At 62.0% G+C, this 57671-nt stretch carries 45 protein-coding genes and 4 tRNA genes (2 of these 49 only partly in view); 21 read left to right on the top strand and 28 right to left on the bottom strand.

Going from position 1 to position 57671, the window contains the following annotated elements:
* Positions 1-1083 carry the 3' portion of a 4-hydroxyphenylpyruvate dioxygenase gene (gene hppD / locus J3456_RS08705; RefSeq protein WP_349579803.1) on the top strand. 12 nt of this gene lie to the left of the window's left edge, so only the last 1083 of its 1095 coding nucleotides appear in the window; the start codon falls outside the window, past its left edge; the stop codon is at positions 1081-1083.
* 78 nt (positions 1084-1161) lie between these two features.
* On the opposite strand, the gene J3456_RS08710 is transcribed toward hppD, so the two are convergent.
* The gene (locus J3456_RS08710; RefSeq protein ID WP_349579804.1) at positions 1162-4032 is read right to left on the bottom strand and encodes a hypothetical protein; all 2871 of its coding nucleotides are present in this window, start codon (positions 4030-4032) and stop codon (positions 1162-1164) included.
* 151 nt (positions 4033-4183) lie between these two features.
* Here J3456_RS08710 and J3456_RS08715 point away from each other — a divergent pair, with 151 nt between their 5' ends.
* Positions 4184-4885, top strand: coding sequence for an SIMPL domain-containing protein (locus J3456_RS08715; RefSeq protein WP_349579805.1), 702 nt, complete (start codon positions 4184-4186; stop codon positions 4883-4885).
* A 50-nt stretch (positions 4886-4935) separates the two neighbouring features.
* Here the strand turns inward: J3456_RS08715 and J3456_RS08720 are convergent, their stop codons facing one another.
* Both J3456_RS08720 and J3456_RS08725 read right to left on the bottom strand, forming a co-directional pair.
* Positions 4936-6228 carry an O-acetylhomoserine aminocarboxypropyltransferase/cysteine synthase family protein gene (locus J3456_RS08720; protein WP_348157233.1) on the bottom strand — a complete coding sequence of 431 codons (1293 nt, stop codon included), beginning with the start codon at positions 6226-6228 and terminating at the stop codon, positions 4936-4938.
* A 77-nt stretch (positions 6229-6305) separates the two neighbouring features.
* Positions 6306-7310 carry a GT-B fold glycosyltransferase domain-containing protein gene (locus J3456_RS08725; RefSeq protein ID WP_349579806.1) on the bottom strand — a complete coding sequence of 335 codons (1005 nt, stop codon included), beginning with the start codon at positions 7308-7310 and terminating at the stop codon, positions 6306-6308.
* A gap of 93 nt (positions 7311-7403) precedes the next feature.
* On the opposite strand from J3456_RS08725, the gene J3456_RS08730 reads away from it, so the two are divergent.
* A complete protein-coding gene (locus J3456_RS08730; RefSeq protein ID WP_349579807.1) occupies positions 7404-7979 on the top strand; it encodes a hypothetical protein in 576 nt (191 codons plus the stop codon).
* 102 nt (positions 7980-8081) lie between these two features.
* On the opposite strand, the gene J3456_RS08735 is transcribed toward J3456_RS08730, so the two are convergent.
* A tRNA-Tyr gene (locus tag J3456_RS08735) sits at positions 8082-8165 on the bottom strand.
* 113 nt (positions 8166-8278) lie between these two features.
* Between J3456_RS08735 and rlmB the strand changes: the two genes are divergently transcribed.
* A complete protein-coding gene (gene rlmB, locus J3456_RS08740) occupies positions 8279-9055 on the top strand; it encodes a 23S rRNA (guanosine(2251)-2'-O)-methyltransferase RlmB (protein ID WP_349579808.1) in 777 nt (258 codons plus the stop codon).
* Positions 9056-9307: 252 nt separating this feature from the next.
* Here the strand turns inward: rlmB and J3456_RS08745 are convergent.
* The 5 genes from J3456_RS08745 to J3456_RS08765 all read right to left on the bottom strand — a co-directional run bounded on the left by J3456_RS08745 (position 9308) and on the right by J3456_RS08765 (position 13134).
* Positions 9308-9382 (bottom strand) — tRNA-Gly (locus tag J3456_RS08745).
* 159 nt (positions 9383-9541) lie between these two features.
* Positions 9542-9616, bottom strand: a tRNA-Gly gene (locus J3456_RS08750).
* Positions 9617-9863: 247 nt separating this feature from the next.
* Positions 9864-11537 carry a cytochrome c oxidase subunit I gene (gene ctaD, locus J3456_RS08755; protein WP_067622408.1) on the bottom strand — a complete coding sequence of 558 codons (1674 nt, stop codon included), beginning with the start codon at positions 11535-11537 and terminating at the stop codon, positions 9864-9866.
* Positions 11538-11720: 183 nt separating this feature from the next.
* Positions 11721-12404, bottom strand: coding sequence for a lipoyl(octanoyl) transferase LipB (lipB, locus tag J3456_RS08760; RefSeq protein WP_349579809.1), 684 nt, complete (start codon positions 12402-12404; stop codon positions 11721-11723).
* 46 nt (positions 12405-12450) lie between these two features.
* Entirely contained in the window at positions 12451-13134 is a 684-nt protein-coding gene (locus tag J3456_RS08765) for a DsbA family oxidoreductase (protein WP_349579811.1), read from the bottom strand.
* A gap of 220 nt (positions 13135-13354) precedes the next feature.
* Here J3456_RS08765 and J3456_RS08770 point away from each other — a divergent pair.
* The 3 genes from J3456_RS08770 to J3456_RS08780 all read left to right on the top strand — a co-directional run bounded on the left by J3456_RS08770 (position 13355) and on the right by J3456_RS08780 (position 19890).
* A tRNA-Leu gene (locus tag J3456_RS08770) sits at positions 13355-13440 on the top strand.
* A gap of 295 nt (positions 13441-13735) precedes the next feature.
* Positions 13736-15550: an autotransporter assembly complex protein TamA gene (locus J3456_RS08775; RefSeq protein ID WP_349579812.1), complete on the top strand. Its 1815-nt coding sequence runs from the start codon at positions 13736-13738 to the stop codon at positions 15548-15550.
* On the top strand, positions 15550-19890 hold the full coding sequence (locus tag J3456_RS08780) for a translocation/assembly module TamB domain-containing protein (RefSeq protein ID WP_349579813.1): 4341 nt from the start codon (positions 15550-15552) through the stop codon (positions 19888-19890). The genes J3456_RS08775 and J3456_RS08780 overlap by 1 nt, the downstream gene beginning before the upstream one ends.
* A 36-nt stretch (positions 19891-19926) precedes the next feature.
* Here the strand turns inward: J3456_RS08780 and J3456_RS08785 are convergent, their stop codons facing one another.
* Positions 19927-20463: a flavin reductase family protein gene (locus tag J3456_RS08785; RefSeq protein ID WP_502989499.1), complete on the bottom strand. Its 537-nt coding sequence runs from the start codon at positions 20461-20463 to the stop codon at positions 19927-19929.
* A 263-nt stretch (positions 20464-20726) separates the two neighbouring features.
* On the opposite strand from J3456_RS08785, the gene J3456_RS08790 reads away from it, so the two are divergent.
* The gene (locus J3456_RS08790) at positions 20727-21233 is read left to right on the top strand and encodes a DUF992 domain-containing protein (protein ID WP_349579814.1); all 507 of its coding nucleotides are present in this window, start codon (positions 20727-20729) and stop codon (positions 21231-21233) included.
* 86 nt (positions 21234-21319) lie between these two features.
* Here J3456_RS08790 and J3456_RS08795 read toward each other — a convergent pair whose 3' ends face one another.
* Entirely contained in the window at positions 21320-21892 is a 573-nt protein-coding gene (locus J3456_RS08795) for an MOSC domain-containing protein (protein ID WP_349579816.1), read from the bottom strand.
* 58 nt (positions 21893-21950) lie between these two features.
* Positions 21951-23906: an acetate--CoA ligase gene (gene acs / locus J3456_RS08800; RefSeq protein ID WP_349579817.1), complete on the bottom strand. Its 1956-nt coding sequence runs from the start codon at positions 23904-23906 to the stop codon at positions 21951-21953.
* A gap of 348 nt (positions 23907-24254) precedes the next feature.
* On the opposite strand from acs, the gene J3456_RS08805 reads away from it, so the two are divergent.
* The 3 genes from J3456_RS08805 to J3456_RS08815 all read left to right on the top strand — a co-directional run bounded on the left by J3456_RS08805 (position 24255) and on the right by J3456_RS08815 (position 27396).
* Positions 24255-25271 carry a C4-dicarboxylate TRAP transporter substrate-binding protein gene (locus J3456_RS08805; RefSeq protein ID WP_349579818.1) on the top strand — a complete coding sequence of 339 codons (1017 nt, stop codon included), beginning with the start codon at positions 24255-24257 and terminating at the stop codon, positions 25269-25271.
* 95 nt (positions 25272-25366) lie between these two features.
* Positions 25367-25996, top strand: a complete 630-nt coding sequence (locus J3456_RS08810) for a TRAP transporter small permease subunit (RefSeq protein ID WP_067622382.1) — start codon at positions 25367-25369, stop codon at positions 25994-25996.
* Positions 25996-27396: a TRAP transporter large permease gene (locus J3456_RS08815; RefSeq protein ID WP_067941434.1), complete on the top strand. Its 1401-nt coding sequence runs from the start codon at positions 25996-25998 to the stop codon at positions 27394-27396. Before J3456_RS08810 ends, J3456_RS08815 begins: the two co-directional genes overlap by 1 nt.
* A 6-nt stretch (positions 27397-27402) precedes the next feature.
* Here the strand turns inward: J3456_RS08815 and J3456_RS08820 are convergent, their stop codons facing one another.
* The 3 genes from J3456_RS08820 to J3456_RS08830 all read right to left on the bottom strand — a co-directional run bounded on the left by J3456_RS08820 (position 27403) and on the right by J3456_RS08830 (position 32332).
* The gene (locus tag J3456_RS08820) at positions 27403-28509 is read right to left on the bottom strand and encodes an AI-2E family transporter (RefSeq protein WP_269346077.1); all 1107 of its coding nucleotides are present in this window, start codon (positions 28507-28509) and stop codon (positions 27403-27405) included.
* A 95-nt stretch (positions 28510-28604) separates the two neighbouring features.
* Complete coding sequence (locus J3456_RS08825; protein ID WP_349579819.1) at positions 28605-31205, bottom strand: AAA family ATPase; 2601 nt, start codon at positions 31203-31205, stop codon at positions 28605-28607.
* The gene (locus J3456_RS08830) at positions 31202-32332 is read right to left on the bottom strand and encodes a metallophosphoesterase family protein (protein ID WP_349579820.1); all 1131 of its coding nucleotides are present in this window, start codon (positions 32330-32332) and stop codon (positions 31202-31204) included. The genes J3456_RS08825 and J3456_RS08830 overlap by 4 nt, the downstream gene beginning before the upstream one ends.
* A 425-nt stretch (positions 32333-32757) precedes the next feature.
* On the opposite strand from J3456_RS08830, the gene J3456_RS08835 reads away from it, so the two are divergent.
* The gene (locus J3456_RS08835; protein WP_349579821.1) at positions 32758-35634 is read left to right on the top strand and encodes a hybrid sensor histidine kinase/response regulator; all 2877 of its coding nucleotides are present in this window, start codon (positions 32758-32760) and stop codon (positions 35632-35634) included.
* Positions 35635-35765: 131 nt separating this feature from the next.
* Here the strand turns inward: J3456_RS08835 and J3456_RS08840 are convergent, their stop codons facing one another.
* The 5 genes from J3456_RS08840 to J3456_RS08860 form a co-directional block, all read right to left on the bottom strand.
* A complete protein-coding gene (locus J3456_RS08840) occupies positions 35766-36134 on the bottom strand; it encodes a MarR family winged helix-turn-helix transcriptional regulator (RefSeq protein WP_349579822.1) in 369 nt (122 codons plus the stop codon).
* A gap of 148 nt (positions 36135-36282) precedes the next feature.
* Positions 36283-36705, bottom strand: a complete 423-nt coding sequence (locus J3456_RS08845; protein WP_349580031.1) for a ferric reductase-like transmembrane domain-containing protein — start codon at positions 36703-36705, stop codon at positions 36283-36285.
* A 299-nt stretch (positions 36706-37004) separates the two neighbouring features.
* Positions 37005-37790 carry an NAD(P)H-binding protein gene (locus tag J3456_RS08850; protein ID WP_349579823.1) on the bottom strand — a complete coding sequence of 262 codons (786 nt, stop codon included), beginning with the start codon at positions 37788-37790 and terminating at the stop codon, positions 37005-37007.
* 63 nt (positions 37791-37853) lie between these two features.
* Positions 37854-38345, bottom strand: a complete 492-nt coding sequence (locus J3456_RS08855) for a nuclear transport factor 2 family protein (protein WP_349579825.1) — start codon at positions 38343-38345, stop codon at positions 37854-37856.
* 108 nt (positions 38346-38453) lie between these two features.
* The gene (locus J3456_RS08860; RefSeq protein ID WP_349579826.1) at positions 38454-38738 is read right to left on the bottom strand and encodes a DUF2218 domain-containing protein; all 285 of its coding nucleotides are present in this window, start codon (positions 38736-38738) and stop codon (positions 38454-38456) included.
* A 116-nt stretch (positions 38739-38854) separates the two neighbouring features.
* On the opposite strand from J3456_RS08860, the gene J3456_RS08865 reads away from it, so the two are divergent.
* On the top strand, positions 38855-39718 hold the full coding sequence (locus J3456_RS08865; protein WP_349579827.1) for a LysR family transcriptional regulator: 864 nt from the start codon (positions 38855-38857) through the stop codon (positions 39716-39718).
* A 133-nt stretch (positions 39719-39851) separates the two neighbouring features.
* Here the strand turns inward: J3456_RS08865 and J3456_RS08870 are convergent, their stop codons facing one another.
* The 8 genes from J3456_RS08870 to J3456_RS08905 all read right to left on the bottom strand — a co-directional run bounded on the left by J3456_RS08870 (position 39852) and on the right by J3456_RS08905 (position 47914).
* On the bottom strand, positions 39852-40757 hold the full coding sequence (locus tag J3456_RS08870; protein ID WP_349579828.1) for a bestrophin family protein: 906 nt from the start codon (positions 40755-40757) through the stop codon (positions 39852-39854).
* 473 nt (positions 40758-41230) lie between these two features.
* Entirely contained in the window at positions 41231-42115 is an 885-nt protein-coding gene (gene purU / locus J3456_RS08875; RefSeq protein WP_349579829.1) for a formyltetrahydrofolate deformylase, read from the bottom strand.
* Positions 42116-42137: 22 nt separating this feature from the next.
* On the bottom strand, positions 42138-43025 hold the full coding sequence (gene folD, locus J3456_RS08880) for a bifunctional methylenetetrahydrofolate dehydrogenase/methenyltetrahydrofolate cyclohydrolase FolD (RefSeq protein WP_349579830.1): 888 nt from the start codon (positions 43023-43025) through the stop codon (positions 42138-42140).
* Positions 43022-43948 carry an electron transfer flavoprotein subunit alpha/FixB family protein gene (locus J3456_RS08885; protein ID WP_349579831.1) on the bottom strand — a complete coding sequence of 309 codons (927 nt, stop codon included), beginning with the start codon at positions 43946-43948 and terminating at the stop codon, positions 43022-43024. The genes folD and J3456_RS08885 overlap by 4 nt, the downstream gene beginning before the upstream one ends.
* Positions 43949-43950: 2 nt before the next feature.
* Entirely contained in the window at positions 43951-44712 is a 762-nt protein-coding gene (locus tag J3456_RS08890) for an electron transfer flavoprotein subunit beta/FixA family protein (RefSeq protein ID WP_349579833.1), read from the bottom strand.
* Between the two features lie 71 nt (positions 44713-44783).
* Positions 44784-45854 carry a quaternary amine ABC transporter ATP-binding protein gene (locus tag J3456_RS08895; RefSeq protein ID WP_349579836.1) on the bottom strand — a complete coding sequence of 357 codons (1071 nt, stop codon included), beginning with the start codon at positions 45852-45854 and terminating at the stop codon, positions 44784-44786.
* Positions 45841-46869: an ABC transporter permease gene (locus tag J3456_RS08900; RefSeq protein WP_349579837.1), complete on the bottom strand. Its 1029-nt coding sequence runs from the start codon at positions 46867-46869 to the stop codon at positions 45841-45843. Before J3456_RS08900 ends, J3456_RS08895 begins: the two co-directional genes overlap by 14 nt.
* Positions 46870-46951: 82 nt before the next feature.
* Positions 46952-47914 carry an ABC transporter substrate-binding protein gene (locus tag J3456_RS08905; protein ID WP_349579838.1) on the bottom strand — a complete coding sequence of 321 codons (963 nt, stop codon included), beginning with the start codon at positions 47912-47914 and terminating at the stop codon, positions 46952-46954.
* Between the two features lie 161 nt (positions 47915-48075).
* Here J3456_RS08905 and J3456_RS08910 point away from each other — a divergent pair, with 161 nt between their 5' ends.
* The 8 genes from J3456_RS08910 to dusA form a co-directional block, all read left to right on the top strand.
* A complete protein-coding gene (locus J3456_RS08910; RefSeq protein ID WP_349579840.1) occupies positions 48076-49050 on the top strand; it encodes a LysR family transcriptional regulator in 975 nt (324 codons plus the stop codon).
* Positions 49051-49194: 144 nt separating this feature from the next.
* Positions 49195-51633 carry a GcvT family protein gene (locus J3456_RS08915; protein ID WP_349579841.1) on the top strand — a complete coding sequence of 813 codons (2439 nt, stop codon included), beginning with the start codon at positions 49195-49197 and terminating at the stop codon, positions 51631-51633.
* 116 nt (positions 51634-51749) lie between these two features.
* Positions 51750-52763, top strand: a complete 1014-nt coding sequence (gene cuyA, locus J3456_RS08920; protein ID WP_349579842.1) for a D-cysteate sulfo-lyase — start codon at positions 51750-51752, stop codon at positions 52761-52763.
* 15 nt (positions 52764-52778) lie between these two features.
* Positions 52779-53972, top strand: a complete 1194-nt coding sequence (locus J3456_RS08925; protein WP_349579843.1) for a DegT/DnrJ/EryC1/StrS family aminotransferase — start codon at positions 52779-52781, stop codon at positions 53970-53972.
* The gene (cuyB, locus tag J3456_RS08930; RefSeq protein ID WP_349579844.1) at positions 53969-54670 is read left to right on the top strand and encodes a cysteate racemase; all 702 of its coding nucleotides are present in this window, start codon (positions 53969-53971) and stop codon (positions 54668-54670) included. The genes J3456_RS08925 and cuyB overlap by 4 nt, the downstream gene beginning before the upstream one ends.
* A 4-nt stretch (positions 54671-54674) precedes the next feature.
* Positions 54675-55952, top strand: coding sequence for a histidinol dehydrogenase (hisD, locus tag J3456_RS08935; protein ID WP_349579846.1), 1278 nt, complete (start codon positions 54675-54677; stop codon positions 55950-55952).
* A gap of 25 nt (positions 55953-55977) precedes the next feature.
* The gene (locus J3456_RS08940; protein WP_349579847.1) at positions 55978-56964 is read left to right on the top strand and encodes a YeiH family protein; all 987 of its coding nucleotides are present in this window, start codon (positions 55978-55980) and stop codon (positions 56962-56964) included.
* 517 nt (positions 56965-57481) lie between these two features.
* On the top strand, positions 57482-57671 hold the start of the coding sequence (gene dusA / locus J3456_RS08945; RefSeq protein WP_349579849.1) for a tRNA dihydrouridine(20/20a) synthase DusA. 818 nt of this gene lie beyond the right edge of the window; only the first 190 of its 1008 coding nucleotides appear in the window; it begins with the start codon at positions 57482-57484; its stop codon lies off the right edge, out of view.

Consider the following 57671-nt stretch of genomic DNA (forward strand, 5'->3'; position numbering starts at 1 on the left):
CCGCATGACGCCCCGAAATCGCAGATCACGGCAGAGAACCCCGCCGGCACCGATGGTTTAGAGTTTGTCGAATTTGCCAGCCCCGACCCGCAGGCGCTGCGCGATGTCTTTACCAAGATGGGCTATGCCCATGTCGCCAATCACAAGACGAAAAAGATCGAACTTTGGCAGCAGGGTGACATCACCTATGTGCTGAACTACGACCCCGAGAGCTTTGCCGCGCGTTTCGTCGAAGAGCACGGCCCCTGCGCGCCCTCCATGGGCTGGCGTGTGGTCGATGCCCAAAAGGCGCTAGAACATGCGGTGGCCAAGGGGGCCGAGGAATACAAAGGTGACGGCAAGGTGCTGGACGTGCCTGCAATCATGGGGATCGGCGGCTCGCTGATCTATTTCGTTGACCAGTATTACGACACCTCGCCCTACAATTGGGAATACGACTGGATCGCGACCTCCAAGCCCGATGGGGTGGGGTTCTACTATCTCGATCACCTCACGCACAACGTCCACAAGGGCAATATGGATGTCTGGTTCAAGTTCTACGGCGATCTGTTCAACTTCCGCGAAATCCGGTTTTTCGACATCGAAGGCAAGTTCACCGGCCTTACCAGCCGGGCGCTGACTTCGCCCTGTGGCCGTATCCGCATCCCGATCAACGAAGACCGCGGCGAGACCGGGCAGATTGTGGCCTATCTGAAGAAATACAACGGCGAAGGCATCCAGCATATCGCCGTGGGCGCGCGCGATATCTATGACGCCACGGATGCGATTGCCGACAACGGCCTGAAATTCATGCCCGGCCCGCCCGAGACCTACTACAAGATGAGCAAGGACCGCGTGACCGGCCACGAAGAGCCGCTGGACCGGATGCAGAAACACGGCATCCTGATCGACGGCGAAGGTGTCGTCGACGGGGGCGAGACGCGGATCCTGCTGCAGATTTTCTCGAAAACGGTCATCGGCCCGATCTTCTTTGAGTTTATCGAACGCAAGGGCGATGACGGGTTCGGCGAAGGCAACTTCAAAGCGCTGTTTGAATCGATCGAGCAAGAGCAGATCGACAACGGCGAGCTTGAGACCTCGTAAGCAAAGCACATCCGGGGAGGGGTGAGGGGGCGCTTCGGCGCCCCTTTTTGCGCGCGGTTGCGGGCAGTCGAACGGGCGTTAGTTCGGCATCTTCAGCACGACATTGCGGCCCCGGCGGACATAGCGCAACTCGCTGTCCCCAATCGCAGAGACGCGGCCCCCGTCGATCCGGTCGCCCACCTCAACCTTCTGATAGCGCCCATTGCTGAGCCGGACCAAGGCGCGGCGGTTCGACGGTTTGCCGTAGACCCCGATGAGATTGACGTCCCGCAGGTTGATCGCATTCTTCACCGTGGCCTGTTTCGCAACCGAGGTTTTGGACGGAAAGCGTGGCTGCACCGCTTTGGGGGCGACGCTGGCGACCTGTGCGGGGGCCGCATCGCGGGCAGCGCGTTTCACGATCCGGTCAAAATTGCGGGGCCGCGTATCGGGGCGGCGTGATTGGGTGGTGGCCTGTTTCGTGGCGTTCTGGATCGCCGGAGGTGTGGCAAGTGCGGCGGCAACGGCGCCGCTGGTGTCAATCGGATCAACGGTCACTTCGGGCGGGGCGGCCGCGACAAGCGCTTCTTCTGCCTCTTCCTGCACCGACTTTGGCCGCAACTGCGGGCGCAGGCCCGCCAGTTCGGAGCGTGTCAGCCCATCAAGCTGCGCACGTTCGGTGGTTTCTTCCAGATCATCGGGCCGGTTGCGGGGCCGGGCCTCTGCCAAGGCGTTATCGACCTCCGGGGCCACTGGCTCGGCCTCGGGCCGGGTCAGTGTGGCGGGCGGCTCGGCGGAGGGGCGGCCAAGGTAGACCAGATGCCCATCGGGGCTGAGCGCCCCTTGGGCTGAGGGTTTAACTAGACCGCGGGCGTCCAGTGCAAACTGTGTGCCTGCCGCTACGGGTGAGCTGACCGCGCCGGGGGCCGTATCGGTGCCAAAGGCATCGACCGAGGGCAGGGCCACGGCATCCGTCGTGCTGCTGATCGGGTCGATGCTGGTGAGGTAAAGATCGTCGATATCAATTGCCGCCGCCGGGGCCGGGGGCACGTCCGGTGCGCGGGCCCAGATGCCGGTGGTGGCATATTTGGCGTCAATCTCGGCCTCGGTCATCTCGGTCAGGGGGCGCGGCTCTGGATCGCGCAGGGCGTCGAGCACGGCACCGTCTTCATCGGTCAGACCGGCGTCCAAAGCGGCGGTTTCAATCGCGTCCGGCTCAGCCGGTTCTGGGGGCAGCACGGCGATTTCTTCGTCGATGCTGGGCGTTTCCGCAGGGGCCAAGGCTTCGGCGGTGCTGCGCGGGCTGCGATCGCCAAAGAGCCGCGAGAGGGCGCTGCCCTCGTCAAGGAAGATCGAGGCCCAAGCGGCGACACCTGCAAGGAAAACCAAGAGCGCCGCCGTTAGGATCAGGCCAAGGAAACGCGGCTTGCCGCCGACTTCGTTGCGGCGACGGGCGCCGAAAACGGTCATTCGATCGGCTTCTGAGGCGGGGGTGGCTGCGGCAGGGCTGGCAGGGGCCGTCCGGCGGTCCTTCGATGCCTTGGGCTTGCGACGGCTGAGGAAGGCCCCACCGGAGGAGGGCGCTTCGGGCGTCAGGGAACTGCTGTCGGGCTGGGGGGCTGCGGCCGCTGCCGCGGCGGCGGTGGCTGCCGGTTCGACGGGCATCTGCGGCGCCAGCGGGGCCGCGGCGGGCGAAGGTGCGCCCACGGGCAGCGACGGCGTGCTGGGCGCGGGTGCTGGCGATGGTTCCGGTTTCGCGGCGGGCGGGGGCGGCGGTGTCGCGCGGCTCGCACCACCAAGGCTGGGGGCGCTCTCAGTCCCGCCACGGCGGCTTGCGAAACCGGCAGCAGGGGCGCTGCGCGACGGCGGGGCAGAAAAATCGACCTTGCGCGAAGGCTCAGACCGCGGGGCGGCGGACGGCTCGGCCTGTGCCCCTGCCGCTGCGGCCAGAGGCGCGGCGGAGGCCGCAACGCTGCCGCTCGCGGGGGGCGTCGATAGCGGCGCAGTCTCAGCCGGTTCTGCAGCAGGCGCAGGGGTATCCAGCGCGGGCAGGTCGTCTTCCAGTGGCGGAGGCGTCTCTTCGGGCGTGGGGGTCAGTTCTGCTTCCGCCGCGGGGGCTGACGCTTCTGTTTCCTCTGCCGCAGGGACCACTGCCGCGTCCAGCGCGGGCAAGTCTTCTTCAAGGAGCGGGGGCGTCTCTTTGGGGGTCGGCTCCAACGCCGCCGGGGGTGTTTTCGGCGATTCCTCGGGGGTGGCCAACTCGGGCAGGTTCTCCTCTGCCGGCGGCGGTGTCTCTTCGGGCGTAGCGGCGAGATCAGGTTCCGCTACGGGTGTATCGGCCACCGGTGTGTCGGCCACGGGCGTCGTCTCATCCGTGTCCACGATCGGCCCCGCAGGCGCGCTCATCACGCCAGAGATCACGATGGGCTCCGCTTCGGGGGTCACGGTTTCGCCGGGGTCCAAAAGCGCCGATGCGGCTTGGGTCATGCCGAAATGCGGCACGCCTACAAACGCCTCGGCGGTAGGGGCGGCGGCAAAGCTGACAGGGTGGAAACGGTGCTCCACCGCAAAGGCTTCGGCCTCTTCCAAAGTCTCGCGGGCCACGGCGGCCACATGGCTTTGCGCGCCATCGGCGTGGACGTCGAACACCAGATCAGCCACCGGATAGGGCGTGGCCCCCTCGAGCGCCTCAGCCGCCGCGGCACGGCGGGCGGCGGTGTCCATTCCGGCGGTGTCGATGGTAAGGTACTTGATCTGCGCGTCGGGGATCAGCAGCAGGCTGCGCAGCCCGCCGGGTTCTAATGCCGTCGCGGTTTTGCGCAAGACCGCCAGTTCCGCCGCCAGATCGGCACTGTCGAGTGCCACTTCACCAACAAGCTGCCAGCCGCCCGATGTGCGGTGGAGCAAACGAATGCCGTCGAACGACAGGGAGAGGGTAAAATTCGGCTTCATCGGGGTCGACTTTAGCATGGGGTCGGGCGCACTTACAGACGCGCCGCAGTCTTCGCGAAGGATAGAGCAGGAGTTCGCCCAAGGGAAGGGTGCGCGCCGCGCAGGTGCTTGTCAGCGGCGGCCCGCGATGGGCAAATGGCGGCGCATTGAAGCACGGAAAGGAGCGAACATGCGACTGATGAATTGGGTGGCACTGGCGTGGATGGCGGGGGCCGGATTGGTCTCGGCTCAGCAGGGACCGGAAGAGGGGATTATCGTCACCGGCCAAGGCAGCATCGCCGCCGCGCCCGACATGGCGACGATCACGTTGGGCGTGACCGAAGAGGCCGAGACCGCAAAAGCCGCGATGGACAAGGTGACCGAAGCGGTGTCTGCGATCCTGACCCAGCTTGACGCGCAGGGCATCGCGGCGAAGGACCGTCAGACCAGCCGCTTCTACCTGCGCCCGGTGCATGACCGCCGCCCCGTCGAAAATGGCGCGCCGCCGCGCATCACCGGCTATCAAGCGGGCAATTCGGTGACCGTAAAGGTCCGCGATCTGGACCGTTTAGGCGCGATGATGGACGCGGTAATCGACGAAGGTGCGAATGATTTCAATGGTTTGGACTTCGGTCTTCAAGACCCGAAAGATGCGCTGGCCGAAGCGCGCAAAGCCGCGGTTGCCGATGCCACCGAACGCGCCCGGCAATTGGCCGATGCCGCGGGGGTGAAGCTGGGCACCCTGATCCGCATGACCGAGAATTCGCATTCCCAGCCCAAGATGTTCGAGGCAGCCCGCATGGGCATGGCCATGGACAGCGCCGTGGCCGAAGGCGAGGTCGAGCTGCAGGCCGAGGTCTCCATGATCTTCGCGATTGCGCCGGGGCAGTAAGCCGCCTTGGAAAAAAATCCCCCGCCGAGGTGATCGGCGGGGGCGAAGGTTTAGCTGGTCGCTTTGGTCAGCGCCTGATCAAGATCGGCGATCAGGTCGTCGGCGTCTTCGGTCCCGATTGAGATGCGCACCACGCCTGGCCCGGCCCCTGCCGCTTCCTGCTGCTCTTGCGTCAGCTGTCGGTGGGTGGTCGATGCCGAGTGGATGATCAGCGAGCGCGTATCGCCCAAGTTCGCCACATGGCTAAAGATATCGAGGCTGTTGACCAGTTTCACGCAGGCGTCATAACCGCCTTTGACCGCAAAGGTGAAAAGCCCGCCCGCGCCCTTGGGGCAGACCTTTTGCATCCGCTCGTGATAGGGCGAGGATTTCAGCCCGGCGTAGGTGACGTAATCAACGCGGTCGTCCTGTTCGAGCCATTCGGCAACCTTGACCGCGTTCTGCACATGGCGGTCCATCCGCAGCGACAGGGTCTCGATCCCCATTAGCGTGTAATGCGCCGCCTGTGGGTTCATCGTCATGCCCAGATCGCGCAGCCCGATGGCGATGCCGTGGAAGGTGAAGGCCATCGCGCCGAAGGTCTCGTGGAACTTCATTCCGTGATAGGCTTCCTCAGGCTGGCTGAGCGAGGGGAATTTGTCATTGGCGGACCAGTCGAACTTGCCCGAATCCACGACGCAGCCCCCCATGACGGTGCCGTTGCCGGTGAGGTACTTGGTGGTGGAATGCACCACCAGCGTCGCGCCGTGTTCGATCGGGCGGCATAGGTAGGGGGTGGCGCTGGTGTTGTCGATGATCAGCGGAATGCCCGCCGCATCAGCCACATCGGCAATGGCGCGCACATCCATGATATAGCCGCCGGGGTTGGCGATGGCCTCGCCAAAGACCGCGCGGGTGTCGTCGTCGATCGCATCGGCCACGGCCTGTGGATCGTCGAAGTCGACAAACTTGCAGGACCAGCCGAAACGTTTGATCGTGTGGCTGAACTGCGTGACCGTGCCGCCATACAGACGGGTGGAGGCGACGATATTCTTGCCCGGCCCCATCAGCGGGAACAGCGCCATGATCTGCGCCGCGTGACCCGAGGAGCAGCAGACCGCCCCCACACCGCCTTCGAGCGTGGCGATACGCTCTTGCAGGACGGCGTTGGTGGGGTTGGTCAGGCGCGAATAGATATAGCCGACTTCTTGCAGGTTAAAGAGCGCCGCCGCGTGATCGGCATCGCGAAAGACATAGGCCGTGGTCTGGTAGATCGGCGTCTGCCGCGCACCAGTGGCCGGGTCGGGCGTAGCGCCTGCGTGAATCTGCAATGTATCAAATTGATGTTTGGGGCTGTCGGCCATTGGTCTGTCCTCTCAGAAAAATGGATTTCGCGCAGCCTAGGCGCAAAGAACCGTTCAGACAACGGGGGACGCAGCGCTCAGCGCATCCAAAAGCCGTTGGATTTGATCCGGTTGCGGATCGCCTGTTCGCGGCGCGGCAGGTTGTCTTGATCAAAGAGCGCGCGCACCTTTGCGCCGCGCCCCTGATAGACCATCCGCTTGATCGCATCGCGCTGTTTGAGCAGCTTTTTCATCTGGTTGGGGGCGGTGATGGCCTGTAGCACCTCAATCGCATGATCGCTTTCACGGGCATAGAGCAGCGGCAGAAAACGGTAGTGGCAGGTCACCGTGCCATCCAGCAAACCAGAGGGCAGGGCATCCCGCCCGCCGCCGAGGGCGTGGATCACCAGTGGCAGCACGATCTGGTCGAGCCATGGGTCAAAGCTCTGCGCGCAAAGCTCCACAGGAGGATCATCGCGTACCGCCAGCGCGTAGCGCAGAAACAGCGCGCCAAATTCGCGCGGGCAGCGGTAGTAGAAGAAACCGGCGTTAAAATAGAGATAACGGCGCCAATATTCATCCGGCTGGCTCAGGTCGAGGCTGCTGGCAAAGTCGAGGTCGAACTTGTCGTAAAGCGACTTCCAAAGCGCGGAATAGCCCGGCCCGTAAAGCTGCGGCTCTGGCCATGTCCCTTCGCGCCGCAGGGAGGCCGAGGGCCGGTCGAAATCAAAAGGCACGGCGGTCAGATCGCCGGTGATCAGCGTGTCTGTGTCAAAGAAAACAAAGGGTTCACCCGCGGGCAGGGCGCTGAGCATCTCGATTTTGTTGCCATAGGGGTAGGCGCTGCCGAAATGCTGGCTCTCGAAGGGGATGAACTCTGCTCCGAGGTCGGTCAGCGCCTCACGCAGCGCGATATCAGTGATGCGCGGGTCGTTGTCCCAAAGCGGTCCGGGCTGCGGCTCGGCGATCAGCAGGCGGCCTTGGAACTGCGGGCAGGAATGGCGCAGGGAGGCGGCAAAAAGCAACGCTTCATAGGCCAGCCGCCCCTGTTGCCCCACGATGACGACGTTGAAAGTTTGCGGGATACGCGAATTGCGTGTCATACTTCGGCAAGGCCTTTTGGTTTTCGGCCAGTATAGAGGCAGGCGTCTGTTGGCAAAAGCCAGCAATTTGAGCGGCCTGCGGGAGGGTTCGGAATGTTCGATTTTGTCTTCGCCGTGATCGCGATCAGCTTTGGCGGATCAGCCGCCCCTTTGGACGGGGTTGGCCGACCGGATGCGCCGATGAGGGTGCAGGCCCCGGCGCGGCCCGCAGCACCGGCCAGTCCGGCGGCGCCTCTCACACCCGCAGAACCGCCGCAGGCATTTCACATGGCGGCCGTGCCCCCCGGATTGGTTGCCGAAGATCAAACCCCCACGGGCCGGTTCACAACCGCCGCAGAGGTGAAGCCGATCCTGAACGCGACGCGCGGCAATTGGATCGCGGTGCGGCAGTATAACGGGCAGGACCTCGTCTACGTCACCCATCTGTGGAGCTGGCGCTGCGGGCTGGCCGCGATGGCGGTCGCGGTCAACGACGCGCCGATGCAGAATTGGCCGATGCCCCCCTGCCACGAGGCTCTGCCTTCGCCCAATACGATTCTGGATGACGATCCGCAGCCGTATCTGACATTCGACCTCGGGTCTGTTCAGACGGTTCGGGTTCAGTTGGTATACGACGATCTGAGCATGGAGCTTGAGGCGTTTTCGCGGGGAGATGTGCTGATCCCGTAAGGCGGGTACGTTGCCGTCGCGTACAGGATCGATCCGTGGGATCGATCGGTGGCCACGGTCGTTTCGCTCGCGAGGTTCCGGGGTCATCTAAGGAGGAGAAAGTGGTGGGCGACCCTGGAATCGAACCAGGCGTGCGTCTCCGCGAGGGAGTTACAGTCCCCTGCCACACCTTGCGGCCTGTCGCCCACTTTGTCCCGGTGCATTGCACCTGACGTGGGGGCGTGATTACAAGCGACCCAAAGAAGCGTCAAGGCGAATTCCTGAGAAATGTTGGGGAAATCGCACGAAAGGATCAAGAGATGAAGAAACCCAAATGGGTCGTGCAAAAAGAGCAGGACAAGAAGGCGGAAGCGGCGCAGACGGTCTGGCTTTTTGGCCTGCATGCGGTGCGCGATGCGCTGATGAACCCGAACCGCGAAAAACTGCAGCTGATGGTCACGCCGAATGCCCAAGCCAAGCTAGAGGATGCCATCGCCGAGGCGGAAATCACGCCGCAGGTCGTCGACCCGCGCAAGTTCCGCCCGCCGCTTGATCCCAACTCCGTCCACCAAGGCGCGGTGCTGGAGGTGAAGCCGCTGAACTGGGGCCGGTTGGAGGATGTCGCCATCGGTGATACCGCGCCGCGGCTGCTGTTGCTCGACCGGGTGACCGATCCGCACAACGTCGGCGCGATTCTCCGCTCGGCTGAAGTCTTGGGCGCTTCGGCGGTCATCGGCACCAAGCACCACTCTGCGCCCGAAACCGGCGCGCTGGCCAAGACCGCCAGCGGCGCGTTGGAGCGTCAGCCCTATCTGCGGGTGCGCAACCTCGCTGATGCGATCCGCGCGCTGCAGGATATGGGGTATCTGGTGCTGGGGCTGGATGGGGAGGCCACGCAGACCATCGAGGGCGCCGTAGAGGGCCGCCGTGACCGCCCTGTGGCACTGGTTCTGGGGGCAGAGGGGCCGGGACTGCGGGAGAAGACCCGCGAGACCGTGGATGCGCTGGTGCGGATTGATGCGGCTGGCGGATTTGGGTCGCTCAATGTCTCTAACGCCGCCGCGATCGCGCTATATGCCAGCCGGTTCGGGGGCTGAGAATCGGCAAGAACTGGCTCAAAACCGGGCAGGGGGCGGGGCGACAGGGCCCGGCCCCTTTGAAAACGGCCAAGGGTTCCTAAATTTAAAGGTGACCGCAGGCCCGGAACGCCTGCCGGCCACCTACTGTCCCTCGTTCCGTACCTTACGCCCCGTGTTCGTCATGGGGCGTTTTTTTTATGTGGCGGCTAGATACACAAAAGCCACCCCGAAGGGCGGCTTTGCGTTTCCTACGGGGTAGTAGGATCAACCTGGAGCGGGCGAGGCGATTCGAACGCCCGACCCTAACCTTGGCAAGGTTATGCTCTACCCCTGAGCTACGCCCGCATCCGGTTGGTGAGGGGGGAATACCCATTCGTGCGCGGGGCTGCAAGGGGGGAAATTGCCCCGGCGGAGGGAAAGCGCGATATTTGTTAAGCCGCGTGAATTGGGGGCTGGAAAAGCACAAAGGGCCGCATCCGAAGATGCGACCCTGTGAAAACCAGATGGAGCGGGCGAGGCGATTCGAACGCCCGACCCTAACCTTGGCAAGGTTATGCTCTACCCCTGAGCTACGCCCGCTTACCGTCTGGTGAGGGCGAAATACCCATTAGCGCGGGGGGCTTCAAGAGAGAAATGTGGTTTTTGGTGGAAAAAATTGCGCAGGGCTGGGGCGCTGCCCCCGGACCCCCGCGGGTATTTGAAAAAGGATGAAGGTGAGGGGGCGGTGCGGGGTAAAGGGGAGGGATGCTTGGGGTGGTGAGCTGGCTTTAGCGGCAAAAGAAAAGGCCCCGCGCGGGGGCGGGGCCTTTGATGATTTTGGCAAAGCTTAGTGGCTGTGCTGTTTGTCCCAGTCTTCCTGTTTTGGAAGCTGCTCGAACGTGTGTTCGGGCGGCGGGCTGGGCAGTGTCCATTCCAGCGTGTCCGCAAATTCGTTCCACGGGTTGTTCGCTGTGGAGCGGGCGCCGCGGGTCAGCGTGTAGGCCATAATCCCGAAGAAGAACAGGAAGGAGGCGAAGCTGAGGAAGGCACCGATTGAGGACCACTGGTTCCAGTAGGCGAAGGCCTCGGGGTAGTCGATGTAGCGGCGCGGCATGCCCTGACGGCCCAAGAAGTGCTGCGGGAAGAAGGTCAGGTTGGCGCCGATGAACATTGCCCAGAAGTGCAGTTTGCCTGCCCATTCGGGGTACATGCGGCCTGTCATCTTGGGCAGGTAGAAGTAGATGCCTGCGAAGATGGCGAAGACCGCGCCGAGGGACATCACATAGTGGAAGTGTGCCACGACGTAGTAGGTGTCGTGATAGGCACGGTCCACAGCGGCCTGGCTCAGTACGATGCCGGTGACGCCACCAACAGTAAAGAGGAACAGGAAGCCGAAGGCCCAGAGCATCGGTGTTTTAAACTCGATGGAGCCGCCCCACATGGTGGCGATCCAGCTGAAGACCTTCACCCCTGTTGGCACCGCGATGACCATGGTGGCCAGCATGAAGTAGGCCTGCTGGTTCAGGGTCATACCCACGGTGTACATGTGGTGCGCCCAAACGACAAAGCCCAGAGCGCCGATCGCGATGATCGCCCAGACCATCGGCAGGTAGCCGAAGACTGGTTTGCGCGAGAAGGTCGCGATCACGTGGGAGATGATGCCAAAACCGGGCAAGATGATGATGTAAACTTCGGGGTGACCAAAGAACCACAGGATGTGCTGGTAGAGGATCGGGTCACCACCGCCTGCAGGATCAAAGAAGGCGAAGCCAAAGTTACGGTCCATCAGCAGCATGGTGATCGCGCCCGCCAGAACCGGCAGTGACAGAAGGATCAGCCAGCTTGTGACGAAGATCGACCATGCAAAGAGTGGCACTTTGAACAGGGTCATGCCGGGAGCACGCATGTTCAGGAAGGTGGTGATCATGTTGATCGCGCCGAGGATCGACGAGGCACCCGAGACGTGAACCGCGAAGATCGCGAAGTCCATCGACATGCCTGCTTCGCGGACCGAGAGCGGCGGGTAGAGCACCCAGCCCACGCCGGAACCCAGTTGGCCGTTGCCGCCCGGTGTCAGCAGTGAGCAGACCGCCAGCGTTGTACCGGCGACATAGAGCCAGAAGCTGAGGTTGTTCATCCGTGGGAACGCCATATCCGGCGCGCCGATCTGCAGCGGCATGAAGTAGTTGCCGAAACCGCCGAAGAGGGCGGGAATCACGACGAAGAACATCATCAGGATGCCGTGGCCGGTGATCAGCACGTTCCACAAATGACCATTGGGCGTACAGGCGGCAGAGCTATCCGCGATGAAACGCGCGCCTTCCATACACATGTATTGAACGCCGGGGTTCATGAGCTCAAGGCGCATGTAAACGGTGAATGCCACCGAGATAAGACCGACCAAGGCCGAGACGATCAGATAAAGGATACCGATGTCTTTGTGGTTTGTGGACATGAACCACCGGGTAAAGAACCCCCGGTCGTCGTGATGATCTTGGCCGTGAATGGCTGCGTCTGCCATGCGGTGCCTCCTGCAAATGAATTGGACACATGGCGCCAGAGGCGGCACATGCGGTGTCGCGCCCGTTTTAGAGCGACCGTCTCGCGGGGGCAATGGGCGCGATGGTCGCAGGGAGGGTATTTTTTCCGCTGCGGCTATCGACGTATATTCGGGTTCTAACGCCGCTTGGCGCGCGGTTTGCCTCTACCAGGAGGCGATGTCGCAACTGCCAGAGGGGTCATTGGCAAAGACATCATCGAAGGTGGCGCGCAGGGCCAGATCGACATCGTCCATTGTGACGGGCAGGCCCAGATCGACCAGTGAGGTCACCCCATGGTTCGTGATGCCGCAGGGCACGATGCCGCCAAAATGGCTGAGCTCCGGCTCTACATTGATGCTGATGCCGTGAAAGCTGACCCATTTGCGCAGCCTGATTCCAATCGCGGCGATCTTGTCTTCGGCGGGGCTGCCATCGGGCTGGGCGGGTTTTTCGGGCCGCTGTACCCAAACGCCGACACGCCCGGGGCGAACCTCGCCGCGCAGGTTGAATTGATCCAATGTGGCGATCACCCAATTCTCAAGCTGGCGCACGAAACAGCGGACATCGCGGCCCCGTGCGGCGACGTTGAGCATCACATAGGCCACGCGCTGGCCCGGCCCGTGATAGGTGTACTGACCGCCGCGCCTGGTGGGGTAGACGGGAAAGCGGTCCGGCTCTGTCAGGTCTTCGGCCCGCGCCGAGGTGCCCGCGGTGTAGAGCGGGGGGTGCTCTACCAGCCAGATGCATTCCTCGGCCTCACCAGCGGCGATGGCGGTGGCGCGCGCCTCCATCCACGCCTCGGCGGTGCGGTAATCGGTCAAGCCGTCGCTGATGATCCATTCAACCATAGAGATGCCTTAGCAAGACCCGCGCCGCGCCGCCAGAGGCTCTGCGTCAGGCGGCGGCGTCGCGTTCTTCCAGAACCTTGCGGAGCATCTGGGCATAATTGTCGGCCCCCTGCGCCCCGGTGACGAGGTATTTGCCCTCAAAAATCATCGACGGCACGCCAGAAATACCGCGCGAGGTCCAGAATTGCTGTGCTTCGCGGGTTTGTTCGGCGAAGCTGCCACTGCTAAGCACCTCCAGCGCCTCGCTGCGGTCCAGCCCGACGGAGGCCGCGACATCGGCCAGCACCTCGGGATCATTCACATTGCGCCCTTGGGTGAAATGCGCATCGAAGAGTGCCATCTTCAGCGGGTGTTGCAGCCCTTGGGCCTGCGCCCAAGTGAGCAACTGATGCGCGGCGAATGTATTTTGCATCCGCGTGTCGTCGGAAAAGTTGAAGGCAAAGCCCAAGTCGCTGCCCATCTGGGACAGCCGCTTGCGATTCTCGACCGATTGCGCGGGGGTGGAGCCATATTTCTCGGCCAGATGTTCGGCCATGTTCTGGCCTTCGGCTGGCATCTGCGGGTTCAACTCAAAGGGATGCCAGCGCAGATATGCGCCCACGCCGACCGCGCCGAGCGCTTGTTCCAGTTGTTTATAGCCAACGATACACCAAGGGCACATGACATCCGACACGATGTCGATCTGCACGGTGGGGGCGTCAGTTGAAGGCGTGGCGGTATCTGCGGGCATGGCGTGTTCCTTGTTGCTTGGTCCACAGATGGCTTGCCGGGCGCGGCGTTTCAACGTCTGAGGTGTCAGATTGCAGGGCATTAAAGGGATTGTGATCAGCGAAGTGGCCGCGGGAAAATAGGGGCTTAACCCGCTTTCTGAACCTCACTGAAAAATTTTGCCGATTGCCTCTTCACAAGCCCTTGGTCTTTGGCTAAACCCCGCCCACCAACCATGGCGTGCGGTCGTGGCGGAATGGTAGACGCGCAGCGTTGAGGTCGCTGTGGGGTAACACCCGTGAGAGTTCGAGTCTCTCCGACCGCACCACCATGCTTTGCAATGGCAAAGCGATGGTCGGATCACCCAAAAAAGAAAACTCATTTCAGTCCTCGTCTCTCGTCGCGGGCAGACTACACTTTGCTGCGCGGTATTTTGCCGATTTTGCGGTCCGCTTCTGTGCGAGACGGGCGAACAGGGCTCTCATACCGCGATTGCCCCGGCAGAATGTTTGCAGCCAAGGCGGCAATGCCGTTTAACGGTTGATGAGAAAAATGCGCGTGCTGAGCGGGCTAAGGAAAACCGGCGCGAAAACCGGGGTAACGAAACGCAAGGAGGGTAGCGCGTGGCGCAACAAGGGCAGACTCGAGGGGCGGCGTATTGTCTCGCTCTTGGACTTCTTCTTGGTGGGGGGGCTGCGGCGCAGGCGGCAGAACTGGCCATCACTGGTATCGCCGATGATTCAGAGCTTTATGCCACCCTGCGCGGCGGGTCGCTGCTGGCCGAGCAAACCGATGAGGATGCCGAACCGGCCACGCCGCAGGAATTGGTCGCCGCAGCGCAGGCGGACTATGGCAGGCTTTTGGCGCTGCTTTACGACAACGGGTATTTCGGGCCGACGCTCAAGATCACCTTGGACGGCGTCGATGCCGCCGCGATTCCCCCGGTGCAGCCGCCGCGCCGCATCGATCGTGCCGTGATCACCGTAGACCCGGGGCCAAAGTTCCGCTTTGGCGCGGCCCGTATTGCGCCCGTCGCCCCCGGTACCGAATTGCCGGAGGGTTTCGCCAGCGGCGAGACCGCGCGTCTTGGTGTGCTCAAGGAAACCGTCTCGGCCGGGGTGAGCGGCTGGCGCGATGTGGGCCACGCAAAGGCGGAATTGGCCGATCAGGATCTTGTGGCCAAACACCGTGAACGGCAGATCGACGCGGCCTTGCGGATCGCCCCGGGGCCAAAGCTGCGCTTTGGTGCGCTGACCGTGACCGGCAACGAAGACGTGCGCACCGCCCGCCTGATTGAGATCGCGGGCCTGCCGGAGGGGGAGGTCTTCTCTCCCGAGGAGTTGGAACTGGCCACCGAACGGCTGCGCCGCACCGGCGCTTTTGATGCTGTGGCCCTGATCGAAGCGGATCGGATCGGCCCTAATGACACGCTGCCCATTGCCGCGCAGGTGACAGAAGCGCCCAAGCGCCGCTTTGGGTTTGGCGCGGAGCTGTCTTCGCTCGAAGGGCTGACGCTCAGCACCTTCTGGCTGCACCGCAATCTGTTGGGCGGGGCCGAACGACTGCGCTTGTCGGCAGAGATCGAAGGCATCGGCGGCAACTCAGGCGGCGAAGACTATACGCTCTCCGCCCGGTTCGAGCGTCCGGCGACCTTTAACGAGGATACCGATTTCTATGCGCTGGCCACGCTAGAGCAGCTCGATGAGGTGAATTACTTCTCCCGTCAGTTGGATCTGGAAGCGGGGATCGAGCGGATCGCCAACCAGAACCGCACCTATTCTGTGGGCCTTGGCCTGCGTGTGGCCGAGACAGAGGATGCCTTTGGCACCAACCAATACACCCTGCTGACCCTGCCGCTGGGGGCCGAGTTCGACTACCGCGACAAGGAACTGGACGCGACCGAGGGCTATTACATCGACGCCAATATCACGCCCTTCGTCGCGCTTTCGGGGTCTGAAAGCGGGCTGCGCACCTATTTCGATGCGCGCTACTACCGCAGCTTTGGAACCGAACGCCCCGTGACACTGGCCTTCCGGGGGCAGCTTGGCTCTGTCGCCGGGCCGGACCTTTCCGAGGCGCCTGCGGATTACCTGTTTTACTCTGGCGGGGGCGGCACCGTGCGCGGGCAGCCCTATCAGTCGCTCGGCGTTGATCTGGCAAGCGGCGACACCGTGGGCGGGCGCAGCTTTGTCGGCCTCTCGGCAGAAGCGCGCATGGCCCTGACCGAGAAGATTGGCGTCGTGGGCTTTGCCGATGCGGGCTATATCGGGTCTGAGGAATTCTACGACGGATCAGGCACTTGGCACTCCGGCGCGGGGCTGGGGCTGCGCTATGCCACGGGCATCGGGCCGATCCGTCTGGATGTGGCCGTGCCCACCTCGGGGCCGGAAGTTGATGAAGATTTCCAAGTCTATATCGGGATTGGACAGGCGTTTTAATGCGACAGTTTTTGCAGATTCTCACCGCCAGCTTTGTCTACCTGGCCTGCCTCACTCCGGCTTTTGCGCAGGATGATGACAAGGGCTTTCTCACCCGGACCATTCAGGATGCGCTGAGTGGCGCGGGCCGCACCGTCAGCATCGACGGGTTCTCGGGGGCGCTGAGTTCAGCAGCCTCCTTTGATCGAATGACGATTTCGGACGACGATGGCATCTGGCTGACGTTGGAAGAGGTGGTGCTGGATTGGAACCGCTCGGCCCTGCTGCGCGGACGGCTAGAGGTTGAACAGCTCACCGCCGGGCGGCTGGATGTCGAGCGTCTGCCGGTCAGCGATGAGGTTGATCTACCCGATGCCGAGGCCAAACCCTTTGCCTTGCCCGATCTGCCCGTTTCCATTGAAATCGCTGACTTTTCCGTGGATGAGATCAATCTGGGCGAGCCCATTTTGGGTGAGGCTGCGCAGCTTTCGGTCCGCGCCAATGCGCGGCTGACCGATACGGTTGGTATTGTCGATTTTCAGGCCCGCCGCACCGATGGCAAAAAGGGTGAGTTCGACATTCAAGCCGATTTCGACCGCAGGGAAAACGTGCTGGATCTGCTGCTGAACCTGACCGAAGACCCCGAAGGCATCGCCTCGAAACTGCTGAATCTGCCGGGGCAGCCTTCGGTGCAGATGACCGTCGAAGGCGCGGGCCCGCTGGATGATTTTGCAACCGATGTGACCATCGCCACCGATGGGCAAGAGCGTTTGGCCGGGCAGGTGACCCTTGGCACGCAGGCCCCACGCCGCGCCAGCGAAACCCCTGACCGTCGCATTCAGGCCGATATCGGCGGCGACATCACCGCGCTGCTCGCTCCGCGCTACCGTGAATTTTTCGGGGAAGACGTGCGGCTGGCGCTGGATGCGCTGCTTGAAAGCAACGGTGCCGTTGAGGTCAGCAGCTTTGCCCTTGCGGCGAATTCCGTCGATCTGGAGGGGCAGGTCACGCTGAACCAAGAGAAGTGGCCGACGCTGATCGACATCTCTGGCCGGATCGCAAACCCCGATGGCACTTCGACCCTTTTGCCGATCTCGGGTGAGGGCACGCGGGTAGAGGCCGTGACCCTTCGCGTGGACTACGATGCCGCCGATGGCGACCGCTTTGAAAGTGCGTTCGACATCACCGGGCTGGACACGGGCGCGCTGCAAATCGCGCAGACGCAACTGGCGCTTGATGGGATCCTCGAAGGCAACCTTGGCAGTTTGGGCCAATTCCTTGGCGATGTGACCTTTGCCACCGAGGGGCTGTCGCTGACCGATCCGGCCAGTGCCGAGGCCATTGGGGACGCGATCACCGGCAGCGCCGAGATCCGTTTCGTTGAAGGTGAACCGATTGAGATCAACGGGCTGACCCTGTCGGGAGATGACTATGGCCTGACCGGCGAGGCGGCGATCGATGGGGTGGATACCGGGCTGCTCACGCAGTTGAAGATGACGCTCGAAGCGCAGGATATCAGCCGCTTTTCCGCGCTGGCGGGCCGCGATATCGCGGGCGCCACGGCACTGGCGCTGAACGGGACGGTGACGCCTTTGGGCGGTATGTTCGATCTGGCGATTGCGGGCGGGACGGATGACCTTGAGATCGGGATCGAACAGGCCGATGCGGTTCTGGCGGGGCGCACCAGCCTCAGCATGGTCGCAAAGCGCAATGAGACCGGGACTTTTCTTCGTGATCTGGACCTCAAGAACGACGCGATTGATCTGACCGGAAATGTCGAGTTGCGCAGCGAAGACAGCCGCGCGGCTTTGGACTTTACGCTCGCCGATGTCGGGCTGGTGCTGCCGCAATACGAAGGCCCCATCGCGGTCAAGGCAACAGCGGTACAAGAAGCGCGTGGCTGGGTTGTCGATGCGGTCACCGATGGCCCCTATGACGCGGCGCTGACCGTTTCGGGCTTGGCCACGGGCGAGGACGCGCAGATCGATTTCACCGCAGATATCCCGCGGATCGAAGATTTCGTACCAGACGCGGATATCACCGGGCCTGTCACGGCCAAGGGCGAGCTGCGCCAGACACCACAGGGCTGGGAGATCAACACCGACGCCAGCGGGCCGCTTGATGCGCAGGCCTCGGTCAGGGGGCTGGTCACGCCGCGGGTGGATGTGGCCTTTGACCTGTCGTTGCCAGATATCCAACCTCTCGTGCCGCAGATCAACGGCGGGGTTGAGGCCAGCGGCTCGTTGGAGCAGACCGAACAGGGGTTTGTCGTCGATACCATCGCCAATGGTCCCTACGATAGTCGCTTCGCGCTGGAAGGGTTGGCAACCGGCCCCGAGATGGCACTGCGCTTTGACCTGACCTTGCCGGATGTCAGCCCGCTGGCCCCCGGCGTCAACTGGCCGCTTGCCGCGCAGGGCACCGTGCGACAGCAGGAGAGCGGCATTGCCGTGGATGTCGCCGCGACCGGCCCCTACGGCAGCAGCGCCGTGGTCGAAGGTCTGGCAACCGGCCCGAATATGGCGCTCAGCTTTGATCTGTCGGTGCCCGACCTGAGCCCCATCGCCCCCGGTGTGAACGGTCAGCTTTCGGCCACCGGCGACATCCGTCAAACAGAAGACGGGATCGCCGTGGATGTAAGCGCCAACGGCCCCTATGGCAGCAGGGCCATGGTCGAAGGGCTGGTCACCGGTGAAGTCTCAATGCGGTTCGACGTCTCCGTTCCCAATGTGAACCCGCTGGTGCCCAGCGTCACGGGTTCTTTTGCCGCGAATGGCGTGGCGCGCCAGACCGAAGCAGGGGTGGTGCTTGATGCAAGCGCCAGCGGCCCCTACGGCGCGCGGGCGACGGTCGAAGGCTTGGTGACAGGCCCCAACGCGGCGGTCGATTTCCAGCTGAACATGCCCGACATCGGCGCATTGGTGGAGCAGGTGAACGGCCCGCTCAGCGTCGCAGGCTCGGCCCGGCGCGAGGGGGAGGCATGGCGGATTGATACCAATGCCAACGGCCCCGCCGGCACGCAGGCAACCGTGGCTGGATTGGTGAACCCCGATGGGACGCTGAACATTGATATCGCGGGCAATGCCCCACTTGGCCTGTCGCGTCCCTTCCTTGCCCCGCGCAACTTGCAGGGGCAGGCGCAGTTTGACTTGCAGATCAACGGCCCGGCGGCGCTGTCGTCGGTCAGCGGGCGCATCACCACCAGCGGCGCGACATTCACCGCGCCGAACCTGCGCGTGGCTCTGCGGGGGATCGATGCGGATATCCAGCTTGGCAACAACCGGGCACAGTTGAACGTGACCGGGCAGGCAGTCGACGGCGGAGAGCTGCGCGTGGCGGGGGCGATCACCCTGACACCGGCCTTGCCTGCGGATATCAGCGTGACCCTGCGCAATCTCGTCTATGCGGACCCAAGCCTTTACAGCACCACGCTGAACGGCGACCTGCGGCTTGCGGGCCCTTTAAGCGGTGGGGCGCAGATCACCGGCGTGATCAACGCGGGCGAGACCAATATTCAGGTGCCCGCAACGGGGCTGACCTCAATCGGGGACATTCCGCAGATCACCCATGTCAACGCGCCCGCCGATGTTCTGGCAACCCGGCGCAAGGCCGGGCTGGAGGGGGCCGAAGCGGGAGAAGACCCTGCTGAGGATGGCTCGGGCCCCGGCTTTGGACTGAACCTGCAATTGAACGCGCCCAACCGGATTTTCGTGCGCGGGCGCGGGCTTGATGCGGAACTGGGCGGCTCGCTCAACCTCAGCGGCACCACCAATCGCATCATCTCTGCCGGGCGGTTTGAACTGATCCGGGGGCGGCTGGATATCTTGGGCAAACGCTTCTTGCTCGACGAAGGCTCGGTCCAATTTCAGGGCGATTTCATTCCCTATATCCGCTTCGTGACCTCGACCGATACCGAAGCGGGCGAGGTGCGTGTCATCGTCAGCGGCCCTGCGAATGAGCCGGAGGTGACCTTTGAATCCACCCCTGCCGCACCGCAGGATGAGGTGCTGTCGCAACTGCTCTTTGGGCGCAACATCTCGGAAATCTCGGCCTTTCAAGCGCTGCAATTGGCCAGTGCGGTGGCGACCCTTGCGGGCCGTGGCGGCGACGGGGTGATCGGCAACCTGCGCGAAGGCTTTGGCTTGGACGATCTGGATGTGACCACCACCGACGATGGTGCAACGGCGCTGCGGCTTGGGAAATACCTGACCGACAATGTCTATACCGATGTCACGGCGGCCTCTGATGGGACTGGCGAGGTTTCCCTCAACCTCGACATTACCGAAAGCCTGACGGCCAAGGGCACGCTTGGCTCGGACGGCGACAGCAGCATCGGTATTTTCTTTGAGCGGGATTACTGAGAACGGGGGCGCCTTGCGGGGCGCCCTTGGCCGCGTTTAATCCGCGTCGCGCGGGGTAAAACGGCCATAGCGGCCTTGGTCGAACATCAGCCCCGCCGCGCCATCCTCGCGCAGGGCGACCTGTTGCACATGGCCCAAAATCAGCGAATGATCGCCCGCCGGATGCACGGCGTAGGTGTTGCAGTGAAACCGGGCAAGGCAGCCCGAAAAGGTCGGCACACCTGCGGCATCTTCCGTCCAGTCGAAACCGGAAAAGTCATGACCTTGACCGGCGAACCGTTGGGCCAAATCCTCTTGATCCGCGCCAAGGACATGGATGCAGAACGATGCAGCCGAGGTGAAACTGTCGTGCCGTTTGGATGAGATCGCAGGCGACCACAGCACCAAGGGCGGCTCAAGCGAGACCGAGGCGAAGGAATTCGCGGTCATCCCCATGGGGCCCTGTGCGGTTTTCACGGTCACCACGGTCACGCCGGTGCCGAAACGCCCAAAGGCGCGGCGCAGGGCAGGGGCATCGCCGCTGTCGGGCGAGAAGGGGATCAGATCATCACTCATAGCGACAAGCGGTGCCATGTAGCGGCTGATTTGTCCAGCGGTGCCGGGGCGTTGCGCGCCCCGTTCCCCTGCGCGGTATTCCGCCCCTGTTAGCACGGGCAGGAACCCCAATCGGGGATGGGCGTTGGGTCTGCGATGAGAGGCATCATCGGCGCTTACGTGGTGTCGATGCTGGCTGTCTGAAAGGGGCGGAGCAGGTCATCTGCGCCGCCTGTCCAAGGCACCCGAATGCCGTTCAAAGCAGAAAAGGCGCGCAACGCCGCGCCGGAAAGTGACTAAAGATGATGCATGCAACCAAACTGACCGTCGGCGCCGCTTTGTTGAGCGCCACCGCTTTCGGCTCCTCCGCGATGGCCGATGACAATGAGACCGTTGACCACGCTGAAATCGGGTCGCTGTCTTGCGATGTGGGCGATGGCACCGGCTTTATCTTTGGCTCCACCCGTGAGCTGACCTGTACCTTCAACCCCATCGAAGAAGGTCTCGAAGATGAGACCTATGTCGGTGAGATCAACCGCTGGGGCGTCGATATCGGTAAGACACAGAATGGCCAGATGTCTTGGCTGGTGTTGGCCCCGACTGAGCAGGAATATTACGAAGGCGGTCTGAACGGCAGCTACAAGGGTGTCTCTGCTGAGGCGACCGTTGGTGTCGGCGCAGGTGCAAACCTGATGACAGGTGGCTCTGAAAACACGCTGGCGCTTCAGCCGCTGAGCGTGAACACCCAGACCGGCGTGAACTTTGCTGTGGGCGTGGGTGAGATCAACTTGCAGCGCGTCGAAGGCTAAGCCTGCGAAAGGCGAGAGCCGAGCTTAAATATGTGAAATGTACGTAGGGCCGTCCCATTGGGGCGGCCTTTGCTTTTCGCCAAACCTCAAAGTTTGACGAGCCGATCGCCGACCCGCACGGTGCCATCTTGCACGATCTTGCACAGGATACCGCGCAGGCGGTAGGGGCGATTTTCCTTTCGGTTGATCCAGCGCAGGCTGTCTTGGCCATATCTGTCGCGCCATTTGATGCAGCCGGTGTTGAACTTGTCGCTCACCTCCAGCACCGCCGATCCGGCCTGTAGCCGTGTGCCGACGGGCAGGTTCTCATGGCCAAGGTCCATGTCCACGATCATCGTATCGCCGGGGTGGGGCGTGTTTGCGCGGTCACGCCAGCACAGGTCCATGATGCGTTTGGGCAGGATCGAAACCTGTATCCGCGGGTCGGGGCTGCCATCGGGCAGGGTCAGCCAAGGTTTCTTGGTCCAACGCTCGCCACGGATGCCTTCGCCCACGGTCAGGTCCAGATGATCGGGGTGGTCTCGCAGGCCGTATTCAGCGCGGAAACAGAGCTGTTCTATGACCGCCCCATCCTTGGGCGCGGCGAGGATATTTGGCAGGGCGGCGTCACATTCCGCCGCTGTGGCGGGCGGCAGTATCTGGGGGGCGGTTTGGTCCATGTCTCTCTCTCTTTGGGCACGGCGCGGGGGCGGGCAGCCACCCGCGCCGTGTCAAGCTTTAGCGATTCATTCGGTTGTCGATAAGATCATCCACCACGCTGGGATCCGCCAGCGTCGATGTATCCCCCAAGGCGCCATAATCGTTTTCGGCGATCTTGCGCAGGATCCGGCGCATGATCTTGCCCGAGCGGGTTTTCGGCAGCCCGGGCGCCCATTGGATCAGGTCGGGCGAGGCAATGGGGCCAATCTCTTGCCGGACCCAATTGCGCAGCTCGCTGCGCAGGTCTTCGGAAGGCTCTTCACCGCTCATCAATGTGACATAGCAATAGATGCCCTGACCTTTGACCTCATGCGGGTAGCCGACCACGGCGGCTTCGGCGACTTTGTCATGGGCGACCAGCGCGCTTTCGACCTCGGCGGTGCCCATGCGGTGGCCCGAGACATTGATCACATCATCGACGCGGCCCGTGATCCAATAGTCGCCATCGGTATCGCGTTTGCAGCCATCGCCGGTGAAATAATAGCCGGGATAATCCGCGAAATAGGTTTTCTCGAACCGCTCGTGATCGCCCCAGACGGTGCGCATCTGGCCCGGCCAACTGTCCGCGATGCAAAGCACGCCTTCGGCTGGATTGCCCTCAATCTCTTGACCCGAGGTTGGGTCGAGCACCACAGGTTTGATCCCGAAGAACGGTTTCATCGCGGCCCCTGGTTTCATGTCATGGGCGCCGGGCAGGGGGGTCATCAGGTGACCGCCTGTTTCGGTCTGCCACCAAGTGTCGACGATGGGGCAGCGGCCTTGGCCGACGACATCATGGTACCAGTTCCATGCCTCGGGGTTGATCGGCTCGCCCACGGTGCCAAGAATGCGCAGCGACGACAGGTCGCTTTTCGTGACGAATTCCTTGCCTTGGCCCATCAGCGCGCGGATGGCGGTGGGGGCGGTGTAGAACTGGGTAACCTTGTGCTTTTCGCAGACCTGCCAGAAGCGGCTGGCGTCGGGGTAGGTCGGCACGCCTTCGAACATCAGCGTGGTCGCGCCATTGGCCAGCGGGCCATAGACGATATAGCTGTGCCCGGTGACCCAGCCCACATCCGCGGTGCACCAATAGACGTCGCCATCGTGGTAATCAAAGGTCACCTCATGGGTCAGCGCCGCATAGGTGAGATAGCCGCCGGTGCTATGGACCACACCCTTGGGCTGGCCGGTGGAGCCAGAGGTATAGAGGATGAACAGCGGGTCCTCGGCCCCCACGGCTGTCGGCTCGCAGGTGTCGGCGGCCTGCTCGGCCAGTACGTTGTAATCGCGGTCGCGGGCGTCGTTCCATGCCACATCCCCGCCGGTGCGGCGCACCACGAGGCATTGCACGCTGGCGTCGCATTGCGCCAGTGCCTTGTCGGCATTGGCTTTGAGCGGGGTGGCCTTGCCGCCGCGCGGGGCCTCATCCGCGGTGATCACGACCTTGGCTTCGCAGCCATTGACGCGGGCGGCCAGCGCATCTGGTGAGAACCCGGCGAAAACGATGGAATGGATCGCGCCGATCCGCGCGCAGGCCAACATGGCATAGGCGGCTTCGGGGATCATCGGCATGTAGATGATGACGCGGTCGCCTTTGCCCACGCCCAGATCGCGCAGTACATTGGCCATGCGGCAGGTGGCGCTGTGCAACTCGCGGTAGCTGATGTGTTTTGCGTCGTCCTCGGGGCTGTCGGGCTCCCAAATGATCGCGGTTTGATCGCCGCGCGTCTCAAGGTGGCGGTCGATGCAATTGGCGCTGACGTTCAACTCGCCATCCGCGAACCAGTTGATGCTGACCGACCCAAGGTCAAAGTTCACATCGCGCACCTGGGTAAAGGGTTTGATCCAGTCGATCCGCTGCGCCTGTTCGCGCCAGAACGCCTCGGTGTCGGTGACCGAGGCGTTGTACATCTTGTCATAGGTCTGGGCATCCACATGGGCGCGGGCGGCCATGTCGGCGGATGGCGGATAGGTCTTTGCGGTGGCGTCGGACATGGTGGTTCCTCCCTTGATGTTCGCGTCTTGCCACGGGGCGCAGATCTCACCCGGCTGCCGTGGCCTCCTCCTGAGCTGGATCATAGCGGCCCGTGAAAAGAAGTGAATAAGCAACTGGAATACAAGGGCTTGCCTGTAAAGGTTTTTCCCGATTTGCGGGGTATCTGTAAATTTTCCACTGTCTACCGGGGAATGACGCGCTTTTTCAAAGCCTTGGCAGTCAAACCTTGCCCAACTGTCTTGCGGCTGTCGTATTTGCGCGGCATGACGGGGTTGGCAGGCCTGTCCCCTCGGGGTAGCCTGTGCGCCAATCCGCTCACTAAGGGCGGGCATCTAGGGAGAGATATCATGAAAAATCTGCTGAGCGGCGCTGCCGCCTGTGCGCTAAGCGTTGCCTTCGTCGGCGAAGCTGCCGCGACCGAATGGAACGCCTCCGTCTGGGGCAAGCGCCGCGCCTTCACCGAGCATGTCGAAAAGATCGCCGAACTGGTGAACGAAAAGACCAACGGCGAATTCACCATCAACGTCAGCTACGGCGGCCTGTCCAAGAACCGTGAGAACCTCGACGGTATCTCCATCGGTGCCTTTGAGATGGCCCAGTTCTGCGCCGGCTACCACGCCGACAAGAACCGCGCGATCACCGTGTTGGAACTGCCCTTCCTCGGCGTCAGCAACCTTGAAGAAGAGGTCGCGGTCAGCCGTGCCGTCTATGACCACCCCGCCGTCGCCAAAGAGATGGCGCAGTGGAACGCCAAGATGCTGATGACCTCGCCCATGCCGCAGTACAACCTTGTCGGCACCGGCGATCCGCGCACCACGTTGGAAGACTTTGACGGCATGCGCGTGCGCGCCACCGGCGGTCTGGGCAAAGCATTCGAAGCCGTGGGCGGTGTGCCGACATCCGTGACCTCTTCGGAAGCCTATAACGCGATGGAATCCGGTGTTGTCGACACTGTGGCCTTTGCCCAGCACGCGCACCTGAGCTTTGGCACGATCAACAAAGCCGATTGGTGGACTGCAAACCTCAACCCCGGCACCGTGAACTGCCCCGTTGTGGTGAACATCGACGCCTATGAGGCGCTGAGCGACGCAGAGCGCGAAGCGCTTGATGGGTCCGTCGATGAGGCGCTGGATCACTACCTTGCCAACTACGGCGAACTGCTTGAGCGGTGGGATTCCGTTCTTGAAGAAAAGGGCGTCGAGAAGGTCGAATTCTCCCCCGAGGTGATCGCCGAGTTCAAAGCCAAAGCGGCTGATCCTGCGCGCGAAGCATGGATCAAAGACATGGAAGCCCAAGGCATTCCGGGTCAGGAACTCTATGACCTCGTGATGGAAACGCTGGAAAAAGAACGCGCGTCGAACTAAGCCTTGCGCGCATGACTTTAAGGGCCGTGCGGCAAACCGCGCGGCCCTTTCGACTTTAATGACGTAACAAACAGACTTTCTGAAAAGGAGAGCCGATGGCCGGATCATCCGCCGTGCTGGAGGACAGCAGCCTCCTCAGCCGCCTCGACCGGGGCCTGCTGAAACTGGAGACCTTCTTTGCCCTGATCTCGGGGATTGCCGTTTTCATGTTGATGGTGCTGGCCGTTTGGTCCGTGGGGGGGCGCAAGTTCTTTTCCACGCCACTGGCGGGCTATGTCGACTGGATCGAAGCGGCCATGCCGTTCATCGCCATCATGGGCATTGCCTATACCCAACGTATGGGCGGGCATGTGCGCATGGACATCCTAATCGGCCAGCTTAAGGGCCGCGCGCTTTGGGCGGCGGAACTGCTGTCTGTGGTGCTTATCCTGCTTTTGATGCTGGCGCTGACATGGGGCGCATGGGCGCATTTCGACCGCAGTTTTGATATGGCCGCCCCGATGTGGAGCCGCGATAGCTCGATCGATATCGGCCTGCCGATCTGGCCCAGCAAACTGGTGGTGCCACTGGCCTTTGCCGTGATCTCCCTGCGGCTTTGCCTGCAGATCTGGGGCTATGGCCGGGCCTTGGTGCTGGGGCTGGAACGCCCTGTGGCCGTGCCGCTGGTACAATCGGCGGCAGAACAAGCAATGGCCGAGGCCGAACAACTGGATGGACGTGACTGATGGATCCTATTGAAATCGGCCTTTGGGTCTCGGGCGGCATGTTGCTTATGGTGGTGCTTGGCATGCGGGTGGCCTTTGCCGCCGCCATGGCCGGGCTTATCGGCCTTATCTGGATTTTCTGGGCCAAGAAGGGCATGGAGTGGGACCAACTTGGCTGGGCGCTGACCGTCGCGATCAAGACCGCGGGGCAGGTGCCGCATTCCAAAGTGTCGAGCCAGACCCTCTCGCTCATCCCCACCTTCATCCTGATCGGTTTCTTGGCCTATTACGCAGGTCTCACCAAAGCGATCTTTGAAGCCGCGAAGCGCTGGTTTGCTTGGGTGCCGGGCGGTTTGGCGGTCTCGACCGTTTTTGCGACCGCAGGCTTTGCGGCTGTGTCGGGCGCGTCGGTGGCCACGGCTGCGGTTTTCGCGCGGATCGCCATCCCCGAGATGCTCAAGATTGGCTATAACAAGCAATTCGCGGCGGGTGTCGTGGCGGCAGGGGGCACATTGGCCTCGCTGATCCCGCCCTCGGCGATCTTGGTGATCTATGCGATCATCGTTGAGCAGGACGTGGGCAAGCTGCTGCTGGCGGGCTTTATCCCCGGTGCCTTTTCGGCGGTGGTATATGCGGTGTTGATCATCGGCATCGCCATGATCTGGAAGAACGTCGGCCCGCCGGTGACCGGCTTTACATGGCGTGAACGCTTTGCCGCTCTGCCTGCCGCTCTGCCGATTGTCGCGGTGGTCGTGATCATCATCTTCTTCGTCTACAACCCCTTTGGCGATGCATGGGGCACCCCGACAGAAGGCGGCGCGGTTGGTGCGTTTATCGTCTTTTGCATGGCGGTCTTCCGTGGGATGCGACTGGCGGAATTGAAGGACGCACTGCTGGAGACGGCCAAGCTGACGGTGATGATCTTCACCATCATCTGGGGCGTGTTGATCTATGTACGGTTCTTGGGCTTCGCTGACCTGCCGGGCGCGTTTGCCGATTGGATTTCATCGCTCGAAACCTCGCCGATGATCATCTTGATCTGCATCCTGCTGGCCTATGCGGTGCTCGGCATGTTCATGGACGCCATTGGCATGCTGCTGCTGACACTGCCGGTGGTTTACCCGGCGGTGATGGCGCTCAACGGGGGCGAGTTTGTCTCGGCCGCTGACAGTGCCTTTGGCATGTCGGGCCCGATGTGCGCGATCTGGTTCGGCATTCTGGTGGTGAAGATGGCGGAGTTCTGTTTGATCACCCCGCCCATCGGCCTCAACTGCTTTGTCGTCGCGGGCGTGCGCCCCGACCTCAGCGTGCAGGACGTGTTCCGCGGCGTGATGCCCTTCTTCATCGCCGACGCGGTGACCATCGGCTTGCTTGTGGCCTTCCCGCAGATCGTGCTCTGGCTGCCGTCCCTCGCGGGCTAGGCGGCTTTAGCCACCGGGCTTTTCCGCGGCGGGTTCATCCGCCGCGGTTGCCGCCACATCGGGGGCGGATTTATCCAGAAAATGCCCGATCATGTTGAGCGCAGTGACGTTCTCGCAAATCACCTTGAAGACCACGAGGAAGGGCACCGCCACCAGCGCGCCCGCAATCCCCCAAAGCCAGCCCCAAAAGACCACGGTGAGGAATACGGCAACGGTGTTCAACTCCAACCGACGCCCCACAAGGTAGGGCGTGATGAACTGCCCCTCGATCCCGGTGAGGATCTGATAGCCGATTGGGGCAAGGATCGCATAGCCGACGCTGTCGAATGTGGCGATGGCATAGGCCCCCACCAGCACCGCGCCGATCACCCCGCCGATATAGGGCAGGAAGTTCAGCAAGAACGCCGCCAAGCCCCAGACATAAGGAACAGGCAGCCCAAGCGCGAAAAGGTAAAGCCCAACAGAGACGCCAAGCCCCGCGTTGATGATGGTGATGGTCAGCAGGTAGCGCGACACGCGGCGCTCAACGTCATAGACCGCCTTCAGCGCGCGTTTTTTGCCGGTGAAGGTCTGGAACGACTGAACCAGCTTGAGATAAAACAGATCGCCCGAGGCCAGCAGGAACAGCGCCAGCACTAGGGCGACGGCCACCGTGCCGCCGATCCGCGCGCCGGTGTTCATGGCATTGTCGAGCAGGCCTGGCTGTTTGACCACCACCTCTTCGGGTTTGCTGGCGCCGTTATCTGCGCCGATTTGTTCGACCTGTTCTGTGGCAGAGCGGACATCCTCTACTGTCTTCATCCAGCCTTGCAGCTTGCGCTGTATCTCATTGCCCATCGAGGGAATCTCATCGGACCACGTGGCCACGGTGCCCGCTGACAGCCCGGCCAGCACAAAGATGATCAGCCCGACAAAGCCAATCAGCAGCACAGCCCCCAGCGGAGGCGAGATGCCGAATTTTTCAAAGGAGCGGATCAGCGGGCTAAGCGTCAGCGCGAGGAGGAAACCAAGCAGGATCGGCAGCAGCAAATCCTTGGCGAAATAGGCAGTCACGAAGAGGGCGATCAGTACCAGCACTTCCAACAGCCGTCTGATCGCGGCGATATCGTTCAATGTCTTCCCCCCAACATGCCCTGCGCAGATGCTACGAAGCCAACGCGGGACGGGGGGAAAAGTTCATTCACGCAGGGTGCTTGATGCGCTTATTTCTAGGGGTCCACCGTTTGCAGCCGCAAAGCCTGTCCGCCAAGGGCACGAAAGGCGCGTTGGCGGCAGGTCAGAACGATGATCTGCATATCGCTGGCCTGCCGGTGCAGCGCGTCGAACATCCGCTCGATCCGGTCGTCATCGGTAAAGACCAGCGCGTCGTCCAAGATCACCGGCGCGATGCGTCCCGCGCGGGCCAGCATCCGCGCAAAGGCCAGCCGCACCAAAAGCGCCACCTGTTCCTGCGTGCCGCCTGAAAGGACGTCGATCGGCTCCTCGCGACCATCGCGGATCAGCGCATGGGGCAGCAGCGATTCCTCGCCCCATGTCAGCTCCGCATCGGGCCAAAGGAGTTGCAGCAGTGGTTTGAGTTCTTTGACGATGGGGGTGAAATACCGCTCTCGCGCCTCGTTCCGCGCGTCTTGCAAAGCGCCTTCCAGCCGGGTGAGCACCGCAACCTCATGGGCGATCCGCGCGAGGGTCTCTTCGGCGGCCTGCAATTGGTCTTCGGTCTCGCCGAGCCGTTCCTCCACCGCGTCGCCAGAGGCGCGGGTGATGCGTTCGCTGAGCCGCGCCAGCAGGGGACGCAGGCGGGCGACTTCCTCTCGGGCTTGCGCCTCAACCGATTCCGCGCGGGTGAGGGCGGCCCGAAGGCTGGCCGCATCCGGCGCATCCTTGGCTTTTTCGGCGTGGGTGAGGCGTGCGGCCTCCAGCGCGGCGGCGGTGCTGGCGGCTTGACTGGCAAGCGCGTCTTCCGTGACATCGCCCAGCTTGGCCTGCTGCGCCTCGGCGCGCTGCAGCCGGTCGCTGAGCGAGGCGAGCTGCGCGTCTTTGACCGCGGCATCGGCCTTGGCATCGGCCAGCGCCTCGGCTGCCGTCTCACGCGCGATCCGGCACGTCTCATGCTCGGCCTGCGCAGTTTCGAGGGTACCATCGGCCTGCGCAAGATCGGGCGCCTCGGAAACCTCCTCCGAGGCCGGAATGGCGGCGAGGGCTTGGTGCAGCGCGTCGATCCCCTCAGGGGCGAGGCTGTTGAGAACGGCCTTGGCCTCTCCCTGACGCGCAGCGGCTTCCACACGGGCCGCGGCGGCGGCGCGGGCCCCGGCCAGATCAGCCGCGCCAATCTGGTCGAGCGCGGCTTGCAGGCTGGCGGCGGCGGTTTCGACTGTGCCGTCCTCTGCACCCTCCGCGCCCGGGTGGATTTCTAAGCTGCCGATACCGTCGATCCGCAGGGTGGTGCTGCGCGGAAGCGGCAGGGCGGTGCCCTCCGCCAACGGCCCGCTGTCGCTATGGATGCTGCCCGATTGGCCGGGGGCGTAGCGGACAATCACTTGGGGGGCCGCGGCATCGCGGGCGGCGCGGCTGGCGGAGAGTTCGGCAGAGAGGGTTTCAAGCCGTTGCATCGTGGCGGCGTCCGGGCCGGATTGGGCGGCGGCACCGGCGGTCTCCATCCGGCGGCGGGCCTCTTCGGCCTCTTTGATGCGATCCTCAAGCGCGCGGCGACGGTCTGCGCCGTCCCGCGCGGCGCGCGCCCGCAGGGCTTGGCGGTGTTGGTCCTCGGCGGTTTTGAGGGCGGCGCGGGCCTCTGTGGCGGCGGCCTCTGCGGTGTCAAGCGCGGCGCGGCGTTCAGATAGGGTGCTGCGGGCGGCCTCTGCGGCTTTGCGGGCTGTGGCTTCGGCGGCGCGGGCGGCCTTTTGCTCGACCTCTCCGGCGCGGTAGCTGTCGAGCCGCGATGTGGCGCTTTCAGCCGTGAGACGCGCGAGGTCCACGGCCCGGGCAAGGGTTTCCAGCTCTTCCGCGTGGCGGGTGGCGGCGGCATGGGCGGCGCGGGCGGCCTCAAGCTTTTGGCGGCGTTCTTCGACCACCTCGGGCGCTTCGAGGTCGGCCAAGGCCCGCCGTGCCCGCTGACGCTCGGCCAAGGCGTCCTGCAACTCTCGCGCGGTGGCCGCCAGTTGGTCGCGCGTGGCCGTCAGCGCCGCCACTTGATCTTGGGCCTCTTTCCACGGTCCGCCGGTGCGCGGGCGTCCGGTGCCGGTGGCATATTGGGCAAGCTCGTCGCGGCATTGTGCCAGCGCCTTGTCCATGCGCCGCCCGCCGGTCATCGCTTCGACCTCGGCGCCGACCGAGGTCATCAGATCACGCCGCGCCTCCAGTGCGAGCTTTTCTTCTTTGGTGGAGCCGCCGGTCAGCGCGGTCATGCCCTGACGGACCCAGATCAGCCCCGACGGCCCGCCCGCATCCCCGCCCAAAAGCTGCGCGATCCATGCCTCGGCCTCATCCGACTGTGCGATCAGCCTGCCATCGCGGTGCACGGTGGCAAGGGGCTTTTGGAACCACCGCTTGTGAACGGCAAAGCGCCCCTCGTCGGTTTCGACCTCGATGGTGACCTCCGGCGCGCCGCCCGCATGGGGGCGCAGGGCGGCGACCTCTTTGTCGCGGGAGCCGAAGGGTTTGAAGAACAGCGCCTGTATCGCGTCGAACAGCGTGGATTTGCCGTTCTCGTTCGGCTCGCTTAAGACATTGATCCCGTCGCCTATTCCGGTCACCTGCGCGGGGTCGGTGAAGCGGCGGACGTTGTTGAGTGTGATGGCGCGGATTTTCATGCTTTCGCCCCCTGCACATAGGCATGAAGCCGGGCGAGGGCATCGGCGGCCACGTCACGCTCGGACTGGGGCAGGGTGTCGGATTGTGCCTCGCTCACCAAGGTTTCCGCCGCCATGCGCAGGGCACCGCCGCGGTCGATCTCATCAAGGTCTGCGGCCTCATATTGCGTGCCCAAACCTTCGGTCACCAGTTCGAAATGCGCGAAATCGGGGGCGCAGGCCTCGGCCGCGCGGGCAAGCGCTGCGCGATCGGGAAGGCCCGCCCAGCCCCCTGCTTTGACGCGCAGCAGGTGATCCCGGCGGCCCGCAGCGGGCAGCAGGGCCTGCAAAGCCGCCGCCGCGTCTTGGCGGGGGTGAAGCGTAAGCTCCGCCTCGGACCATAGGAAGCTGCCGGTTTCGATCTCATCCACCTTGGGGGTAGCGCCGGGGCCTGCGACCTCAACCGCAAGACAGACGCCGCGACGCCCGTGTTTGAAACGATCCTGCTCCGGCGTGCCGCAGTATTGGACCCGGTCTGAAACGGCCATCCGCCCGTGCCAATCGCCAAGGGCGAGATAGTCCAACCCCGCGCGCTGATCCCGGTCGGGCGCAATCGCCTCTCCGCTGTCGGTGAAATCGGTGACGCCGCCGTGGGCGAGGCCGATGCGCAGATGCCCCTCGGGGCTTTGCATCTTGTCCAAAGGGGCGCTTGGATCGCTGGCGCCCGCGCGAAAGGCCACGGGGCAGGGCAACAGGCTGGTGCCTGTGGTAATCTCAACCGGGGCAGCATCGGTGAGGGCGCGCAGATTGGCGGGGGCATCGCGGTGGATCATTTCCCACAGGGGTTCGGCATCGCGCAGATTGTCGTGGTTGCCGGGCAGGATCCACCATGTCACCTCTGCCGCCTCGCCCATGGCGGTCAGGGCCTGCCGCAGCACGGCGGGCGAGGGTGTCGCAGTGTCGAATGTATCGCCCGCCACGAGGACATGCGCCGCCCCGTGATCCCGCGCGGCTTGGGCAAGTTTGGCGATGGCCCCATGCCGCGCTTCCATCAGACGCCCCCGGATGTTGCCATCCGCCGCTTGTGGGATATTGGCGAACTTGCGCCCGATATGCAGGTCAGACGCGTGGATGAAGCGGAATGTCATGCGGTGGTCCTGAATGGCTTTGAGAAAGGGGCACGTGGGTGGAAATGAGAAAAAAGGGCAATGGTTGATCGGCTGCGCGGCCCGTTGAGCCAGATACGCGCAGCGGCTCCATTCATCGCAAACTCAGCGCAGAGTGCAAGACGTTGCAGAATCTGCGCGAGGTTCTGGTTCTGCAGGGATTGCGGGCTACATATGCGTGACGCGCGGCTGAGACGCAGCGGCGCCCGCCGCCCAAACCCAAAACTTCCGGGATACGATGAACTCTAGAGCAGCCTCCGAAAACCTCCCTGCCGTAGCGGGCCAAGCCAGGGTAGCCGCAGGGCAGGGCGCTGCAACCGTCCTTGCCTGACACCTCAAATCAAGATTGAATGCGCGGCTGAGGCTGCTGAACCGCACGTTCCAATAGATAAGAAGATCAACACACGATGACCCATGACTTTGAAAGAATCCTTCAGGCCGCGCCGTCGCCCTTCGTGTTGTTGGACAGTGAACTTCGGGTGGTCTGGGCGAATGATGCCTATCTACAGGTGACCGACCGCCAGTTAGAGGGGCTTATCGGGAAAGACCTGTTCGAGGAATTTCCATCTGACCCCGAAAGCGAGTCGGGCCGCATGCTGCGCGCGTCTTTCGCACGGGTGTTCCGCGATGGCACCACCGATCACCTGCCGGTCATCCCCTATCCAATCGCCAGTGCCGAGGGCAAAACCGAAGACCGTTATTGGAGCGCGACCCATACGCCGATCCTAGGTGCGGATGGCGAGGTCGAGTTCATTTTGCAGCACACGCAGGACATCACCGAGGTCTATACCGCCGAAGCCCCGGGGGAGGGGCGTGCAGGCTCGGCCCAAGCCGCCGTGCTGCGCCGTGCCCATGAGGTGACGCAGCAAAATCTGGAACTTGATACCGGGATCAGCCTTTTCAAGTTGATCTTTGAACAGGCACCGAATTTCATGGTCACCCTCATGGGGCCGAACCACGTCTTTCGCACGGTCAACGCCGCCTATTTACGAATGGTTGGTCAGCGGGACCTTATTGGCAAACCCGCGCGCGAGGCTTTGCCCGAGATCGCGGGGCAAGGCTTTTTCGAAATGCTGGACGAGGTCTATCGCACCGGCGAAGCCGTGAGCCAACAGGGGGCCGAGGCATGGGTGCAACGCAGCCCCGGAGGTCCGACTGAACGGGTCGTCGTCGATTTCGTGTTTCAACCGCTCGACAACGTGCGGGGAGAGACCATCGGCATCGTGATCCAAGGCAATGATGTCACCGCGCATAAGCTTGCCGAAACCAAGCTGCGCGAGGCGGAGGAACGGTTCCGCACCATGGCGCACACCATGCCAGTCCATGTCTGGACGGCCACCGCCGATGGGCGTTTGGATTGGGTCAGCGATCAGATCTATGCTTTTTCGGGCGCGGCGCCGGGCAGTCTGGTCGGGGATGCTTGGCCCGTGATCATTCACCCCGACGACCGCGCCGAAGCGATTGCCACTTGGGCAAAGGCGGTGGAAACCGGGGCGGTTTATGAGAGCGAATTCCGCCTGCGACGGGCCGATGGCGCCTATTGCTGGCACTTGGTGCGGGCCGTGCCGACCAGAGATGACCAAGGCGCGGTGATGCGCTGGGTCGGCACGAATTCCGAAATTCACGAGCAGAAAGAACTGTCCCGCCAACTGGCCGATCTGAACACGACGTTGGAAGAGCGTGTGGAGAAACGCAACCGCGAGTTGGAAGAGCTTCACGACCGGTTGGCCCAAAGCCAGCGGGTCGAGGCGGTCGGCAATCTTGCGGGCGGGGTTGCCCATGATTTCAACAACCTGCTGCAAGTGATGACCGGCAGCCTGACCATGGCCGCGCGCGAAATAGCGGCCGATTCCCCGGCGCGGGTGCGGATCGATGCGGCCATGCGGGCGGTGAAGCGCGGCGCGTCGCTGTCCTCGCAACTGCTTGCGTTCAGCCGCCGTCAACCATTGCAGCCGCGCTCGATCGACCTGCGCGATCTGCTCAGTGATATCGACGACATCATGCGCAGCGCCTTGGGCGAGGGGATGGAGGTCGAACTCGACGCGCCCGATGCCCTGTGGCCAGCCTACGCCGATGCGGCAAGCACCCAGAACGCCGTGCTAAACCTCGTCATCAACGCGCGCGACGCGATGGAGGGGCGCGGCAAGTTGAAAATCGCGGTCGAGAACCGGCATATCGGCCCCGAAGAGCTGCTTGGCGAGTCTGACATGGTGGCGGGCGACTATCTTGAGGTGAAAGTCATCGACCACGGGCCCGGCATCCCGGCGGATACGCTGGCCAAAGTGTTCGATCCGTTCTTTACCACCAAACCGGTGGGTAAAGGCACCGGGCTTGGGCTCTCCACGGTTTATGGCTTCGCGCGACAATCGGGCGGGCGGGCCACCATCGCCAGCCATCCCGGCGCGGGCACGACGGTGACGCTTTTGCTGCCGCGCGCTGAGACGGCGGCGGAGCCTTTGCAGTGGCATGACCCCTCAGACATCGCGGGCGGGAACGAGACCGTGCTGCTGGTCGAAGACGACGCCGAGGTGCGCGACGCCACCGCCGCCTTGCTGTCGGATCTGGGCTACCGTGTACGCACCGCAGAAGACCCCGCCACCGCCCTCGAAGCTGCGCGGCAAGCGCCGGAATTCGATCTTTTGGTCTCGGACGTGGTCATGCCCGGAGAACTGAGCAGCCGCGACATGGCCGAAACCCTTCAGGCCGAGCGGCCCGACCTGCCGATCCTCTTCATCTCGGGCTATTCACGCGATGCGATCGTGCGCGATGGCCGGGTGGATGCCGGGGTGAAGTTCCTCGCAAAACCCTTCACCAAAGACGCTTTGGCGATCAAGGTACGCGACGCGCTGTCCTCGGCCCCCGCTGCAAAAACAAAGACTGACTCAGTCCAAGAACAGCCAGATCGGCCCCGTCATGTTTTGCTCTGCGAAGACGACGCGCTGATCCGGCTCGATCTGGCGGATATCCTTAGCGGGCTCGGCACCGAGGTCACCGAAACTGCTTCGGGTCAGGAGACATTGGACAGGCTGCAAGCGGGGCAATACGACGCGCTGCTGATCGACGTGGGCCTGCCGGATATTTCGGGCGAGGAGGTCGCGACCCGCGTGCGCGCGCAGCATCCCGATATGCCCATCATCTTTGCCACCGGCCAAGCGGAAGTGCCCTCCGCCGCGGCTTTGGGCCGCTGTGCCGTGGTTCAGAAACCTTTCGGTGACCGCGATCTGGAACGTGCCTTTGCAAGCTTGGGCATTCTGCCACAGACGGAAACGTCCACAGCATTTTGACTGAGCGTTGCCCGCGCGCGGGACATCGCGGCCCGCGGGGCGTCGCTGTCGCGAGCACAGGAGGTTTGCCAAGGGGCGATCGACCGGGCTGACGGCGCCTACTTTGCGCATATTCCGCCCCCTGTGCTGGGCTAGACTCTTTCAGTCAACGCAGCTTGGAAATCACCAGAGGTCACCCACCGCCCCAACCAAGCGAGGATATCATCCAACTGCTGCAGATCTTCGGTTGAAAGCGGGTCTGTCAGGACCGTACCAAGGTTGTCGGAAACCCGCCGCGCGGTGAGACGCACTTCCTTGCCTCGGGTGGTGGTGGAGAGAAAGAAGACACGGGGATCGACCCCGGAATTCTCGCGCTGGATCAGGCCCTTGCTGATCAGATTTCGGATGATGCGCGACGTAAGGCTCTTGTCGTACCCCGTGACCTTGGAAATCTCGGCTGCGATATTCTCAGTCTGAAAAGAACGCAGATTCTGGACTATGCGTGGTGCATGGAGCCGCATAGGGCGCCCAAACCTCGAAACCCTGCCACACGATCTGCCGCGCCATCCAGAGGTCGGTTTTGAAGGGGCGCGCAGTGCGAAACTCGGAGCCGAACGGTTCGGATGGTTCGAAGCGTCGGGTGGCAGGGGGGGGGCGACGGCGCCGGAGTCACATCAACGCGCGCTGGCGGCGGCGTTGTTGGGGTGACCACAGGCGGTACACCTCAAGAACGGCCAGAGGCGCCAAATGCACCAGAGCCGCCTCAACGCCGCCCCAATCGTGCAGCGCTGCCCAGTGGACGAGCGTCAGCACAGCCGCACCATAGACAAACTGCCGTAGCTTTTTCCACGACCGCCCAAGGCGGCGCACCCATGCATCTGTCGAGGTAACGGCCAGTGGCACAAAGATCAGAAAAGCGATCCAGCCGGTCCGGATGTACAGCCTTGATACCTCGCCCCCAATGAAGGCTATGGCACCTCTATCAAGGTGATAAAGCACCGTATCGGCCAGCGCGTAGAAGAATGCGGCCACGCCAAGATAGCGGCGACGCTTCATCAACCAGCGCGGCCAGCTTGCATCGCGAAAGAGCATCAACAGCGGGGGTGATCATCATGGCGATAATGATGAACCGCGCGGCAAACTCCCCAGTGGGGTGCAGTAGGCTGCTGATTGCGTCTGGTCCGCCAGAGGTGAGCCCGAGGGTCATTGGAATGGCGGGTAGTCTCAACAGCGCTCAGAGGGTGAAGGGGTGATCCCAGATGGATTTCAGCGTGCAGATATCTCCGAGAAGTGTGTTGTTTTACGCGGCAGGCCCCGCGTTTCTGTCGAATTCAGCGTGCGAGCGAAGAAAAATAGTCTTCCCAGCTTTGATGTGGGCGTCCGGTGGCTGCTTAATAATTGCCGGGGGTATCAAAGGCGCCGCGACGGATACCGTCGTAAATGCCGCCGATAATCGGGCCGATGAAATCGCCAAGTTCGGCGGTGCGGTCAGCGACATAGTCTTCGGCAGACATGCTGCGATAGGCCACTTGGGTGCCGTAAGTGGCGTTAATGTATTCCGTCAGCTGGGCCTGAGTGATCGGGGTGCCGTTCAGATCAAAGGTTTGGCCGTGCAGATCGTCCCGGGTCAGCAGAGCGGCATAGGCATGGGCCAATTCTGAGCGCGTCGTGTACCCGCATTTCCCGTTCCCCGCGCTGTTGGCGATCTCGCCCTTGGCGCGGTAGGTGTCGATATATTCAACGTCAGGCTCGATGTAGATGCCGTTGCGACCAATGGCCCAGTCCAGACCGCTGGCGCGGATGTCGGCCTCGGTCTGGCGATTGCTCTGCACGACGGGCGAAAAGGCAGTCCCGACCTCGGGGCCCTGAATGCTGGTGTAGACGATCTTGCGCACGCCTGCGGCCTTGGCCGCCTCAATCACATTGCGATGCTGGCCGATGCGGTCTTCGGGCGGGGCCATGCCGGAGACGAGAACAAGTGCATCGACGCCTGCAAGGGACATCCGAAGGTCGTCCGGCGTGTCATAGTCGCCGGGGCGCACCTCAATTCCCAAGCCAGTGACATTGCCGGGTGTCCGGGCAAGACCGATGACCGACGATCGATCTGTTCGTTCAATGAGTTTACGCGCGATTTCCTGACCAAGTTGTCCTGAAACGGCGGTGACGGCATAGCGCATCGGGCTCTCCTTTGACTTGGTACGGTGTGGCACGGCCCGACGGGCCATGCCAATTCGCGAATATTAGCCGTGGTATGCTTGGCTGACGGCGAAGCTGTCTTCGAACCAGTGCCACAACACCACCTGACCATCGCGGACCTTGGGGCGCAGGGCAAAGGTGAAGGGCCCCGTCTCTTTGCCGGAATTTGTCGTGATGCCGCTCATCTTACCAAAGACGGCAACGGTGTCGCCTGCGGCAAAGGCATCTGTGTTTTCCCAAGCGGTTGTCTGAAAATTCTGGCCAAAGACGCCAAGGAAATCGAAGACCGCCTCCTTGCCGCGTGCCTCACCGATCCACGGCAAGTTCTCGTCGCCCTCGTTGTGCCAGACCATATCGTCGGCCATCAGGGCGCCCATTTTCTCCATATCTCCTGACCCCATCGCGCCCATGAAGGCCATTACGGTGTAAAAGCTCTCTTCTGTGGTTGCGTCCATGTCCTGTGCTCCTGCGTGTTGTCCGAGAATGATCGCCAGCGATGCGCCGAGCGAGGTTTTGAGAAGGGTTCTGCGTTTCATTTGTCGCTCCATATCGGGTGCCCCGAACGAATGGGGGCCTTGGTTAAGTTCGAGATTTCCGGCGCCACTCTGTGCGGCACCGGGGGTGTGCTCGGGCCAGCTCAGCTTTCAGGCGGCGTAGTCCCAAGTGAGTTTGGGGTCCTCACGGAAGGCAAAACGCTCAAGGTGGCTGGTAATGACCTGCACGACCTTATCGAGCTTCGCCCGGTCATCGGCGGTTGCGCTCAGTGACAACCTGCTCTCTGACGCGGCCAGTTCACACGCCCCGAAAGGCAGTTCGATATGGCCATCTTGACCCGTGTGAGTGACGGGCACCTTGTGGCCGAAATGTTTGCAGAGCGTGCCCAGATAACGCTCCGCGCTTTCGGTGTTGAGATGGGTGGTCGCTTTCATGGCGGTGTTCCTCGTGTTGCAAGGAACATCTATCCCCGTCGCATTGATCGGGGTATTCACTGAATTCAGAAGTGATAGTTCCGGCAGGCCGAACAATTATCGATCATCTAAAGCATATGGCCATTTTTGCGCGGGTGGTGGACGAAGGCTCGTTCCGGGCCGCGGCGAAAGCCATAGGCGTCGCACCTTCGCGGGTGAGTGAAACCGTTTCGGAACTCGAAGATTTCCTCGGGGTGACGCTGCTTTATCGCACGACCCGCAAGATCGCGCTCAGCAACGAGGGGCGCATGTTCTACGCCCGTGTGGCCGACATGCTGCGGAGCGCCGAAAGCGGGTTGAATGACCTCAATGCCCTTTCGTTGGAGCCGGTGGGCGCGCTCAGGGTTTCGATGCCTGCGTTCATGTCGTCCTCGGCCCTGTCGACTGCGATCGCCGAATTTTCACGGCTTCATCCGCAAGTCGCTCTGTCGCTGGCCTTCTCGGATCAGAGGATGGACCTTATCAACGATGGTTTTGACGTGAATATCCGCGCGGGCTGGCTCGACGACAGTGCGATGATGTCGCGCAAGCTGGGCGAAAGCGCGCGCGCCTTGGTGGTCGGCAGCGACTATGCCGCAACGCGCCCGCCCCCCGAACATCCTTCCGATTTGGAAGACTGGGACTGGGTGCGCTACCGGCATCGCTCTGAATATACCCGTCTTAGCGGCCCTGGTGGGGAAGAGGCGAAAGTTCTGGGCCAAGCCCGGCTCGAAGTGGACAGCGTGGATGCCCTCTACCATTTTGCCTGTAAGAACCTTGGCGCCACAGTCATGCCTGAGCATCTCGCCGACCGGGGAGAGGCCGAAGGTAAGCTGATACGCCTGTTCCCGAATTGGCGGTTGAAACCGCTGGGAATTTTCGCCGTCTGGCCAGACACTTCGCGCCGCGAGAACCTCACGCTTCTGTTCGTGCGGTTTTTGGCAAAAGAGCTCGATCAATAGGGCGCTGGCGATCGGCCATTTGGCCCCGCATGAAAGGGGCACCAGCCTTCCACGCCGCTTTAGATTATCTGATGGCGCGGCCAGATGAGCCTTTTGCTGAACGAAGTCGCGCCGAAAGCCGCATTCCAGTGGCTCATGTCAGCACATAGTTTTCCAAGGTTCGCATCGGGGGCGCCTCTCGGCCCAAGGCTTCACAGGCTGAGATCTCGATCACACGACACATCGCGTCGAGGGGCAGGCCGTTCTGGACGTTGCGAAACGGATGTTCCAATTCATTGGTAACGGCTTGAAGGCCAAAGAACACATAGGCGACCACTGCCGCGAAGACCGGGGCGAACCAGCTTGTCGCCTCGATAAGTGCGAAGGGCAGCAACCAGCAATAGAGATATGTCGTGCGCCGCACCATGAGCGAGTAGACGAACGGCAGCGGCGTCGTGGCGATGCGTTCGCACCCGGCTTGCGATCGCGCCAGTGAGGAGAGCGTGTCGGAAATGGTCATCTGCCCGAAGCCATTGATGGCCCCGCTTTCAGCAAGCGCCCTGATCCGATCAGCCATCGTTCTGAGAGCCGCATCTGCCGGGTTGGCCTGCGCGGTGAGGGCCTTCGCTTGCGTTTCGCCGATCCAGCCGGATATCTCGGCGCTTACGTCTACATCTCGCAGGCAGCCCCGGTGCAGATGGCTGAATGCCACGCCGAGAGATACGATCTCTGCCCGGTCCTCGCTCCCTTGGACGAAGATGCTCAGATGACGGCCCAAGTTCCGAAGATCGGCGATCATCGCACCCCAGAGCTTGCGAGCCTCCCACCACCGGTCATAAGCCGCATTGTTGCGAAAGCCGAGAAACAGCGACAGCGCGACGCCGAAGATACCCATGGCGGCGATGGAAATGCGCGGCAATGCGATAACGTGCTGATCCACCAGCAGCACAATCGCTGTCAGCAGCGCCACCCCGACAATTCTGCCGGTGATCTTTGGCACGATCGATCCCTGCATGACAAAGAACAGCGTCAGCGCGCTTGGCGGGTCTCTCACGATCATCGGGCCTTCCTTTCAAATGCTGAGGCGATGATTTTGTAGATCATCGCAACCCTTTCCCGAGGTGATCAAGCAGCAGCGTCAAGTTCGGACGGATGTGCGGGGTTCCGTGAGCGGAAAGGTATTCGGGCAGGGCCGGGGCCTTCTGGAAACGGCGGACGTTTGTGAAAATGCGGTGGCACCGAGATGAAGCGCCGGGCCGATTACGCAATCGCGACGTTAGCAGCTGGCCAGTGGCGGGGAAACGCCGAAAGGGTTCCCCGCCAGCTGATCGGCAGAGCCGAACGGTAGAAAAACGCCGTATCGGGCAGAAGCGAGGACAGCTACCCGCGCATGTTCGGGCTCCGGGTGCGCTTAATGTCGGCGCCACCCGTCTGTCATCTGGAATCCAATCTCGCCATCGACTGGAAGTTGATGCGGTTCGGGGTCGTCAACAGCATTGGCAATTTGGCTAAAGTTGGTGGCGAAATCCGTCCTCAGCCCATCCTCTTTGAACTGTAGCTGCCGGGCGAGGCGGGAAACACGACTGTCTTGTTGCCATTCAAAAAGACCCGGTGATGCGCATGGGCATGGATCGCTCTGGCCAAGACGCCGGATTCAACATCCCGCCCAAGGGACACGTAGTCTGACGCGCTTTGCGCTTGGGTGATCCGGACGATGTCTTGCTCAATAATCGGCCCCTCGTCGAGATCGGCCGTCACGTAATGCGATGTCGCACCGATCAGCTTTACGCCACGCTCATAGGCCTGCTTGTAAGGGTTCGCGCCTTTGAAGGAGGGCAGGAAGGAATGGTGGATATTGATGATCCGACCGCTCATCTTTTGGCACATCGCATCAGACAGAATCTGCATGTAGCGGGCCAACACGATGAGTTCAGCGCCGGTGTCTTCGACCACCTCCATGATCCGGGCCTCGGCCTCGGGCTTGTTCTCCTTCGTCACCTTGATGTGGTGGAAGGGGATGTCATGGTTCACAACGACTTTTTGGTAATCCATGTGGTTCGAGATCACGGCCACGATCTCGATCGGCAGCGCCCCGATGCGCACACGGTAGAGCAGATCGTTCAGGCAATGGCCGAAGCGCGATACCATGACCACGACCTTCATCGTCGTGTCCTTGTCGTGAAACTTATAGTCCATACCGAAGGGCTCGGCGATTTTGGCAAAACCTTCGCGCAGCTCCTCCATCGACGTGCCGGTTTCAGAATCTGCACTGACGCGCATGAAGAACTGGCCGTTGTCGGGATCGTCAAACTGGGCGCTGTCGGTGATATTGCAGCCGTTCTCGGCAATGTATTTTGCAATAGCGGCAACGATCCCGCGTTGGGAGGGACAGGTAACGGTCAGGCAAAATTTGGTCATGAGATGGTCCTTGGAGATTGAGTTATGCAGCATGAGAGGCCGCATTTTTCGGTCCATTAGCACGGGCGGCTTGGAGTGTATTGGACAATAGGCAGGCAATCGTCATTGGCCCGACGCCGCCCGGCACTGGTGTGATTGCCGCCGCGTGACTTGCGGCTGCGTCGGAAACATCGCCAACAATGCTGCTGCTGCCGTCGGGCTTGGCGACGCGGTTGATGCCGACGTCGATCACCACAGCGCCCGGTTTGATCCAATCGGGCTGGACCAAATCCGGCACCCCTGCGGCGACGACCAGAATATCGGCTTGCCGGGCCATCGCGGCGGGATCGGCGGTAAACTTATGCGCCACCAAAACCGAGCAGTCCTGTTGCAGCAAAAGTTGAACCATTGGCCGCCCAACGATGGACGAGCAGCCGATCACACAGGCGGTAAGCCCGCGCAGGCTGCCGATTTCGTCTTGAAGCAGCATCAGACAGCCTTGCGGCGTACAGGGCACCAGCGCCGCTTGCCCGGTTGCCAAGCGGCCGGCGTTGATCGGGTGGAAGCCGTCCACATCCTTATCGGGTGAGATCGCCGCCAGCACCCGGGCGCGATCAATCTGCGGGGGCAGGGGCAGTTGCACAAGGATACCGTCCGTCAACGGGTCGTCGTTCAGGTTGGCGATCAGGGCAAGCAAATCGGCTTCCGTTGTGTGGTCGGGCAGGTCGTGCAATTCAGAGCGCAGACCGACCTCCTCGCAGGCACGCACTTTGGCGCGCACATAGATGCCGCTGGCAGGGTCGGACCCGACCAGTACCACCGCGAGACCCGGCACCCTGCCGTCGCGATGGCGCATCTCTTGAACCGCGCTGGCCACCTCCGCCCGCAGCCGCGCCGCCCGGGCGCGGCCGTCAATTAAGCGCCTTTTCATCCCAACTGCTCCGTCAATTCAGGCACCGCCTCAAAGAGGTTGGCGACAAGCCCGTAGTCCGCGACCTGAAAGATCGGCGCTTCTTCGTCTTTGTTGATCGCCACGATCACCTTGCTGTCCTTCATCCCGGCGAGGTGCTGGATCGCGCCCGAAATGCCGCAAGCGATATAGAGGTCGGGCGCCACCACCTTGCCGGTTTGGCCGACCTGCCAGTCGTTGGGGGCGAAACCGCTGTCGACCGCCGCACGCGACGCCCCAACAGCCGCGCCCAACGTGTCGGCCAAGCCGGAAATCAGTGCGAAATCCTCTTCCGAACCCACACCGCGTCCGCCTGAGACAACGACGGAAGCCGAGGTTAGCTCTGGGCGATCGGATTTCGCTACCCGGTCTTCGATCCAGCGGCTTGGGCCTGTTGGGATGTCGACGGTGAGGCTTTCGATGGATGCGGGGGCCTGCGTTTGACCGGCAGCGTCGAACCCGGCGGTGCGGATGGTGAGCACTTTGATCGGGTCAGAGGATTGCACCTTTTGCAGCGCATTCCCGGCATAGATCGGACGGCGGAAGGTCTCTGCGTCGATCACTTCGATGACGTCTGGAATGATCATAACATCAAGCAGCGCCGCCAAACGCGGCAGCACATTGCGCCATTGGGTGGTCGCGGGGGCCGCGATATGGCTATAGTCCGCCGCGATCGACTGTACGAGCGCCGCGGCCGGTTCAGCCAGCCCATGCGCCAGCGCGTCATCCTCGGCCAGCAGCACCTTTGTGACGCCAGAGATTTGCGCGGCGGGCGCGGCGGCCTCGGGCGCGCCGAGAACGAGCAGGGTGATCTCGCCCAATGGCGCAAGGACGGTGACGGCTTTGGCGGTGGCATCAAGCGCCAGGGCGCCCTCGGTGGTTTCGGCAATAAGTAGAACGGACATCGTCACAGCACTCCCGCTTCGGTTTTCAGTTTCTCGACAAGTTCCGCGACCGAGTGGACCTTGACCCCCGCCTTGCGTGCGGCGGGCTCTTCGGTTTCCAAAACCTTGAGGCGCGGTGTGATATCCACGCCTAGATCGGCAGCGGTCTTTTCCTCCAACGGTTTTTTCTTGGCCTTCATGATATTCGGCAAAGAGGCATAGCGCGGCTCGTTCAGGCGCAGATCGGCGGTGACGATGGCAGGCAGATCAACCTCGATCGTTTGCAACCCGCCATCCACCTCGCGCGTCACCCGCGCACGTCCATCCGCGACCGTCAGTTCAGAGGCAAAGGTCGCTTGCCCCCAGCCCAAGAGTGCCGCAAGCATCTGACCGGTTGCGCCCATATCGTTGTCGATCGCCTGCTTCCCAGCGATCACCAGCTGCGGTGCTTCGCTGTCAATCACGGCCTTCAAAAGCTTCGCCACGGTCAGCGGTTCAATATCGTCGTGCACGTCCTCTGCGGCGGAGATCAGGATCGCCCGGTCGGCCCCCATCGCCAGCGCCGTGCGCAGCACCTCCTGCGCTTGCTTGACCCCGATAGACACCACGACCACCTCCGACGCCGCGCCGCTTTCCTTGAGGCGGATGGCTTGTTCGACAGCGATTTCATCGAAGGGGTTCATGGACATTTTGACGTTGGCCAGATCGACACCGCTGCCATCTGCCTTGACGCGCACTTTTACGTTGTAGTCGATGACCCGCTTGACGGGGACGATGATCTTCATATGGCCTCTCTTTCTCGTGCTTCTTGCGCCCGCCGGGCAGGCTGGATCACCTTGCCGGCGGCGGGGGCGTTTCAGGGATGTGTTTCGGTGTTCACCCCGTCATAGGGGATAAGTGCTGCCAGCAATTCGCCGACCTCGATCTTGCCTAGCGGCTGCCCGGTTTTGCGCACGGCGATGGTGGCATCTGCCTGCCCTTTGGCAGCGCGAATGACCGTCTCAAGCGTGTCGTCCCAAGCGACCTCGGCAAAGAAATGGTCATCGGGCAGGGTTGGCGTTGCGATGGTACCGGCCCGCAAGACACGGGCGCGGTTGATGTCGCTCACGAAGGCTTCGATATAAGGATCCGCCGGGTTCATCACGATCTCCTGCGGCGCACCTTGTTGGACCACGGATCCGTCCTTGAGGATCACAAGGTGGTCCGCAAGTTTAAGCGCTTCATCCAGATCGTGAGTGATGAAAACGATGGTCTTGTGAAGCTCCCTTTGCAGCTCCAGCAGCAGGTCCTGCATGTCGGTGCGGATCAGGGGGTCAAGAGCCGAGAAAGCCTCGTCCAGCAGCATGATGTCAGTGTTCGCCGTCAGGGCGCGGGCGATGCCGACGCGTTGCTGCATGCCGCCCGAAAGCTGGCGGGGGTAGCGGTCTTCAAACCCACCGAGATCGACACGTTCAAGCCATTTGCGCGCCTCCGCCTCGCGGGTTTCCTGATCCACACCGCGAGTTTTCAGCGCCATCGCCGCGTTTTCCAGAACTGTCTTATGCGGCAACAGCGCGAACTTCTGAAACACCATCGACATGCTGCGCTGTCGCAACGCGCGCAGCGCATCATTGTCCAGCTGCATCACGTCCTGACCATCGAGCAATATTTCACCCGCAGTGGGGTCGATGAGCCGGTTCAGGTGACGGATCAGCGTCGATTTACCGGAGCCTGACAGCCCCATAATCACCGAGATTTCACCAGCTTGCATGTCGATGCTAATGTCCCGCAGCCCCAGCACATGGCCGTGTTTGGCAAGCAGTTCGGGTTTGCCGATGCCTTGTTCCTTGACCAAGGGCAGCACACGCTCGGGGGACGCGCCAAAAATCTTGTAAAGGTTGCGAATTTGGATCTTGGGGTGGGTCATCTGCCGCTCACTCTGTGTCATGTGCAGGATCAATGCGTAGGAGTGCGGCCTTTGAGCAGCGGTCCAAGACCACCGCCAGCAGCACGATACCAAAGCCCGCGACAAGCCCGACGCCCAGTTCCAGATTTCGGATGCCGCGCAGCACCAGCACGCCCAAGCCCGGCGCAGAGACGAGGGACGCAATCACGACCATGGCGAGGCTCATCATGATGGTCTGGTTCACGCCCGCCATGATGTTGGGCAGGGCCAGTGGCAACTGCACGCCAAAGAGCTTTTGCCGGTCCGTCATGCCAAAGGCATTGGCCGCTTCGACGACATCTTGATCCACCAGCCGTATGCCAAGGTCAGTCAGGCGGATCACGGGCACAATCGCGTAAAGGATAATCGCGATGCCGTAGAGCTTGGGCTCGGTCACCGAGAAAAGAAAGATCAACGGGATCAGATAGACGAAACTCGGAAGAGTTTGCAGCATATCCAGCACGGGCAGCATCAGTCTTTGCATCCTGTCGGACCGCGACATCAAAATACCAGCAGGGACGCCTATGAGAACGCAAAGCCCGGTGCAAACGAAGATAATCGCGAGGGTTTGCAGGGCCACATCCAGATGGTCGATCAGGCCGAAGAACAAAAAGACGATGGCGACAAAAACGGTCACCCCAATCTTGCGCGTCGCCCCCCACGCGGCCCACACCAATAGCGGGACAAGCACCCACCACGGCACGGTGGTAAAGACATAAAGCGCGCCGTCGAGCATCCAAGACAGAGGCTGGGTGAGGGGATCGAGAACAAGCTTCAGACTGTCTTTGATCCCCAGAAACCCCCGTTCGACGTTCAGGGTAATATCGCGTGATTGCGGGATGGCGTTGCAGGCTTCATGCAACTTGTCGAACGAGGGAAAGGGCAGGAGCGGACCCGTCTCGGCGGCATCGTTGCTGTTCTTTTTCTGCAGCAACTGCGCCATGCTCATTGGCCCCGTGGCGGCATCTGTGTCGCACCACCCTCGCAGCCCAAATCCATTGAAAACTTGCTCGTACATTTCTTGGAGAAACCTTTTGCTGCCTTGGATGCCCGGCCCCAAACGTCTCTTTCGACGCAGGGCCGGGCAGGGGGCTTATGAGTTATTGAAGGAGCGCCGACAGGTTCTCGCGCGCAGCATCGTTCAGCCATTCACCCCAGATGTCGGGGTTGTTCGACAGAAAGTAGACGGCAGCCTCTTCGGCGGAGGCGTTGTTGTCTTCCATCCATGCCAAGGTCGCGTTCATTTTGTCGTTGGTGAAAGACAGGTTCGACATCAGCTCAGCAACTTCCGGCGCGCGTTCCACGAAATCTGTGGTGGCCGCCGTTTTAACCGCAGCGCGGGGATAGGCCGAAATGCCGGGCTCAGTGCATTCTTTGTCGCTGTTGCAGGCGTGGGTATTCTCGTCGTAGCCGCCCATATCGACCAGCACCATCGGGTATTTCCCGAGGATCGAGGTCGGCGACCAGTAGAAACCAAACCACGGTTCCTTATCCGCATAGGCCGAGGCGATCGCGGTGGCGAGGGTTTCGCCGGAGCCGTGGTTGAAGACTTCGATGCCTTTGCCTTCCATGTCGATGACCTTGTTCATGGCATCATTGACCGTGCGGCAGGCCCATCCATCGGGGCAGTTGTCAAACCGTCCGCCCGCGAGTTCTGGATTGGCTAGAATGCCCTCAAGCGTCGCCGCCTCGGGGTTTGCGTCGACCACATATTGCGGGACGAACCAGCCCTCGATGCCGCCGTCGGACAGCACGTCGGTCAGTTCGACAAGTTTCCCGGCTTCGACCATTTTACTATAGGCCGGGGCCGTGTTGACCCAAAGCTCGGTCAGGATATCCGGCGTTCCGGTCTCTGCCACGGCGGTCAAAGCTGTGGGTGTTGATGACGGCACCAAGGTCACGTCGCAACCGTAGCCTTCCTCCATCAGGAATTTGGCGACCGATGTCACCACATTGGCCGAGGCCCAGTCCATCTGCGTGATGCTGACTTCTCCGCAGTCTTGGGCATAGGCCGTCCCTGCGAAACCCAGAGTGCAGGTGGTGGCTAAAAGTAGATGTCTCATGTCGTCTCCCGTTGGCGTCGTTTTCGGATTTTTATGTGGTTTGAGGCTTCCACGTTTTCGGACAACCTCAGAAGACCAAATGCCTCCTGCGAACATTTGATATTTATACTTTCAAAAAATACGATTAGTTAACGCAGGGTCAGCAGGAATAGGACGCCGCCATGTCTCGAACCAAAGCCGCCAGAGATATCAGCTTGAAATCGCTGGAACTGTTTCAGGTCTGCGCCAAAGAGGGCTCGCTGCAAGCCGCGGCGCGTGATGCTGGATTGACCGTAAGCACCGTGTCGCACCATCTGCGCAGCTTGGAAGACCACCTGGGCGTAGAGCTCTTCAACCATGCGCGACGCCCAATGGTTCTGACGCCTAAAGGGCAGGTCTTTTCGCGCAAGATTGACGAGGCGCTGCGCACGATTCGCAAGGCCAAGGCGGAGGCATCGGCGGGCAGCGTGGCCGATGCGAGTTTTCTTAGAATTGGTGCGATCGAAGACTTCGAGAGCGATATCGTGCCCTATTTGGCCGTCTCGCTGACGAAGATGATGCCCTCCTGCGATTTCATGTATCACACCGGGGTAAGCCACGACCTGATCGGAATGCTGCGCAACCGCCAGCTTGATCTGGGGATATGCACCGCGCCGGGGGAATCGATCAGCGATCTGCAAGAGCGCCCGCTTTTGCGTGACCCTTTTATCATCGTTCTGCCGCGTCTTGCGTCGGAGTCCCTCACGCAGATCATGGAGGGCACGGCAAAGCTGCCTTTCCTGCGGTTCTCCGGCAACCTGATGATCGCCCGGCAGATCGACACCCACCTGCGGCGCTTGGGGGTAACATCCCCGCATCGGTTCGAATGTAGCAACAACCAAACCCTGATGGCGATGGTGGCAGCAAGCGCGGGCTGGACAATCACAACCCCGCTGTTGTTTTCCCGCGCCAAGCGATTTCATGGCGATCTGCGCATGCACCGTTTCCCGGGCAAGGGATTTTCCCGCAAATTGGCCTTGATGACCACGCCAGATTGTTCTCGCTCCGTCGTCGAATTGGTCGACACTAAGGTCCGCGACCTCATTCGCCAGCATGCGATTGAACCGTTGCACGCCAATGAGCCTTGGTTGGCGGAGAGTTTCCGGCTGATTGATTAAGGGGGCAGGGTGTTTTGCCGCTTTGAGCAGTTCCAATCAAGTTATCGAAGCTATCTTGCGATTTTTTCGAACACCCACTTCAGGGATTGCTGTTTGACCATCGCTCTGCCCCTCTGATCTCAATATGTATCGGAGGCGCACCCCATGAAATCTCGGACCAAAGTGGTAGTCATCGGCGGCGGAATCGCTGGCTGCTCGACGCTTTATCACCTCACACAGGAAGGCTGGACGGATGTCGTCTTGGTCGAGCGTGATGAGCTCACATCAGGCACAACTTGGCATTCCGCGGCGCAGGTTACGAATTTCGGCGGCAACCAGACAATGGTAGGGCTGAAGACCCATTCCATAAATCTTTACAAACGCTTGTCCGAAGACCCGGAATATCCGATCAACTACCACCACGCCGACGGCGGCATCCGGTTGGCCAATACCGAAGCGCAGATGCAGGGCTATCGCCATTTCGCCTCGATGGCGCGCGGTATGGACGTTGATCTGGAAGTCATCGACGCCGAAGAATGCGCCCGCCGCCACCCGCTGATCTCAACCGAGAACCTGCTGGGCGGGCTTTGGGATCCGCTCGACGGTGACATCGACCCGGCCCAGCTCTGTCAGGCCTTGGCTTTCCACGCCCGCAAGGCCGGGGCCGAGGTCTACCGCAACACGCCGGTCACTGCGCTGACGCAGCACAAAGACGACACCTGGACGGTTCACACTAAACATGGTGACATCGACTGCGATATCGTGGTCAACGCCTGCGGTTACCGGGTGAATGAGGTCGGCAGCATGATGGGTGTGCACCACCCCGTCGCCTCAATGGAGCACCAGTATTTCCTGACCGAAGACATTCCCGCGATTGTTGAGGCCGGTCACCGTATGCCGCTGCTGCGCTGTCCGATCTCGGACTACTACAGCCGCCAAGAAAAGAACGGTCTGCTGGTCGGCTTTTATGAGCAGAACTGCAAGACGTGGGGCATGGACGGGATCGACCCCAACTTCGTCAACGCCCTTTGCCCGGACGACCTTGAGCGGGTCATGGACGTGCTCGAAGGCGCGTTTGAGCGGATGCCCGCGCTCGCTGAAACCGGCATCCGGTCCATCGTCAACGGCCCGATCACCTATACCATCGACGGCGCGCCGCTCGTTGGCCCGATCCCCGGCAAGCGTAACGCCTTTTGCATCATCGGCCTGCGTGCAGGTCTGGGCGAGGGCGGCGGCCACGGTTGGCTGCTGGCCCAGCAGATCGTCCATGGCGAGGCGCAGTATGACACTTGGGTCATCGACCCGCGCCGTTTTACGGGCCACGCCAATGTGGAACTGACGGCTCTCAAGGCCATCGAAGACTACCAGAACGAATTCCGCTTCCACTTCCCGCATGAGCATCGCCCCGCAGCGCGGCCTGCCAAAACCACACCCCTGACGCCCGTCATGGCCGCCGAGGGTGCTGAATTTACCGTAGTCAACGGCTGGGAGCGGGTCGACTACATCAAGCCGTCGCCCGATTTCCACCCGACCCTCAGCTTTAACTTCGACGAGGCATTCGACGTGGTCGCGGCGGAAGTAAAAAACGTGCAGGAGAATGTCGGCCTCTGCGAAGTCAACGGCTTCAACCGGTTTGAGATCACCGGCAGCGACCGCCACAGTTTCCTTGACCGGATGTTCTGCGGCGCAGTCACAAAACGTGACGGACGTGTGGGCCTAGGCTACCTGCTGAACCACCACGGCATGGTCAAGGGCGAGGCCACAGTGGCCAACTTGCCCGCCTCGGACCGCGGCCCGCAGCGGGTCTGGTACGGGTCGGCAGCCGCCAGCGAATATCACGACATGGACTGGCTCAAACTTCATCTGCGCGACGACGAGGATGTGCAGATCCGCAGCCTGACAAATGACCAGACGATCCTCGTGCTCGCCGGGCCAAAGGCGCGCGACGTGCTCAGCGCCTGTTCGCGCGGCGATTGGTCGAAAGAGGCCTTCCCATGGCTCAGCGTGCGCGAATGTTTCATCGGCTTTGTCCCCGCCACGGTGCTGGGCGTGAGCTTCTCAGGCGAGTTGGCCTATGAAATTCATGTGCCCAACAATGCGCTCTATGCCGCTTATCTAGCACTGCGAGAGGCTGGGGAGGCACATGGTCTGAAGCTGTTCGGTGCCCGGGCGGTTGACGCGATGCGACTGGAAAAAGGTTTCATGCACTGGAAAGCTGATCTGCTGACCGAGTTCGACCCTTTCGAAACCGCGCTGGACCGTTTCGTAAAACCCGAAAAGCCCGCAGATTTCATTGGCAAGGAGGCGCTGCACAAACGCATGGAAGAAGGCCCGCGCAAAAAGCTGGTCACGCTCAAGGTCGACGCAACCCATGCTCCCGCACATGGCGGCGCCTCACTGATGCAGGACGGGAAGGTCGTCGGCACTGTGACCTCAGGCGACTGGGGACACCGGGTGGGCATGAACCTCGCCTATGCCTTTGTCGATCCGGCGCTGGCCACGCCCGGCACGCAAATCCCGCTTGATCTCTATGGGGAAATGGTCGGCACCGAGGTCATCGAGCCCTCGCCTTATGATCCTTCCTATGCGTTGATGCGCGGATAACACGACTGGCAGGGGCCGAAGCGAATCCGGCCCCGGTCTGGCACACGAAACATTCAGCGGCAGTCCGCTCCCTTTGCGGCTGCCGCCCACATCGAAGCTAAGATTGAGGATCATCCATGCACCTTTCCCGTTTCCCCCGCGTCCACCTTGCCCACTTGCCAACACCGCTTGAGCATATGAAGCGGCTGTCCAAAGAACTCGGCACCGAGATCTGGATCAAACGCGACGATTGCACCGGGCTGTCGACGGGCGGCAACAAGACGCGAAAGCTGGAATTCCTGATGGCCGAGGCCATCGAGCAGGGCGCAGACATGGTGATGACCCAAGGCGCCACCCAAACCAACCACGGCCGCCAGACCGCCGCGGCGGCCGCCAAGCTGGGCCTTGCCTGTCACATCCTGCTGGAAGACCGGACCGGCTATGATGATGCCAACTACAACACCAACGGCAACGTGCTGCTGGACCATCTGCACGGCGCCACAACCGAGAAATTCCCCGGGGGCCACGACATGCCCGGCGAGATGGAAAAGGCTGCCGAGAAGAAACGCGCCGAGGGCCATAAGGTTTACGTCATCCCCGGCGGCGGCTCCAACCCAACGGGCGCTTTGGGCTATGTGAACTGCGCGTTTGAGCTGCTGAACCAAGTGAACACCTCCGGCATGAAGATCGACCGGCTGGTTCACGGCACGGGCTCTTCCGGCACGCAAGCCGGGCTTGTCACCGGCATGTGCGCGATGAATGCCCAGATCCCCATTCTCGGCATCGGCACCCGCGCACCGCAGCCCAAGCAGGAACAGATGGTCTATGATCTGGCCTGCAAAACCGCAGAGAAACTGGGCTGCGCGGGCGTGGTCAAGCGCGAAGATGTGATGGCCAACACCGATTATGTGGGCGACGGCTACGGCTTGCCCACCGACAGCGGCATTGAGGCGATCCAGATGTTTGCCGAGCTGGAAGGTATACTGCTTGACCCATGCTACTCCGCGAAGGGGGCCGCTGGTCTGATCGATCTCGCTCGTAAGGGAGAGTTCAAGGACGAGCGGGTGGTCTTCCTCCATACCGGTGGCGCGGCAGCGCTTGGCGGCTATGACTTCGCCTTCGACATGTCCAACCGTTGGGTCAATCTGTAAGAGAGGACGGCTTCCGTGGCGCGCAAGTTTACCGGCAGTTTCACCCAGCAAGAGGGTCTTTCCGAAAGCGCCATCGCGGCCGCGGTTGCGGTGCTACAGTCGGGTCGCTTGCACCGGTATAACCTTGCCCCGGGTGAGGCCGGTGAAGTGGCCCAGCTTGAGGCCGAATATCGTGATTGGCAGGGCAGCAAGTTCTGCCTTGCCGTCACCTCGGGCGGGCAAGCGTTGCAAATCGCCCTGCGCGCCTGCGACGTGGCACCGGGCGACAAGGTGCTGACCAACGCCTATACGCTGGCCCCGGTGCCCGGCGCGATCCGGGCGGTGGGCGCTGATGCGGTGCTGGTCGAGATCGACGAAAACCTAAGGCTCGACCTTGATGACCTAGGCGCCAAAATCGCCAGTTCCGGCGCGCGGGTGCTGTTGCTGTCGCACATGCGCGGGCATCTGTGTAACATGGACCGGCTGATGGCGATCTGCGATGAGGCGCAGGTGACCGTTATTGAGGATTGCGCCCATACGATGGGGGCGCGCTGGAACGGCACGCGGTCGGGTAATTTCGGCAAAGTGGCCTGTTTCTCGACCCAGACCTACAAACACATGAACTCCGGCGAAGGCGGGTTTTTGACCACAGATGACGCCGCAATCGCCGCCCGCGCCACGATCTTGTCTGGCAGCTACATGCTGTATGAACGCCACGGTGCCGGACCGCAGCCTGAGGCGTTTGCCGATGCGCGCTATGACATGCCTAATTGCTCGGCCCGGTTGGATGCGTTGCGCGCGGCGATCCTGCGCCCCCAGCTTGCCGGCCTTGACACAAACATCGCCCGCTGGAACGCCCGCTATGCGCGGGTAGAGAAGGGGCTGAAAGCGCAGGACGGCGTGGCAACGATCAACTTGCCAACCGCCGAAGCGCATGTCGGGTCCTCCATCCAGTTCCGCCTGCCAGATTTCACCGCCGCACAGTGCCGTGCCGTGCTGGAGGCCGCTGCCGCACGGGGCGTGGAACTTAAATGGTTCGGCGCGAAAGAGCCTGCAGACTTCACCTCGGCGCATCCCTCCTGGCGCTATGTTCCAGCGCAAGACATGCCCGCGACAGACCGCATAATGGCGACGCTTTTCGACATGCGCCTGCCGCTGAGTTTTTCGGAAGAAGACTGCGCGCTGATCGCCGAGTTGATCTGCGAAGCGGTTGGCGAGGTGGCATCATGAGCCGCCCAGTCGTCGGCGTATTGGGCGGCATGGGGCCGGAGGCGACGATCCTGCTGCAGCAGCGTGTGCTTGCCACGGTTGACGCACAAGACGACGCCGACCATCTGCCACTTTTGATCGACATGAACCCGCAAGTGCCCTCCCGCATCGCCCATCTGATCGAGGGCACAGGCGAAGATCCCGCCCCGGCACTTGCTGCAATGGCGCAGCGGCTGGAACGGGCAGGGGCCACGGCCCTCGCCATGCCCTGCAACACCGCCCATCACTACGCCCCGGCGATTGAGGCGGCGGTTTCGATCCCCTTCCTGAACATGGTGACCCTATCGGTCGACCGCGCGGCGGGGCAACTCTCATCAGGTGCGTCCGTCGGTATTCTTGCCTCTCCTGCCGTGCGTATGGCCGGGGTGTTTGACGCAGCCCTTGACCGCGCCGGGCTGATCGCCCTTTGGCCCGCAGATGCCGATCGCATGCTGGCCGCGATCCGGTTGATTAAGGCGCAGGGGATCACCCCGCAGGCGCAGCAGACGCTTGCGGAAGCGGCGGCTGAATTGACCACGCAGGGGGCCGAGCTTCTGCTCATTGCCTGCTCAGAGTTTTCGCTGCTCGCCCCGGCTTTGACCGCCCCCGTTCCGATCCTCGACACGATCGACGTACTGGCCGAGGCGATCCATCAACATTCCCAAATCCAACCGAGGTAAGACCATGGCGATCACCTATCTAAAGAAAGTCGAGACCCGCCCGGCGGTTGAGGCGAAAGACATCCGCGGTGTGGTTGCACAGATGCTCGCCAAAATCGAAGAGGACGGTGAGATGGCCGTGCGGGACTATGCCCGCGACCTTGACGGCTGGACCGGGGATATCGTGGTCACTGCAGCAGAACGGGCCGCTGCCTCTGCGCGGGTGCCACAAGACCTCAAGGACGATATCCGCTTCGCCCATGCCAATATCCGTCGCTTTGCCGAAGCGCAGAAGGCGACGATGGGAGATTGCGAAATTGAAGTCATGCCGGGGCTGATTGCGGGCCAAAAGCAAATCCCCGTCTCTAGCGCGGGCTGCTATGTGCCCGGCGGGCGTTACAGCCATATCGCCAGCGCTTTGATGACGATCACCACCGCCAAGGTCGCGGGCGTACCGCATATCACCGCTTGCTCGCCCACACGCCCCGGCATCGGTATTCCCGATCCGATCATCTTTGCGATGGACCTTTGCGGGGCGGACCTGATCCTAAACCTCGGGGGAGTGCAGGGGGTCGCTGCCATGTCGATGGGGCTGTTTGGCGGTGTGCCTGCCGATATCCTCGTCGGTCCCGGTAACAGCTATGTGGCAGAGGCCAAGCGCATGTTGTTCGGCGCTGTGGGGATCGACATGTTCGCCGGGCCAACCGATTCACTGGTGGTCGCTGATCACAGCGCAGACCCCGAAACGGTGGCATGGGATTTGGTCAGTCAGGCGGAGCACGGGGCCGACAGCCCGGTTTGGCTGGTTACGACAGACCGCAGCCTGGCGGAATCCGTCTTGAAGCGAGCGCCCGAGATGATCGACAGCCTGCCTGAGCCGAACGCCAGCGCCGCGCGCGTGGCTTGGGCTGAACGGGCCGAGGTGGTCTTGTGCGATACCCGCGAGGAGGTCGCCCAAGTGGCCGACCGCTACGCGCCGGAACATCTTCAGGTGCAGGCCGAAGACCTTGATTGGTGGCTCAACCGCCTCTCGGCCTATGGCTCTTTGTTTCTGGGGGAGGAGACGACGGTTGCTTTCGGTGACAAGACCTCCGGCCCGAACCATGTGCTGCCGACCAGTGGGGCTGCGCGCTATACCGGGGGGCTCTCCGTCCATAAATTTACCAAGACCGTGACATGGCAACGCTGTAACGCGGACGCCTCGCATGAACTGGCGTTGCGCACCGCGCGGATCAGCCGGATGGAGGGGATGGAAGGCCATGCCCGTTCTGCCGAACTCCGGCTGAAACACCAACCGGCCTGATCCCAAGCCGCGCTTAGGAAAAATAATGCTACTGACTGCTAAATCCCGCATCTCCCCCTATGCCGGGGGGCTGCTGCTTGCGACTGTCATCGCGGTGGCTGCAACCTTCCTGTCGGACCACTATGGCGCGCCGGTCATGCTGTTTGCGCTGCTGCTCGGGATGGCCTTTCACTTCCTGTCGGAAGACGGCGCCTGTACCGTGGGGATCGACTTTGCCGCCAAGGCGCTGCTGCGCTTCGGGGTCGGACTGCTGGGCCTGCGCTTGGGGTTGGCCGAGGTCATGAGCCTTGGCCTTACACCTGTCATTGCCATCATCGGTTTCGTTCTGGCAACCTTTGGGTGCGGCGTGGTGATGGCTCGTATCTTTGGCCGCCGCACCGCTTTTGGTATGCTGGCGGGCGGGGCGGTCGCCATCTGCGGGGCATCGGCAGCTTTGGCGATTACCTCCGTCCTGCCGCCGCATAAAGACCGCGAGCAGGACACGCTTTTCGTTGTGATCGGTGTCACGGCGCTGTCGACCATCGCGATGATCGCCTATCCCATTCTTTTCCAGTCGCTGGGGCTAAGCGATATTGAGAGTGGTTTTTTGGTCGGCGCCACGATCCACGATGTCGCGCAGGTGGTGGGGGCCGGGTACTCCATCAGCGACGAGGCCGGGGTCTTTGCCACCTACGTCAAGATCCTGCGCGTCGCACTTTTGCCCGTCGTGATGCTGGTCGTGATGTTCAGCTTCAGAGGCGCGCAACAACAATCTGTCGGCGTGCCGTGGTTTCTGGTGATGTTTGCAGGCTGCGCGGTTTTGGCAAATCTGGAAGTGCTGCCGGCCGCAGTTCTCGCTCTGCTGAATGAGCTATCCCGGTGGTGTCTGGTCATCGCCATCGCGGCTTTGGGGGTGAAAACCAGTCTGGCGAAGGTCGTGAAGGTCAAACCCAGCTACAGCATCATTCTGGTGGTCGAAACGGTGTTCCTGCTCGGCGCGGCTCTTGCTTTTGTGCTTTTGTTCGGGATTTAGGCGGGGCTTATCCAACTGCGCGAAGTTTGGCACGTTGCAAGTTCTGAGCGGGCAAGGTCTGTGCGGGCAAGGTCTGTCCGGATTGTGTTGAATAACTCTACTACAGCGCACCGGGGCCGAATTCGGCAGAACAAATTCCAAACTATGGGAATTTCGGCGCCATTCCCGGACACAATTAGCCTGTCGGAGAAAAGCTTCCCACCATTTAGAAATTGGGTCACCGCACACCGAGATGATGGTTATGAAGAAAATTCCTCAGGTGCTGTTGTGAGAAGGAAGTCGGCGCTTCCGCAAAAAAAGTGTTCTCGGTTTGATTCCCGACTTCCTTGCTTGAGGGACAGCGCGAAGGGGCGGACCGCGGGGCGAACCAGGCCGGATGAAGTGGCGGTGTTCTGGCAGTGCGGATCTGTTACACGGTAGCAATGCAGAATCGAAAACCCCGGAAAATCGGGAAAACCCCCCGGAAATCCACGCATAGCGTGCTACATGAAGTTCATTCGGAACTGAGGTTAAGCAATTGAAAAATAAGGTTGAAAAATCAGCCCGCCTGAGCGTGGCACCCATGATGGATTGGACCGACCGCCACTGCCGCTACCTCCACCGGCTGCTAAGCCGCGAGACGCTCCTCTATACCGAGATGGTCACTGCACCCGCTTTGGTGCGGGGTGGGGCGTTGCATCTGCTGGATCACGACCCGTCGGAACATC

This window comes from Sulfitobacter sp. NFXS29, from assembly GCF_040148765.1.
In the GTDB taxonomy this organism is placed as follows: Bacteria; Pseudomonadota; Alphaproteobacteria; order Rhodobacterales; family Rhodobacteraceae; genus Sulfitobacter.

What these genes read in the sequence shown, in the direction of transcription:
- J3456_RS08835 (WP_349579821.1), top strand. Translation starts at nt 32,758, where the DNA reads ATGACCCATGACTTTGAAAGAATCCTTCAGGCCGCGCCGTCGCCCTTC.
- rlmB (WP_349579808.1), top strand. Translation starts at nt 8,279, where the DNA reads ATGAAGAAACCCAAATGGGTCGTGCAAAAAGAGCAGGACAAGAAGGCG.
- J3456_RS08855 (WP_349579825.1), bottom strand. Translation starts at nt 38,345, where the DNA reads ATGAAACGCAGAACCCTTCTCAAAACCTCGCTCGGCGCATCGCTGGCG.
- J3456_RS08915 (WP_349579841.1), top strand. Translation starts at nt 49,195, where the DNA reads ATGAAATCTCGGACCAAAGTGGTAGTCATCGGCGGCGGAATCGCTGGC.
- J3456_RS08725 (WP_349579806.1), bottom strand. Translation starts at nt 7,310, where the DNA reads ATGACACGCAATTCGCGTATCCCGCAAACTTTCAACGTCGTCATCGTG.
- J3456_RS08850 (WP_349579823.1), bottom strand. Translation starts at nt 37,790, where the DNA reads ATGCGCTATGCCGTCACCGCCGTTTCAGGACAACTTGGTCAGGAAATC.
- purU (WP_349579829.1), bottom strand. Translation starts at nt 42,115, where the DNA reads ATGACCAAATTTTGCCTGACCGTTACCTGTCCCTCCCAACGCGGGATC.
- cuyA (WP_349579842.1), top strand. Translation starts at nt 51,750, where the DNA reads ATGCACCTTTCCCGTTTCCCCCGCGTCCACCTTGCCCACTTGCCAACA.
- J3456_RS08860 (WP_349579826.1), bottom strand. Translation starts at nt 38,738, where the DNA reads ATGAAAGCGACCACCCATCTCAACACCGAAAGCGCGGAGCGTTATCTG.
- J3456_RS08870 (WP_349579828.1), bottom strand. Translation starts at nt 40,757, where the DNA reads ATGATCGTGAGAGACCCGCCAAGCGCGCTGACGCTGTTCTTTGTCATG.
- J3456_RS08730 (WP_349579807.1), top strand. Translation starts at nt 7,404, where the DNA reads ATGTTCGATTTTGTCTTCGCCGTGATCGCGATCAGCTTTGGCGGATCA.
- J3456_RS08720 (WP_348157233.1), bottom strand. Translation starts at nt 6,228, where the DNA reads ATGGCCGACAGCCCCAAACATCAATTTGATACATTGCAGATTCACGCA.
- J3456_RS08790 (WP_349579814.1), top strand. Translation starts at nt 20,727, where the DNA reads ATGATGCATGCAACCAAACTGACCGTCGGCGCCGCTTTGTTGAGCGCC.
- J3456_RS08885 (WP_349579831.1), bottom strand. Translation starts at nt 43,948, where the DNA reads ATGTCCGTTCTACTTATTGCCGAAACCACCGAGGGCGCCCTGGCGCTT.
- J3456_RS08780 (WP_349579813.1), top strand. Translation starts at nt 15,550, where the DNA reads ATGCGACAGTTTTTGCAGATTCTCACCGCCAGCTTTGTCTACCTGGCC.
- J3456_RS08895 (WP_349579836.1), bottom strand. Translation starts at nt 45,854, where the DNA reads ATGACACAGAGTGAGCGGCAGATGACCCACCCCAAGATCCAAATTCGC.
- J3456_RS08865 (WP_349579827.1), top strand. Translation starts at nt 38,855, where the DNA reads ATGGCCATTTTTGCGCGGGTGGTGGACGAAGGCTCGTTCCGGGCCGCG.
- folD (WP_349579830.1), bottom strand. Translation starts at nt 43,025, where the DNA reads ATGAAAAGGCGCTTAATTGACGGCCGCGCCCGGGCGGCGCGGCTGCGG.
- J3456_RS08830 (WP_349579820.1), bottom strand. Translation starts at nt 32,332, where the DNA reads ATGACATTCCGCTTCATCCACGCGTCTGACCTGCATATCGGGCGCAAG.
- J3456_RS08810 (WP_067622382.1), top strand. Translation starts at nt 25,367, where the DNA reads ATGGCCGGATCATCCGCCGTGCTGGAGGACAGCAGCCTCCTCAGCCGC.
- J3456_RS08845 (WP_349580031.1), bottom strand. Translation starts at nt 36,705, where the DNA reads ATGCTCTTTCGCGATGCAAGCTGGCCGCGCTGGTTGATGAAGCGTCGC.
- ctaD (WP_067622408.1), bottom strand. Translation starts at nt 11,537, where the DNA reads ATGGCAGACGCAGCCATTCACGGCCAAGATCATCACGACGACCGGGGG.
- J3456_RS08785 (WP_502989499.1), bottom strand. Translation starts at nt 20,463, where the DNA reads ATGGCACCGCTTGTCGCTATGAGTGATGATCTGATCCCCTTCTCGCCC.
- J3456_RS08815 (WP_067941434.1), top strand. Translation starts at nt 25,996, where the DNA reads ATGGATCCTATTGAAATCGGCCTTTGGGTCTCGGGCGGCATGTTGCTT.
- J3456_RS08840 (WP_349579822.1), bottom strand. Translation starts at nt 36,134, where the DNA reads ATGCGGCTCCATGCACCACGCATAGTCCAGAATCTGCGTTCTTTTCAG.
- J3456_RS08795 (WP_349579816.1), bottom strand. Translation starts at nt 21,892, where the DNA reads ATGGACCAAACCGCCCCCCAGATACTGCCGCCCGCCACAGCGGCGGAA.
- J3456_RS08910 (WP_349579840.1), top strand. Translation starts at nt 48,076, where the DNA reads ATGTCTCGAACCAAAGCCGCCAGAGATATCAGCTTGAAATCGCTGGAA.
- cuyB (WP_349579844.1), top strand. Translation starts at nt 53,969, where the DNA reads ATGAGCCGCCCAGTCGTCGGCGTATTGGGCGGCATGGGGCCGGAGGCG.
- acs (WP_349579817.1), bottom strand. Translation starts at nt 23,906, where the DNA reads ATGTCCGACGCCACCGCAAAGACCTATCCGCCATCCGCCGACATGGCC.
- J3456_RS08805 (WP_349579818.1), top strand. Translation starts at nt 24,255, where the DNA reads ATGAAAAATCTGCTGAGCGGCGCTGCCGCCTGTGCGCTAAGCGTTGCC.
- J3456_RS08900 (WP_349579837.1), bottom strand. Translation starts at nt 46,869, where the DNA reads ATGTACGAGCAAGTTTTCAATGGATTTGGGCTGCGAGGGTGGTGCGAC.
- J3456_RS08710 (WP_349579804.1), bottom strand. Translation starts at nt 4,032, where the DNA reads ATGCTAAAGTCGACCCCGATGAAGCCGAATTTTACCCTCTCCCTGTCG.
- J3456_RS08940 (WP_349579847.1), top strand. Translation starts at nt 55,978, where the DNA reads ATGCTACTGACTGCTAAATCCCGCATCTCCCCCTATGCCGGGGGGCTG.
- lipB (WP_349579809.1), bottom strand. Translation starts at nt 12,404, where the DNA reads ATGGTTGAATGGATCATCAGCGACGGCTTGACCGATTACCGCACCGCC.
- J3456_RS08890 (WP_349579833.1), bottom strand. Translation starts at nt 44,712, where the DNA reads ATGAAGATCATCGTCCCCGTCAAGCGGGTCATCGACTACAACGTAAAA.
- J3456_RS08715 (WP_349579805.1), top strand. Translation starts at nt 4,184, where the DNA reads ATGCGACTGATGAATTGGGTGGCACTGGCGTGGATGGCGGGGGCCGGA.
- J3456_RS08825 (WP_349579819.1), bottom strand. Translation starts at nt 31,205, where the DNA reads ATGAAAATCCGCGCCATCACACTCAACAACGTCCGCCGCTTCACCGAC.
- hisD (WP_349579846.1), top strand. Translation starts at nt 54,675, where the DNA reads ATGGCGATCACCTATCTAAAGAAAGTCGAGACCCGCCCGGCGGTTGAG.
- J3456_RS08905 (WP_349579838.1), bottom strand. Translation starts at nt 47,914, where the DNA reads ATGAGACATCTACTTTTAGCCACCACCTGCACTCTGGGTTTCGCAGGG.
- J3456_RS08765 (WP_349579811.1), bottom strand. Translation starts at nt 13,134, where the DNA reads ATGCCCGCAGATACCGCCACGCCTTCAACTGACGCCCCCACCGTGCAG.